Below are 56296 nucleotides of genomic sequence, written 5' to 3' on the forward strand. Positions count from 1 at the left end.
CCGCCCCCCCCCCCCCCCCCCCCGCGCCGGCGGGGGGGGGGGGGGGGGCCCCCGCCCCCCCGGGGGGGGCCCCGCCCCCCCCCCCCCCCCCGACCCCGTTCCCGTCACCCTGCGCACGCAGGCTCTGCTGCACCGGCGGGCGATCCGGAAGGCTGAAATCCGGATATTGCAATGGCCTCCTCCCGGAACGCACACTTGCCGAACATCTCGCCGGGGAACGGGAGGAAAGCACGCATGCCGGGCAGTCGCCTGACCTACCAGGACCGACAGCAGATCGCCTCGGGACTGGCCGACGGGCTCGGGTACGCCGAGATCGCCCGGCGACTCCAGCGGCCGACGTCGACGATCAGTCGCGAGGTCAGCCGCAACGGCGGCTACGACGCCTACCGAGCGGGTCACGCGGACGAGGCCACCAGGCAGCGCGCCCATCGGCTCCGAAAACCCCCGCCAGCGACCGCCCCGGCCGCCGACGAAGGGGTGCGCGACTTCGAGGAGCAGTTCACCGCGATGATGGTGCGCAGCGGTATGCCGCGGATGCCCGCCAAGGTGTTCGTCTGCCTGCTCACCAGCGAGACCAGCAGCCTCCCCGCCGCCGAACTCGTCCAACGCCTCCAGGTCAGCCCGGCATCGATCTCCAAGGCGGTCGCCTACCTCGAACAACTGCGGTTGATCAGGCGCGAGCGCGAGACCCGCAAACGGCGCGAGCGGTACGTCATCGATGCGGACGTCTGGTACCTGGCGTGCTCACAGGTGGTGGAGTTCTGCGCGACGTGGGAGAACGCCGCGCGACGCGGAGCCGAGGTCCTCGGCGGCACGCCAGCCGGTGCTCGCCTGGACGAGATGAGCCAGTACTTCGAGAACGTCGGCCGCGACCTGGCCCGGTCCGCCGAACGCTGGCAACACATCTTCCGGACCCGCTGAATTCCAACGCGGGTGTGACCAAGCCCGGTCACACCCACGGCTGGCTAGCGGAGTTCTTCGGTTGCCAGGCGCAGGGCCAGACCGCCGAAGAGGAGGGCCGCTGCTCGGTCGAACCAGCGTTGGATCGACCGGCGGCGCAGCAGGACATCTGACAGCCAGCCCGAAGTCAGACCGACCGAGGCGTCCACGCTGAGGCCCACCACGACGAACAGCCCGCCGAGGGTGAGCAGTTGGACCGGCACCGGCCAGGCCGCGTCCAAGCTGACGAACTGCGGGAAGAACGCCAGGTAGAAGAGGATCACCTTGGGATTGGCCAGGTTCGTCAACACCGCCATGGCGTAGATCCGGCGCAGCGATCTGACCGGCACCGCCTGCACTTCCGACACCGCCACCGCGGACGACCGCAGCGCCTGGACGGCCAGGTAGAGCAGGAAGCCGATACCGGCGATCCGGACGACCTCCAGCGCTGCGGGCATCGCCTGGAACATCGCCGTCAGGCCGAGGGCAGCGGCGATCGTGTGCACGGCGAGACCGCTGGACATCCCCACGGCCGCCACCACCCCGCCACGGGCACCGGAGGACATGCCGTTGGCCAGGATGAACATCATGTCCGGTCCCGGCACGATGCTCATCAGCGCAGCCGCGCCGATGAACGCCAACACAAGAGCTGGATCCATCTCAGCCCCCGATGTTCGCGACGAACGGACACGGCGGCTGGAACAACTTGTTTCGGGTCAGTTCGGGAACCTCACATCCGGTTGTGGCCGACCCCATCCGGGGCCAGCCAGCTTGCGAAATCTGCCAGCAGAGTAGTCCGCCGACGAGTGCACGGGCAGTCGAGCACTTCGGAACCCAGCAGTTTTCCGACCAGTGGAAGCTCGGCGATTGCATGCGGCTCGGTGCAATAAACAGTGAAAGTGTCCGAGCCGTGGAAGGAGCTGCATTGCGTACTCAGGTTGCGATCGTGGGCGGTGGCCCCGCTGGATTGCTGCTGTCCCACCTGCTTCACCTGCAGGGGATCGATTCCGTCGTGCTGGAGCGGCGCAGCCAGGAGTACGTCCAGCAGCGGGTGCGCGCCGGGGTGCTCGAACAGGGCACCGTGGACCTGCTCCGCGAGGTCGGCCTCGGCGAGCGGATGCTGGCCGAAGGCGACGTGCACGGCGGCGTCTACCTGCAGTTCGACGACGAACGCCAGCACATCCCGTTCCAGGAGCTCACCGGCCGGGCCATCACGGTCTACGGCCAGCAGGAGGTGGTCCGGGACCTCAACGAGCGCCGCCGCCGCGACGGCGGGCAGGTGCTGTTCGAGGTCTCCGACCTCAGCGTGCACGACGTGACCACCGAGCACCCGTTCGTCCGCTTCACCCACGACGGTGTCGACCACGAACTGCGGGCGGATTTCGTGGCCGGTTGCGACGGTTTCCACGGCGTCTGCCGGGAGGTCATCCCGGCTGGTGTGCGGACCGTCTACGAGCGCGTCTACCCGTTCGGCTGGCTGGGCATCCTGGCCACCGTCAGCCCGTCGTCGGACGAACTGATCTACGCCAACCACGCCAACGGCTTCGCCCTGCACAGCATGCGGTCGGCCACGCTGAGCCGCTTCTACCTGCAGTGCGCCCCGGACGAGCCGATCGAGGCGTGGCCGGACGAGCGGATCTGGGCCGAACTGCAAACCCGGCTCGGCACCCCCGGCTGGACGCTGCGCGAGGGCCCGATCATCGACAAGGCCGTCACCGCGATGCGCAGCTTCGTGGCCGAACCGCTGCGGCACGGACGCCTGTTCCTGGCTGGCGACTCCGCGCACATCGTGCCGCCCACCGGCGCGAAGGGCCTCAACCTCGCGGTGTTCGATGTGGACAGACTCGCCGGGGCGATCGCGGACTTCTACCGCACCGGCAGCACCACCGGCATGGACGAGTACTCCGCGCAATGCCTGCGCCGGGTCTGGCGGGTCCAGCACTTCTCCTGGTGGATGACGTCGATGACGCACCACTTCGGCGGTCCGGACCAGGACTTCGAACGGCGCCTGCAGCGCTCCCAGTTCGACTACCTCCGCACCTCCCCGGCCGCCGCGACCACCCTGGCGGAAAACTACGTCGGCCTACCAACGCGCTGAGAGGTTGTCTTCGAGCTCGTTTCGCGTGGCGGTGCGGGTGGCGTGGTCGTGAGTGCGGAACCGGGCTCCAACCCGGTTGTGCACGCACGACTCGGAAAACCAGTTTCGCCGGGCCGACGGCGGCGGAATACTCGTCGCAATGGAGTTCAATACCTTCGACACGCGCGGCTATCGCACCGTGGACGTCCGCACCGGATACGGCGAATGGGTCGCCAACTACGAGCAGACCGTCGAAGACGTGATGGACATCTCGCTGCTGGACCGGCTGGCGGAGCCGTCCTGGGCTGGCGTGACCCGCGCCGCCGACCTCGGCTGCGGCACCGGCCGAACCGGACAGTGGTTGCGGGACAAGGGAATTCCAGCGATCGACGGGGTGGACCTGACACCGGAGATGCTCGCCGTCGCGCGACGCCGGGGTGTCCACGACCGGCTGGTGGAAGCCGACGTGGCGGCCACCGGCCTGCCGGAAGCGGCCTACGACCTGGTGATCTCGTCGCTGATCGACGAACACCTCGACGACCTGCGCCCGCTTTACCGGGAGGCGTGGCGGCTGGCCGCGCCGAAGGCGGCGTTCGTCCTGGTGGCGTTCCACCCGCACTTCATCATGGCTTCGGGCATGCCCACGCACTACACCAGCAGCACCGGCGAGCCGGTCGCGATCACCACCAACGTCCACCTCGTCAGTGACCACGTCGCGGCAGCGCTGGCGGCTGGTTGGCGGCTGGCGGAACTGCGGGAGCGCTTGATCGACGACGAGTGGATCGCCGTGAAGCCGAAGTGGGAGCGGTTCCGCAACCACCCGATCTCCGCGGCCTACGTCTGGCGCAAGGACAGCTGACCCCGCCCTGGAGACCGGTTCAGCCGTGGTTCGCGTAGCGGTAGGGCAAACCGACGACCCAGGTCCCCCACGATCAAGGACCTTCGGCCTTGCACGCCGCAGCGGGATCGCGAATGTTGTGATCATGAGTCGAACTGAGCAACTGGCCAACATCGTCGGCTTGGTGACGCTGGCGATGGGTACCGGGTTGACTGCGGCCCCGAAACCGGTCGGGAAGGCGCTCGGGCTCGGCGAGCACGCCGGTTTCGCCCGCACCATCGGAATCATCGACCTGGCGCTGACGCCGGGCCTGCTGCGCGGCCATCCGCGCTGGCCGTGGATGGCTGGCCGGGCGGCGCTCAACCTGGTGATCGCCAACCACTACCGGACCCGACGGGCTCCGGCGGGCATGGCGGGGATGGCCGTTCTCGCGGTCGTCGACGGCGGCCTGGCCGTTGCGCTGAAGAGCCGCAACCGCTGAGCCTCGGCCGATCGATCCCGGTACCCCGATCGGGTCACAGGAGGGAATGCCGGTGAGATGGCCGCTGTTGCCACCGGACATGACGGTTTCGCTCGGCAAGATCGGCATCTGGCGGATAGCTGCGGACCTCGATCCCGACCTCGCGGTCGAGGTGGAGAGGCTCGGGTACGGCACGATCTGGATCGGCGGCTCGCCACCGGCGGACCTGACGCTGGCCGAACGCCTGCTGGACGCGACCAGCGAGATCACAGTCGCCACCGGAATCGTGAACATCTGGAACTCCGATCCGAAAACCGCCGCCGCGTCCTACCACCGGATCAACGCGAAGCACCCGGACCGGTTCGTGCTCGGCATCGGCGCCGGACATCGGGAGATGACCGACGTCTACCGCAAGCCGTACCAGGCGCTGGTCGACTACCTCGACGAACTGGACGCGGCCGGGGTGCCGAAGTCGGGTCGGATGCTCGCCGCGCTCGGCCCGAAAGTGCTGGAACTCGCCGGGAACCGAGCCGCCGGTGCGCACCCGTACCTGACCGTCCCGGCCCACACGAAGCGCGCCAGGGAAATCCTCGGCGAAGCGCCGCTGCTCGCGCCGGAGCAGAAGTTCGTGCTCGATGCCGACGCCGACCGCGCACGTGCCGTCGCCCGTCCAGTGGTCGAGAGGTACCTGAACCTGAGCAACTACACCAGGAACCTCCAGCGCTACGGGTTCACCGAAGAAGACGTCACCCCGCCCGGCACCGACCGCCTAGTCGATGCCCTGGCGCTGCACGGCACTGCGGAGCAAATCGCCGAAGGCGTCACGGCGCACCTCGATGCGGGCGCGAACCACGTGTGCGTCCAAACCCTCGGCGGAGACAACCCGCTACCGTCCTACCGCGCACTCGCCGAGGTGCTCCGGTAATGAGCGCGGCAGGGCTTGTCAGTGGGATGTCCTAGGAGGTGGCGCCAGCGCATCACCGCCAGTGTTCTGGTCGGCCTCGGAATCCGCTTGGCACTCACCGAACAGCGGGTTTCGCCCTGATGCGCGGGCGCACCAGGTCGCCGAGCGATCCTCCGCTCTGCCGAAACGCGGATGCGAAAGGCTTTTCGTCAATCTCGCGGCCGGGGGAGCTGTGAGCGGAGAGCGAGGGCGATCGTCGGCGATCCCCCTTTGTGTGAGCGCTCGGTAACTCGTTCGTACGAGAATCTTTGCGGCTTATACCGATCACGCGGTTCGTACTACAGCATTGACTTCCTGTTCACCTAACCAGCGCGGAGGTGGGCAGAAAGAGGAAGTGGGGTCGGGTGGCGCAGACACGAGGGGGGCCCGTCACCCACCCCACCTTCCACCCGGGAACCGACGGCGATTTCGCGCGAAATCGGTAACACCGCCGAGCGCGATGGGCCACCGCTCAGGTTCGCGGTATCGACTCGATCAACCGCGTCAGTTCGTCATCGGCAAGCGGGTGGTCGACCGCGAGCGCCCATTCCCAATGCTCGTCGCTCCAGCGGTGCACGTGACGGCGTTCGTGCCGCTGGTCCCACTGCGCGGGCATGGATGTGCCGACGGGCCAGCGGCTGAGTATCGGAGCAGGACCCGAAACTCAGGCAGCTCCATCCCGAGGCGACGAGGCCAGATCTGGTCGCCCGTACCGCCGTTAGGGCAGGTGGGGGATGCCGCGTGGACCGGTATCCGCGCGTAGCCGCGTGGCGTCGTGGCCGGGTGGCGCACCGAACAAGCGGCGGTATTCGCGGTTGAACTGCGAGGGACTGTCGTAGCCGACGAGATGCCCGACGCCCGCGACATCGCCGGGGTGGGCGACCAACAACGAGCGGGCTTCTTGGAGCCGGATGCGCTTCTGGAACTGCAAGGGGCTCATGGTCGTGACGGCGCGGAAGTGCCGGTGGAACGCGGACGGGCTCATCCCGGTCAGCTCGGCGAGGTCGGAGATCCGCAGTGGTTCGGCGTAGTTGTCGCGGACCCACCGGATTGCCCGGCTGACGTGGGAGAGGCCGCTGTCGGCCAGGCCGATCTGCCGGATCATGCCGCCGTGCGGGCCGGTCAGCAGCCGCCAGAGGATCTCCCGCTCGATCAGCGGGGCGAGCACGGGTGCGTCCGCGGGGTGGTCGAGCAGCCGCAGCATGCGGGCCACGGCGTCGAGCAGGTCGGGGCCGACCTCGCCGGTCGCGATCGCGGGCGGGCCAGCCGTGGTGCGGGACCACCGTCCGATCGGGGCCTCCAGCAGGAGGGGGGCGATGGCGGTCGGACGCAGCACCAACCCCACGCCCAGCGCTGGGGACTGCGGGCTGGCGTCCAGGAAGTGGCCGGTGACGGGCAGGGTCGCGCTGACGACGAGGCACTGCCCCGCCCGGTACTCGAACACCTCGTCACCGAGCAGGAGGCGTTTGCCGCCTTGGGCCATGACTACCAGCAGCGGCTCGGTCAGCGAATGGTCCGGCGGCGCCGTCGTCACTTTGGACAACAGCAGCCCGTCGATCGACGTCCGCAGGTCGGATCGGGCATGGGCCGCGATGAGGCTGCGGATCTCGTCCAGGAGGTCGGAGGTGGCGCGCACACTTCACGGAAGCATCCGCGATGTCGCCGGGCAAGCCCGATCAGGGCGAAGTCGAGAGGATCGTGCAAGACCGGTCGAGGATCGGTCTACCGAGTACCGCGCGGCTCGCGCTTCGATGTGATGACCAATCCGACGGACAATGGAGCTACTTCATGCCGCTCGATCACTACGTCACGCTCGGCCGCTCTGGGCTGCGGGTCAGCCCGTTCGCCCTCGGCGCGATGACCTTCGGCGAGGATCCACCCGGTGCCGGGTGCAGCGTCGAGGAGTCGGAGAAGATCCTGGCGAGCTACCTAGACCGCGGCGGGAACTTCATCGACACCGCGAACTTCTACACCAACGGCCATTCGGAGAAGATCCTCGGCGACTTCTTCGCCGCGCGTCCCGGACGGCGCGAGCACGTGGTGCTGGCGTCGAAGTTCTTCGGCAACCTCTTCCCCGGCGACCCCAACGGCGGCGGCGCGGGCCGCTCGTCGATCATCGCCCAGCTCGACGAGACCCTGCGCCGCATGCGCACCGACTACCTGGACCTGTACTGGCTGCACAACTGGGACCGGCAGACCCCGATCGAGGAAACCCTGCGCACCCTCGACGACCTGGTCCGGGCTGGGAAGATCCGCTACATCGGGTTCTCCAACACACCGGGCTGGCTCACCGCCCAGGCCCAGACCACGGCGCTGCTGAAGGGCTGGACCCCGCTGATCGCGCTGCAGGTCGAGTACTCGCTGCTGGCCCGCACCGTCGAGGGCGAACTCGCGCCGCTCGCGCTCGACCAGGGTATGGCCCTGGTTCCCTGGAGCCCGCTGAAGAACGGCTTCCTGTCCGGCAAGTACCGGCGCGACACCCAGGTCACCGACTCCGCCCGCACAGCGCACGTCGGTGGCCCCGACGAGGCCGAGTTCACGGTCATCGACACGGTCGCCGCCATCGCCAACGAACTCGGCACCACGTCCGCGGCGGTGTCGCTGGCCTGGCTGCGCGCCCGCGAAGGCACCGTCGTGCCCATCCTCGGTGGCCGGCGCGTGGAACACCTGGAGAACAACCTCGCCGCCCTGGAGGTGCCGCTCACCCCCGAACACCTCCAACGGTTGGACGACGTCTCCGCCCCGACCCTGAACTACCCGGCGCCGATGCACGGTGCGCTGCGGGCGATGCTGCAATTCGCGGGCACCACCGTCGACGGTGAAACGTCCGCCGCGTACCCGCCGCTGCTGCAAAGCGACATCCGCTACTGAGGAGGTCGCAGATTGGCTTGCGCAGGGTCGAACCACTGGATCCCCATCTGGACTTGACCCTGACGTAGCAGGAGCCTTGACGTTCCCGTCCCGGCAATGGATGCAACTGCCCCCGAGGTCTATCGGGATTTCTACGGGATGCCCATGTTCGTCATCGTCCCGACTGGCGACCTCGCGGCTTCGAAGGACTTCTGGATCAACGGGCTGGGGTTCATCGACCTCTTCTCCATCCCGGATCAAGTGACCCACTTGAGATCGCTACGCGTTGCGAGGAACTCGTGCCGGGATGCACCAGCGGTCCGAGGGAGATGCCGTGGAATTCCATCGAGTTGACGATCGTCACGCCGGAGAATGCGCGAATCGTGATGACGGCCGCTCGAGATTCGTCTACCGGGAAGCGAACGCCCTCGCGCAACGGCACCGCGCGTTGCTCTCGACGTACTTCGACTGCACGCACTCGATGCAAGCGTGCATCGGCAGAATGTTCGTCCGCGATGCCGGGTTCGCCGAGTACTTCGACGCGGTCGAGCCCGGCCTCGCACCTCGTTGCGCGACGTGATCTTCGCGAATGTCGAAGCCAACGGCGTCGACCCGGATTCAGCGACCTGGCAGTGACCGCCACCCAACAGCCGACCCCAGATCGCTGGCTGGTGAGCCGGTCCGGAAGGCCGCGCAGTGCGGGGAGCCGACGAAACGTCACCACCGCACCGTGAGGGATTGGGGGTCTCGGCATGACGGCCGACCCGGCGAGGTTGCACCAGCAACCGAGCGGGGTCGGCCGGAGGCCGTGGGGCAGGTGGGACTTGAACCCACGACCTGACGGATTATGAGTCCGCTGCTCTGACCTGCTGAGCTACTGCCCCCGGACATGGCGATCGTAGCGAGGTCGTGGTGTGTTGGGGCCGTCGGGTGCGACCGCCAACTGGCCTACGGCCCGGTTCGTCGGAGCGGCCGAATTCGCTGCGCACAGCGTTACGCCGACCGGCGCAGCCAGGTCGGCAGCGCCGAAAAATCGGGGCCGACGCACCCGTGCAGTGCGTCGGCCCCGGTCCGGGTTGGGCTCAGCTGATGAAGCCGAAGATATCGAATGCCCCGGTGAGTTGGCCGATGATCGCGATGGTGGCCAACAGCGCGCCGATCCCGGCCACCGTCAGCGCCGACAGCATGATCAAGTAGACGATCGCCTTGATCGGCTTCGGCAGCTTGGCCACCGATGCGAAGTCTGCCAGCGAAGAAATGTGCGGTTCCTTGCCGATCCCTGTTGCGGACATCCTGACTTCCCCCGTCCTCTGTGAGTCCCCGACGAACACCACTGCTCAAGAGACGAAGCGCAACGGGTTTCCGTTGCGCGCAACGCATCACGACTTCGTTTCGGTCCGCAATCGAGCGGATCAACCAGCGCGGTCTGATTCCGGCCCGCGAATGACGCGGCTTCCTCCGCATCATCCGTGTCGGCACTGACGGCCGCGAGCCGGGCAAAGATCAGATCGCGCGGCAGCCGCGAATCGTTATCCACCTCGACCTCGAACCGCCCGGACAGGTGACTCGGACCGGCTCGGCCGGTGTTCGCGCGGGTTTGGGCACGACTGGTCGTCAGGCAAGCTCCCGCACCAACCCGCCTGGCCTCTAAGATCGTGTGCCGCAGCAGGCTGGATATGCGCGGCGAGGGGTTGATCGGGATGACCATGGACGACGAGTCGACCGCCACTTCGATTCCGTTCGACAAGCCGACCTCGGCACGAGCCTACGGCTGGATGCTGGGCGGGAAGGACAACTACGCGATCGACCGCGAGTTCATCCGCCGAACGTTGGTGGAATTCCCGGAGTGCGTGGACATCGCGCGCCAGAACCGCCTGTTCCTGTTCCGCGCGGTGCGCTACCTGGTCCAGGAGGCGGGCATCCGGCAGTTCCTCGACCTGGGCTGCGGCTTGCCCACCGACAACAACGTCCACCAGGTCGCGCAGCGGTTCGATCCGGCCGCCAGCGTCGTCTACGTCGACGTCGACCCGATCGTCCTGGCTCAGGGCCGCGCGCTGCTGGCCGACAACGAGGCGACCACTGTCATCACCGCGGACATGCGAGATCCCGAGGCGATCCTCGCCAACCCGGACGCCCAGCAGCTGATCGACTTCACCGAGCCCGTCGCGGTGCTGTTCCTGTCCGTCGGACACCACCTCAAGGACAGCGACGACGTCGGGCACGGTCCTCGACACGCGCTGCGGCACATCATCGACACGGTCGCGGCGCCGGGTAGCCACCTGGCCGTCTCGCAGATCGTGCACGACGATCCGGTCAAGGCCGCTCGGATGAGCGAGCAGATCGACGCCGCTGGCATCCCGTGGCAGACCCGCACCCCGGCAGAAGTTGATGCCCTACTCGACGGGCTGGAGCCGGTCGAGCCGGGTTTGGTCAACCTCAACGATTGGCGACCCGACCCGAACCAGCCGTTGCTGGAGCCCGCCCCCGCGGTCCTGCAGCCCTACGTCGGCATCACCGAGACCCGGACCGACGTCTACGAGTACGGCGGCGTGCTGCGCAAGAGCTGACCCGATGGCCTGACCCGCGATCCGGCCAGTCCGGTACGGGCTCCGCGGTGCGGATCTTCCGGCCGCGCGGGACCCGCTCACTCCAAATGCTGTCCATTGTGGACCTCCAGCGTCGGCTCGTGGTGGCGGGGCGAACATTTCCGGGACCGCTCCCGGCGATCCGAACCAACAAGTACGATCATCTCCGGTCGCAACCGACCGGAGGTGCACGTCTGCCTCGGGAAGACCTCCGGGTCACCCGCCATCAGGGCCGCTGGATCAGCAACGAATGGACTTCGGGCGCGGATTGATCCGTGGAAGACGAGACTGAGGACGAAACCCCGGTCCGGCCGGATCGGCCGGACATCACCCGCCTGTTGCCGCGGTATCGGCTGCGCGAACAACTCTCGCAGACCCTGATGAGCGAGGTGTTCCACGCCGAGGACACCGAATGCGGGCGGGATGTCGCGCTCAAGGTGATCAGGCCAGCGCTGCTGCGGCAGACCGGCTTCGCCGTGCGGTTCAAACGGGAGTCCGACATCGCGCGCACGCTGTCGCACCCGAACATCGTCGAGACCTACGCGGCGGGCCAGGTCGGTGCTGGCGACGAGGCCCTGGGTTACCTGGCGATGCGGTTCGTCCTGGGAGCGAACCTGGGCAAGGTCATCGCCGTTCGGGGCAGGCTCGGGTTGGCCGAGACCGTCGCGGTCGCACGGCAGGTCGCCAGCGCGCTGGACTCCGCGCATGCCCAGGGCCTTATCCACCGGGACGTCAAGCCCGCCAACATCCTGGTGGAGAACGGTACGAACCAGGTCTACCTGTGCGACTTCGGCATCGCGAAGAACATCGCGCAGAGCTCGATCACGGTCACCGACGCGGCGCTGGGGACCGCGCTCTACTTGTCACCGGAACAGCAGGCCAACGGGCGCGACGTCGACCACCGCGCGGACGTCTACTCGCTGGGTTGCGTGCTCTACGACTGCCTGGCCGGCCGGACGCTGACCACTCGCGAGCGCCGGGTCCACCCGATCCCGTTGCTCGGGTCGCCGGTCGATCGGGTGCTGCGCAAGGCGATGTCCGACGACCCGGCGCGGCGGCACGCCACGTGCGGGGAACTGGCCGAAGAACTGGCGGCGGCAGCCGAGAGGACTCCCCGCCTCCGCCACCTGTCCGCCTTCCTGGCGATCACCGCGCTGTGCTTGGTCCTTGCGCTGATCGCGGCGCTGTTAGTCGCCGTGGTCGATCCCGCGCCCGACCGAGCTGCGCTGGCACGGGCCCCTGCGGCGCTGCGAGACGACTGCCGGGTGGTGGACGCAACGATGGCGGGCGCTAGCTCCGCCCTGTCCTGCCAGGACGGCGCGGGCCGCGTCGCGGTGACCGAGTTGTTCGCCAACGGCGCGGTCGCCTCCGGCGCCTATGCCCGTGTTATCAGCGAGTCCGGCGTGGCCGAAGGACAAGGTGACTGCGCGACGGCGACCGGCGCCGAGCACCGCTACCCCGCCACCGGCCCGGCACGCGGCCGGGTGCTCTGCTACCTGCACGACGACCGGGCCGTGGTCGTGTGGACCGACACCGAGGCTGGCACGGTCAGCCGGGCCGAAGCCCCGACCACCGACGACGCCGCGCTGCGCCGGTCCTGGTCGGAGTGGGTGGGCGCCGACGATGCCTTCCCCAGCGCCGACGAGCGTGCGCTGCTCGACGTGGCGGCCGGGGTCGGTTGCGCGCGGGTGCCCGTCGGCGACCTCGACGCGTTTCCCGGTGCCGTCGCCGGGGTGACCTGCGTCCCGAGGGGATCTGGGGCGCGGGCGGTGTCCTACTACCGGTTCGCGTCGCTGCCCGATCTGCGGGCGAGTTTCACCGGCCGGGTCAGCAGCACCAGGGCCCCGAGCGGGGTCTCCTGCGCCACTGCTCCGGGTTTCCTCGGCACGCAACGGCACGACTGGCTCGGTGTCGACCTTGGGCAGGTGCTGTGCCAGCCAGGTCCGGACGGCACGCTGGCGATGGACTGGAGCATGGAGCCCCTGTTGCTGGCGGGACGGGTGGTCGGCAACGAACCGACCGCTCTCACGGGCTGGTGGTCGCAGTGGCATCTCGCACCGTTGGGCCGAATCATCAGCGCGGTCAACGCCCAGTCGGCACCGCCGTTCCCGACCGAGCCCGAGCGCGCGCTGCTGGACCACATTCCACCGGTGTCCCGGGTCAACTGCGTCCGCCCATCTCCGGAGCAGGTCTGGCGGGATGTGGGGGCCGCATCGGCGGTCGGGGTGGCCTGCGGCCGGACGAGCGGCGCCGCGCTGGTCGTCTACTACCAATTCCCCGACGTCGCGGCCATGCGGTCCGCCTTCAACGACACCGGCGACTCCGGCGAGGACTGCATCACCCTGCCGCCGGACTTCAACGGCGACCGGGGGTACTCGCGCGGTGGCAGCACCGGCAGACTCCGGTGCGGTTTCGATGAGAGCACCGGTGAACGGACGCTGGCGTGGACCGATGACCGGCTGGCAATCGCGGTGCATGCGCACCAGGGCACCGAACCGTTCGCCATGATCGACTGGTGGACCCACGACGCGGGCCCGGTCTAGGCGCCTGCCCCCGAAGCTCCAGCTTCGTCCCTAGCCGTTCACGGTGCCGCCGACGCCAGCGCTTCCGCTGGTGCTGCCCGAGCCACCGCCCGCGCTGCCGCCCTGCGCGACGACCTGGCCGTCGAAGATCGCGACGAGGTCCACGCCACCGTTGCCGGTGAACTCGACTTCGAGGGTCCACGAGTGCGGCAGACCGTCGGCGGGAACGGTGACGGGCTCGCGCCAGGGCAGGGTCACAGCACCCTGCTGCACCACGCGCCCGTCGAGCGTGTACTTGATCGAGGTGACCTTCCCGCTGCCGGTTGCGTTCAGCACCAGGGTGTGCGGTTCCCGGTCTGGCACCGTCATCGTCGTGGCTGGCGCGCTAACCGGCGGTGGCGTGCTCGGTGCCGGGACCGGCGGTGGAGCTTCCGGGGTCGATCCGCAACCCGCGAGTGCGATCAGCAGCAACGCGGTCGCGGCTGCCTGGCCTCCTCGGCCGATGTTGGACATCGCCATGCGCGGCACAGTACCGGCGCGCGCACGGGACCGGTCCCGAAATGGTGTGAAATCCTGTCGCAGCGTCCATTCAGGACGGACGGGAGGAGGCGTCGTGGCAATCGCTCGCATCGACGGAGGTGACATTCCGCGGCGCGGGAAGCCGTGGACGAGTCCCGGCGCACTGATCGTCCGGGCTCTCACCGGCGCCGTGGCCGCGGGTCCCGACGAAGGCGCCAGGCTGCGCTTCGGCCGCTTTCCGGTGCCCAAGGTCGAGATCTGCCTGGGCGAAGACGACATCCGGGTGAGCAGGACGCACGGCGTGCTTGAGCACCGGGAGGGGTGGTGGTGGCTGCACAACACCGGTTCGCTGCCCATCCAGATATCCGGCGGGCACCGGATCTGCGCCGCCGACGAACCGGTTCCGCTGGGTCCCGGCTACACCACGCTGCTGATCACCGGCACGAACGACCGCAAGCACGTGCTGGAACTGCGGGTCAACGACTACGACAACGCGCGCCGCGCGCTGCTTTCCGAGTTCCGCACGATGACGCCGCGGATCTGGCCGCTGAACGACGAGCAGCGGCTGGTCCTGGTCGTGCTCGGCCAGCGCTACCTCTCGGGGGAGCCGCACCCGCGGCCGCTGACCCGCAAGGGCGCCGTCGAGCAGCTGAACGAGCTGCGCCCTGGCGGGAAGTGGGACGTCAAGCGGATCGACCGGGTCGTCGAGCGGGTCCGCAACGAGCTTCGCCGAAACGGCGTCGAGGGCTTGTTCACGGACGAAGTGGATGCTCCGGTCGGCAACTTGCTCACCCACAACCTGCTGACGGAACTGACCGTCACGACGGAAACGCTCAAACGCACCGACTTGGCCCTGCTGGACGACATCGCGGCCTGAGTTGAGCGCCGGACCTCATCCTCCGGGCACCCGAGAAGTGGTGATCACGTTCCATTTCCACCGGACGATCAAGCGTCGACAACCCGACCGCCACCTCCCATAAACACACTTTTCAAGGAGCGTCGATCAATTTCCGGGGATTTAGTCCTGGCTGCCCGCCGACTCCGGTCCCGGGAGCGGAAAAATCATGGCACAGGCGGCTAAAACCCACCTCCAGAAGGACGATTCGGGAATACCCGGCGCCCCCTGGGGTGTTGAGCCGGGTGGATATCGCGCGGACCTGAATTACCCGTCTCGGACGAGACTCAGGGCTCGTTCGCGATAGCCGATCTCCACTCGCAAGACGGGGGAACAGTTCAATGCGCACAAATACACGAGCAATCGTCGCGTTGGCACTGACCGCACCACTGGCACTGGGAATCGGGGATGTGGTTGCGTCTGCCACGAACTCGGCAGAAGCTTCGACGATGGTGCTGGCAGAAAAGGGTGGGCCAGGCGGCAACAAGGACGGGACCGATTCAGGCTCCAAGACCGACAGTTCAAGCGGCAGCAGCGGTTCCGACGGCGAAGCTGGCACCCGCTAGGGGCGAATGGACTCGCTGGATCATCGGGAACAGGAGTGATCACACGAATTGCCGGGCCGCATCCCCCGTGCCCCGCGGGGGATGGCCCGCACGAGCTGGGACCGTTGGCCAGCATCGGATGCTGGAGGTGATCAGCGCGCCGAGCCAGACATGCGTTCACGGGTCACCCTTCGCACGCGTAGTGGGCCTATGGTGCTGACCAGTCCGGAAACAGCGATATGACTGGACGTCATCGCGGCCCGGCTCGAAAGAATCGAGCGTTGCTGACTCCACGCGAAACACCCATCACAAAACCGAATCCTGCTTCATCTTGCACGGTCGCGAAGTGGTTGGTCACGGTCCGACAAAGTGACAGCCCCCACATGCGAACGCGTGATCAAGTCCTTTTTCCGGGGAGCTCGATCCATTTCCGGGGATTTAGTCCTCGATATCTTCGGACTTTGTACCCGGTTCGGCGAAAAATCATGGAGCAGCGGCGAAAAACCTCCGCCGGGAGGAAAATTCAGGAATACCCCGCACCGCCCCGGACGTTGAGCCTGGTGGATATCGTACGAGCCCAAATTCCCCGCCTCAAACGAGGATCAGAGCTCGTTCCGGTAACTCATCTCCACTCTCCAGACAGGGGAATTCTCCATGCGCACAAGTGTACGAGCCGTGATCGCGTTGGTGCTGGCCGCTCCACTGGCACTGGGAATCGGGGGCGTTGCTTCGGCCACCGCTAACTCGGTACCGGCTTCGGCGATGGTGCTGACGGACAAAGGTCACCCGGGCCACGACGATGGCGGGAACAACAACGGCTCCCACGGCAACAACCACCACCGCCACCATTCAGGCTCCGACACGGACAGCTCGGACGGCAACAGCGGCGTCGACGGCAACAGCGGCACCACGGTGCCGTGAATGGGTCTCTGAAACACCGTGACGCGGTCGTGAGTGCGCAACTCACGGCCCCGCGCCGATCCATGGGCCGCATCGGGCTCTGACATCCGCATCCCCCAGGTCTCGCGGGACCCGGGGGATGTTCCGGCTGGGAACCAGCGCCGCCCAGTGGCGGGCAGGTGCTCGCGATCGACGCCCGTCATCGGTCACCTTTCGCATCCGGCACACGTCATATGCAGAGACGAACCAACCTCTGCCGACCCGTGCGAAAGGGAGCGATCCTGTGTTCACGGCCTATGTAGTCGTCACCGTGCTGGCCGCCGCGGCCAACGCTGCCGCAGCCACTGTGGACTTCCTGCGTGCTGAGTGGGTCCTGGGCAACATGACCAAAATCGGCGTCCCGCATTCGTGGCTGTTCCCGTTGGGTGTGCTCAAAGCGACGGGTGCGCTTGGCCTGCTGGTGGGTCTCGCCGTGCCGCAGATCGGGATTGCCGCCTCAACGGGACTCGTCCTGTACTTCGTCGGCGCGATCATCACCGTCGTGCGCGCCCGTTGGTACCCGCACATCCGCTACCCGACGTCGTTCCTCCTGCTGTCCGCGGGTTCGCTCGTACTCGGACTGGCCGCAACCTGAGCTGGATGTCCTCGGACACGACCGCCCCGATCAGGCCTGGTTGGCCGTTGCGCGTGGGAATTCCGGCCAGACGACGCCGTCTCGTTCGCTGTCCAACTGGTAGTCCGTGACGACCTCGTCGAACAACCGCACACCGAGGTTGAACGCCTGGCCCATCGGGTTGGCCGGGTCGCGCGTCACCTCGCCGCGCGAGTTCGCGACACCGCGCACCACTCCCACGAACTCGTGGTGCAGGTACCGCGCCATCTCCTGCACCTGCGCCATGACTCCCAACGCGGAGCCGAGGTAGGACTCCTCGGAGGTGAGCACGACGGCCAGCCGCTTCCGCGCGATGCGCCGCTTGACCTCCGCGGAATGCGGGTAGTCGGCCTTGGTGTAGCAGAAGAGCCGGTCGATGAAGATCTTCAGCTGGCCCGCGATTCCGTACCAGTAGAGCGGAGTGGCCAACACGATCGCGTCCGCGGCGAGGACCTGCCGCAGCAGGGTTTCGTAGCCGTCCTCGATCGAGCACGTCCCGTCAGCGCGGCGGCACGTGCGGCAGTCCCGCAGTGGCGCGGAGACCACGTCGACCAGATCCGCGATCTCGACGTCGTGCCCACGACTGACCGCGCCGTCGAGAACAGCTTGCGCCAACATGCGGGAGTTCCCGTCCTTGCGAGGGCTGGAGCTGAGAGCCAGAACCTTCATGGAGTGGTGCCACCGTTCCTGGATGTCTGGGACTGGTGCGGCACGAGGCCGTGCTTCGATACTGCGGCCGACCGACCACAAAGACAATCAGGATGTTACGGCCAGTAATGAGAAGCTGTCCTTCACAATCACCACGACCATATCCACTGTGGACATTTGTGCCAGCGACGGATCCTTGGACCTGGCCGGGAAGCGTGCAACAGGGCACCGCACGAAGTGGTCGTGCTGGAGCGCTGTCACACCAGCTGCGACTGGATCTTCCTCGTCACCGCCTGCAGTACTGGCAACACCCGCTCGAACATGTCCGCCTGGGAGAGGTGCTCGACGCTCGATCCGATGTTGAGCGCGGCGACCTGGGTGTCATCCCATCGTCTGAGCGGGACCGCTATCGAGTGGAAGCCCGCCTCCACCTCGTGGGCCACGTACGCATAACCCTGCTCTCGCACGCTCGACAACTCAGCGGCGATCTCCGCCACGGCCGCGGGGTCGTGCTGGGACTCGTGTTCGCGCATGTACCGCTGGAACTGGTCATCGTCGAGGGCGCTGATCAGCACTCGGCCCAGTGCGGAACGAGTGGCGGGCACGCGGAAGCCGATGCCCTGGCCGACCGCGAGCGCCTGGCGGGGCAGCGCCCGCGCGATCATCACGGCTGCGGGGCCGTCGAGAACGGCTGCGGTGCAGGAGGTGCCGAACTCCTCGCAGAGGTCGTCGCAGGTCGGTTGCAGCACGCGGCTGACGGGGTTGGTCGTGAGGTAGGCACTGGCGAGGGCGAGCACCTTCGGCGCTAGTCGATAGGACCGGTTCTCGGGAATGACGTAGCCCATGTGCACCAACGTCAGCAGTGCCCGGCGCACCGTCGCCCGCGGAATGCCGAGCTTGCGCGAGAGATCGGACTGGGTCAGCCGCTCCTCCCCCGGCTCGAACGCGGCCAGCACCAGCAGTCCCCGTTCCAGGGCCTCCGAATAGTCACCCGGGCTGGCGGTACCGGCGTCGCGGTTCGCGCGCCGGGCCTCGTCGCGCGGATTGAGCTTCGCCATCTACATCCCTCGCGTTCGGCTACCGAACATGTGTCCATGAATCTATCAGGTGACGGCTTCAGCAGCCTTGCCAGCAATCACACGGGCACCTAATCTGTCCATTTAGCGGCCAATTGTTCGTTAAACGAACGCAGCGGCGATCCGCCTTCGAGGCCAGCAAGGAGATTCCCGTGCGAACTGACGACAACAAGAAGCTCACCGAGACCGGACCGGGCACCCCGGCCGGTGACTGGATGCGGCTGTACTGGCAGCCAGTGGCCTTGACCGAGGAACTGGCGACCGAACGACCAGTGGTCCCGTTGCGGATCCTCGGCGAGGACCTGGTGCTGTTCCGCAACGACGATGGATCACTCGGTCTGATCGACCAGCGATGTGCCCACCGGGGCGCGGACCTGTCCCTGGGTCGGCTGGAGGACGGCGGGCTGCGCTGCTACTTCCACGGCTGGCTGTTCAACGGCAACGGATCCTGCATGCAGACCCCGGCGGAGCCGGACGACAGCCCGCTGGCGAGCAAGGTGAAGATCCGCTCCTACCCGGTGCGCGAGTGCAACGGCATCGTCTGGGCCTTCCTCGGCAAGGGAAGGCCGCCGGAGCTGCCCGCGCTGGACTGCTTGGTGGCACCGGAGGAATACACCTTCGCGTTCAAGGGCTACCTCGACTGCAACTGGCTGCAAGCCCTCGAAGTCGGTATCGACCCCGTGCACGCCTCCTTCCTGCACCGCTTCGAGGAAGACGAGGACGTGGAGGACAGCTACGGCAAGCAGTTCCGCAACGCCTCGCTGGGCACGAACCTGCCGATGACCAAGATCCTGCGGGAGTACAACCGCCCGGAAATCCTCAACGCCCGCACCGAATACGGCCAGCGCATCGTCGCGCTCCGCAAGCTCGACGGCGAGGGCCTGGACGGTTCGTCCACCCACGTGCGCATCACCCACCAGGTCTTCCCGCACGGAATCACCATCCCGTTGAGCGCGACGATGGCCATCACCCAGTGGCACGTCCCGATCGACGACGTCTCGTGCTACTGGTACGCGATGTTCACCAGCCTCGACGAACCGGTGGACAAGGTGACCATGCGCGCGCAACGGCTGGCGGGCATCACGCTGCCCGACTACAAACCGGTGCGGAACCGGGCGAACAACTACCAGTTCGATCCCGAGGAACAGCGCACCCAGACCTACACCGGGCTGGGCTCCGACATCAACGTCCACGACCAGATGGCCGTCGAGGGGCAGGGCTACATCTACGACCGCAGCCGGGAGCACCTCAGCCGCTCCGACCGCGCGATCGTCACCTACCGGCGAATGGCGTTGCAGGCCATCGACACCGTTGCCGAGGGCGGCAGCCCGGCCACCCTGCTCAACGACACCGCGGAAGTCGAAAGCCGCGGACCCATCCCGCTGGACGGGATCGGCCCCACCGGCGGCTGGGAGGACTACTGGGCCCAGTCGATCGCGGATCTGCGCAAGGCCAGCCCGTGGGCAGCTGAGATGCACGCCGCGCTCGCCACCGGCCCGGCCGGGGTGCCGGGCTCGGAATTCGAACCCGACCGCTCGCAACTGCCCGACGCCTACGACCGCGGCGAGAAGTGAGGCGGCCGTCGTGGGATTCATCGAGAAATTCGACCTGTGGAGCGAAGAGCAACAAGAAGCTGGTCGTGCGGTCCTCGCCCGCCTCCAGGACGGGGACGTTCGTTGGGTCCGCGTCTCCTTCGTCGACCAACACGGAATGTTGCACGGAAAGACCATCGCCGCCACGGCGCTGCCGTCGGCTTTCCGCGATGGCATCAGCGTCGTGTCGACGCTGCTGTCGAAAGACACTTCGGGCACAACTGTGTTCGCGGCGTTCAACGCCGACGGCGGTGTCGGTATCGAGGAGATGGCGGGGGCGGCCGATGTCGTCATGGTCCCCGACCCCACGACCTTCCGCCGGATCCCGTGGGTAGCGGGAACCGGGTGGGTGTTGTGCGATCTGCGGTTCCGCAACGGCGAACAGGTGCCGTTCTGCAGCCGCGGGGTGCTCCGCACCGCGCTCGACCGCGCCAACCAGGCTGGCTTCGCCTACTTGACGGGTCTGGAGATCGAGTTCCACCTGTACCGCCGAGCTGACCACGCCCCGAACGCGGACGGAATCGCGCGGCACGTCCATCCCACCGAGGTCGAGCCGATCAACCGCGGCAACCAGTTGCTCTCCGAGGAACGCGGTGACGAGGTCGAGCCAGCCGTGCGGCGCATCCGGGAGAACCTCAGCGGAATGGGGATCGAGCTGCGCAGCATCGAGGTCGAATACGGCGCGAACCAACTCGAAGTGACCCTCGATCCCGCGGTCGGACTCACCGCTGCCGACGCGGCGGTGATACTGCGCAGCACCGTCAAGCAGATCGCGCGGCGCGGCGGCTACCACGCGACTTTCATGTGCCAGCCGCAGATCGCCGACAGCAAGTCCAGCGGATGGCACCTGCACCAGTGCCTGCTGAGCGCAGAGGCCGGGCACAACGTCTTCGTCCCGGCCGACGGCGAAGGTCCGATCTCGGTGTTGGGCACGCAGTTCATCGCGGGGCAGCTCGCCCACGCCCGCGCGGCGTGCGTGTTCGCCAACCCGACGATCAACGGCTACAAGCGGTTCCAGCCCTACTCCATGGCACCCGACCGGATCGCGTGGGCTCGGGACAACCGCGGAGCCATGATCCGCCTGGTCGGCTCTGCCGAAGATGGCACCACGCACGTGGAAAACCGGGTCGGCGAGCCCGCCGCCAACCCGTACCTCTACCTGGCCTCGCAACTGCACGCCGGGCTGGAAGGCATCGAAGCCGCTCTACAGCTCGGCCCATCCGCCGACGACCCCTACACCACCCCAGCGGAGCACCTGCCCGCCAGCCTCGCTCGGGCCGTCGACGCGCTTGAGGACGATTCCGTCCTCGCACGGGCCATGGGCATGCGGTTCACCACCTACTACACCGCGCTCAAACGTGCCGAGATCGCCCGATTCGAACGCACCGTCACCGATTGGGAGCAACGTGAGTACTTCGACCTCTACTAGCACCGCCCACCTGACGGGCGATTTCGACGGCGGGGAACCACCAGCATGACGACGGCACGACACGACCTGACGCTGCGGGTCACGGCCGCGACCTGGGAAGCCGACGGCGTCTTGGGACTGACCCTGCACACCATCGACGGTAGCGACCTACCGGTGTGGGAAGCGGGCGCGCACATCGACGTCCTGCTGCCCTCGGGACGCAACCGGCAGTACTCGCTGTGCGGGGATCCACGCGACCGCAAGCGCTACCAGATCGCGGTCCGGCTCGAAGACGCCGGGCGGGGCGGATCAGCGGAGATCCACGGCACAGCTCTGGTCGGCGAACAACTCCGAGTCGCCTCACCCCGCAACCACTTCGCCCTCCGCGAGGCAGCGGAATATCTGCTGATCGCGGGCGGAATCGGCGTCACACCGCTGCTGCCGATGGCCACCGCACTGCACCGACGCACAGCGGCCTGGTCAATGCTGTACTGCGGCCGCGGCGCCGACACGATGCCCTTCCGCGAAGAACTCGTGGCACTCGGTGGAAAGCAGGTGCGGCTGGTTGACACGACGATCGAGGATCGGCCCGATCTCAAGGACGCCACCCACCGGCTCCCACCCGATGCGGTCGTCTACTGCTGCGGCCCGGCGAGCCTGATCGACGCCGTCGTCGAGACCTGCGAAGCCAGCGGCACCCGCTACGAAACCGAGCGCTTCGCGGCGAACGAACAACGCACCGGCACAGGCGAGGACAACGACGAGCTCGAACTCGAACTGCGGCGATCCGGCGTGGTTCTCGCGGTCGGACCGGACACCACGCTGCTCGAAGCGATTCGAGGCGCCGGGGTGGAGGCCGACTCCGACTGCGAGGAAGGCTACTGCGGCACCTGCGAAACCACCGTCCTGGAAGGCGATCCCGACCACCGCGACGTCGTGCTCTCAAAAGTGGAACGTGCCGCGGGGAAAACGATGATGCCGTGCGTCAGCCGCGCCTGCGGCAAGAAACTCGTCCTCGATCTTTGAGTTCGGAAAGGTGCGACGACAATGGCCACACGAGCTCTCGTGCTCGTCCACGACCCGGCGCGGGGCCGACGCGACCGCATCCCCGGAGCGCTGATCCCGGCGATGGCCGACCGCGACATCGAGCACGACGTCGCGTCATTGCTGGCGAAACGATCCCGGATCTCGCTGGCTACGACCTGCTCATCGTGCTGGGCTCGCATGAATCGGCCTACGACCAGCGCGTGCCCTGGCTCGCCGACGAGCTGGCCTTCGTGACCGCCGCGGTCGGCCGAGGACTTCCCCTCCTCGGGATCTGCTTCGGCGCTCAACTGCTCGCCCGGTCCCTCGGCGGCACCGTTGCGCCCTCGGCCCACCCCGAGCGGGGCTTCACCACGGTCGCGTCGGACGATCCCCAGCTGATCCGCCCCGGTCGATGGATGCAGCTGCATTCCGACACCTTCACCATTCCGGCCGCGGCGGCCGAGATCGCCCGCAACGCCAGCGGATCACAGGCATTCGTCGCCGGGAACAGGCTCGGCGTCCAGTTCCACCCCCAAATCACCATCGACAGCTTCTGCTTCGCCGAAGTTGATCCCTTGCTCACCGACCTGCTCGGCCGCGAGCCTCGCAGCGTCGCCGATCAACTCGCAGACAGCATCGCCGCGTAGACGTACCCGGCCACGACGTTGGTCGCATCGCTTCGCGATAGACCGGATTCACGGACTCGGCTTGACCCTCACGTTGCGTGAGGGTGGACGGTGTAACGCATGAGTGACTTCTTCAACGCATTCGAGATGGGCCCCATATCAGAGCGAGGGCGGAAGGCGGTTGCACCGGAAGTATTCCGCGGCATCTACGCGATGCCGGTGTTCGTGACCATTCCGACGTCCGACCTGGCGGCGTCGACGGATTTCTGGGTGCGCGGGTTCGGCTTCATCGAGCTGTTCAGCATTCCGGGGCAGGTGGTCCACCTGCGCCGGTGGGCGTTTCAGGACGTCCTGCTCGTTCCGCTCGCGGCGGGCGCCGAGGCGCCCGAGGTGCCGGCGATGAGCGTGAGCTTCGCGTGCGTGCTGAACGAGATCGATCCCCTCGTCGAGGCGTGTACTGAACTCGTGGCGGGCAGCGTGACCGGACCGCGCGATACGCCGTGGCGTACTCGCGACGTCGAAGTAATCACGCCCGAGAGGATGCGGGTCGTGTTCACCGCGGCGCAGGAGTTCGATCCCGACAGCCAGGAGGCGCGTGATCTCGCCTCGGTCGGGATCGTCGCGCCGGGATCAGCGGAAGAGGGTCACAATGATGTCCATGGTTGATCGCGACGTCAACGACGGTGTCACGGTAGGCGCGGCGGCCGAACTGGTGGGTGTGACCGTCCGCACGCTGCATCACTGGGACGAGATCGGCTTGGCGTCGCCGTCCGTGCGCACCACCGCTGGCTATCGCCACTACACCGAAGCGGACCTGCAACGCCTGCACCGGATCGTCGCCTACCGGGAGGCCGGGCTTGGGCTGGATGCGGTGCGTGAGGTGCTCGATGACGCCACCGCGGAGATCGGCGCCACCCTGCGCGAGCAGCGTTCCCAGCTCGCCGAGCGGATCCACGACCTGCAGCAGCTCGACCAGCGCCTGGAACGGATGTCGGAGGCGCACGAGCGCGGCATCCTCCTCAGCGACGAAGCGCAGTCGGAGACCTTCGGGCCGGACTGGGACGCCCCTCGATCTCGGCAGGCCCGCACCGTGTGGGGGGATTCTCCGCAATGGGCGCAGTTCGCCGAGCGCTCCGCCTCCCGCACCCGTGAGCAGTGGCAGTCACTCTCCGCCGCGATGTCCACGTTGCAGCGCGATCTGGGCGACGCCCTGGACCGGGGCGTCATCCCGGGCAGCCCCGGGGCGAACGCGCTCGTCGAGCGCCACCGCGAAGTCTTCTCCAATTTCTTCCCGCTCACGCGACAGATGCAGGTGTGCCTGGGGCGGATGTTCGAGTCCGACCCGGGCTTCTCCGCCCACTACGACGGCATCCGGGCCGGACTCGCCTCCTGGTTCCGGCAGAGCATCGACGAGTCCGCTCGCACCTACGGGATCGACCCGGACACGGCCACCTGGCACTAACCCAGTAACCACATCAGTTCCCCAACGCCCGTCGCGCGTCGCTCGGGCCGACGCTAGTCGGGCATGCGCCGTTCTCGGGGCATGCCCGACTTATCGTGAGCCCACGGAGGTGCTCGTGACCCACGGCAACGCTCGTCTGACCGTCCACGGCAGGGCGTCTGATCATCCAACGCTCCCGCGCAGGCTGGAAGCAGGCGACCATGCGCTGGGTGAATACCGCGTCGTCATCGCAGGTCCTTGGCCAGCGGTAGAAGCAGTCCGCGAAGCCGACAGGCATGTTGGGAGTCCACGGGCGACTTGGCGCACGCCGAGTCCGCGGTTGACGAGCTGACCGACCGGTCGGCCACGGCAGAGCACGAGGCCGCCGCGGCCGACGAACACCAGCGCACCCTCAGCAGCACAGTCGGCGCGGCGGTCGCCGAGTTGCAGCGACAAACTCGCCGAGGTCGCGGAATCCTTGCGGGACAACGAATCCGACCAGCAACAAGCCGGGCTGGACCGGGATCGCGCGATCGAGCAGCGCGGGCGGCCAAGGGGCGCCACGAAGAGTTAAGCGGACGGCTCAAGACGGCGGCCGAGGAACGCGCGACGGCGGCTGAGTCGTTCCGCCGGTTCACCGGTACCGGACTGCTGACGATCGCCTTGCCGGAGCTTGAGATCCCCGCCCCGGCCGAAAAGTGGGCTCCAGACCTCGTGGTTCGGCTGGCCCGCCGGGTCAACGAAGAACTCGCCGACGTCACCGACGACGACAACGCCTGGGAACGGGCGCAGCACCGCGTCAACAACGAGCACAAGGCGCTGCACGACACGCTGTCTCGGCACGGCAACCGGGCTTCCGCTGATCTGCGCGAAGACGGCGAACAGGTCGTGCGCATGCCCTGGACGCCGCGGTATTGGATAGACGCCTCGGCGGTGACACCGGAGTTGGTGGCGCCGCAAGGTAGGTCCCGGTAGTCGCGTGTTGCTTGCTATGGCTGCTGCGAGCTGAGGAAGGTGCGCAGTTCTGGGGCGGAAAGGGGGTGTGAGAACAGCCAGCCTTGGAAGAGGTCGATGCCGAGGTTGTCGAGGGCGTGGAACTGGCCGGTGGTTTCGACGCCTTCGGCCACGCAGCTGCGGCCCATGGCGTGGCCCATGACGATCATGGCTTGGGCGATGGCGACGTCGGCGGGGTCGGTCTCCACGCCGGTGACGAACTGGCGGTCCAGTTTGATGATCTGGGTGGGCAGGTCTTTGAGGCGGGCCAGCGAGGAATAGCCGGTGCCGAAGTCGTCGAGGGCGAAGCGCACCCCCCGTTCGGCCAGTTCGATCATGGCCTCCCGGGGGCGTGCGGGCAGATCGACCAGGGATGTTTCGACCATTTCCAGGACCACGCGATCACTGTGGATCCCGGCCTCGGTGATGGCTGCGGTGATCTCGTCGACGAATTCCGGATCGTGCGGCAGCAGATCGGACAGGTTGACGGCGACGGATACCGGGCGCCCGTTCGGGGCGGGCCAGCTGGTGGCCTCTCTCAGGGCGGCGTGCAGGACCCACCGATCCAGCGCGCGTAGGAGGTCTCCTTGCTCGGCCACGGGCAGGATGACCGCGGGGCCGAGCAGCCCGCGCTCCGGGTGCGACCAGCGCACCAATGCCTCGGCCATGGCCACGGAACCGGCGCGGTCCAGAATCGGCTGATAATGCAGGCTCAAGGAGTCGCTTTCAATGGCATCGCGCAGCTGCTCTTCCAGACCAAGCTGCCCTTCCCGGGTGCCGATCAAAGCGGGGTCGGCCAGCGAGATGCGCCCGGGTCCTCGGCTCTTGGCCTGGAACATCGCCGTATCGGCGTAGCGCAGGAGGTTCGTTCCTGCGGTGTCCTGATCGAGCATCGAGGCTCCGATCGAAGCCGACACGGTGACCAGTTGGCCGCGTAGCGGCACGGTCGTGCGCAGCAACTCAGCCACCCACGTGGTGAAGGACTCCAGGCCACCGACGGTCTCGACGTCCGAACAAATGATCACGTATTCGTCGCCGGAGAGCCGAGCTGGGGTGCACCCGGGCGGCAGCGCGTTCGTCAGGCGCCGTGCCACGGCGGTGAGTAGTTCGTCGCCGGCCTCGTGGCCAAGCGCGTCGTTCACGCGTTTGAAGTTGTCCAGGTCGCAGAAGAGCACGGCGACCCGCTCGGCCCCGCCGTGCAGCTCGGTGTCGAGCACCTCGTTGAGGCCGGTGCGGTTGAGCAGCCCGGTCAGCTCGTCGTGGGTGGCCTGAAACCGCAGCGTCTCGGCGTGCCGTTGCCGCTCAGTGATGTCCTGGAAGACCACGAGCCAGAACCGGCTTCCGTCGTCGGCCACGGAGGACGTGGTGCGCACCTCGCAGGTCACGGAGCGGCCATCCGAGCTCAGCAGTACCCGCTGCTGCACCTGCGGCTGGTTCAGCCCCGCACGTGACGCTGCCGCGTCGCCGACGAGGTTGATGTCCCGGTCGTTCGGGTGCAGCAACCCCAGAGCAGGCATGGCGCGCACTTCATGCATCCGATAGCCCAGCAGACCGCACAGCGCCTCGTTGGCATCCAGCACATGCCCGGCTTCGTCGAACAGCGCGATCCCGGCAGGGGTGAGGTCGAACAAGTCACTGAACCGCCGACTCGACCGCTGCTGGCGGACACCGGCTTCGGTCTCATCGCGCAGGACCTGGAGAAAACCGCACACGCTGCCATCCGCCGATCGACGCGTCATGAGCACCGTATGCGCCCAGAAGTGGGTGCCGTCCCGCCGCCGATACCAGCCCTCGTCCACGAGGCGACCGGCCTCGGCGGCCCGAGCCAGCTGCCACTCCACGTGGTCGGCAGCGGCCTGCTCCGCCGGGACGAGCACCGAGACATGTGAACCGATGATCTCCTCACCCCGATAACCCAGGACATGTTCGGCCCCGTCATCCCAGCTGGCCACGCGACCTGCCGCATCGAGAACGACGATCGCGTACTCCCGCATGCCCGCAGCCAGCAGACCCAGCCGAGCCTCGGTCTCCGACTGCAACCGCGCGATCCCCTGGTGATGACCCCCGGCCCCGGCGTCAGGTTGCTTCTGCATAACGCCCCCTTGAGAAATGACCGTGTCGTGGTCGGAGACGTCCCGCAGCCACCGAACGTGCCCATCTGGGGGGTGGCGGCGTGCGCCGACCGGCCACAGGGAGTCAGCGGCATCCACCGATAGTGATTCGATTATGAGCCGCGCCGCACGGCGCGCACTCGCGCGTGGAAGGCGCGTTCGTTGGCTTTGGCCCTCATTGACCAACTCCCGCAGCGTCTGAGATCCGGACGAGCAGCGGCCAGCCACGTATTCCCATGACGCGGCCTGGAGTCGATGCAGTCGGATCTTGGCGTCGGTGAGTCGTTTCTTCAAAGCGTGATCCACAATGGATCGCAGCACAACAGCAAAGGGCCTCCGCAGCTGCGGAGGCCCTTTACCGGAACGCTAACTCGAGTTTGACGAGCGTCTTTCGCACTTCTGAACTCCGCCTCCTGCAGAACTTCCGACAGGGCTCAGGACTACGAACGTCCTTGAGTTGGACCATGCGTTCCTGCGGGGCTGTCGCGTCATCGCCCCTTCGGTTCACCGACCCTCTCAATCGATTCACCGCATCCTCAGTACACACCCGTGCAGGGCAGAAGTCAATGAAGGAAGCCGTCTGAGCTGCTGAAACCACAAGCCGCTGCGGACGAGAGCCAGCACGAGGACGCCGGTGACGAGCGCGGAGATGCCCGTGACGAGGAAGCCGTGGTCGAATCCGGTGGCGAAGGCGGCGCCCACGGTGTGCTCGGCCGTGTCCTGCAACTGTGCGGGCAGGGCGGTGCTGAGTTCCGCCGCCGGCCGCTGGCCAACGAAGTCGGCCTCGCTGGTCAGCGCCGGATGTGTGGTCAGGATTTCGAGGACTTTGGCCGAAGACCGGAAAGCCGCATTCGGGGTCGCACCGCGGACGGGCAAGGTGGGCAGTCCCGGGTTACAAACGGGGGGCAGCCCGGCACAAGGGCGCGAAAGGGCTGCACGACCGGTCGAACCGGCTCAGGTTACGACGCCGCAGTTTGCGAAACGGGGCGGTCGAGGCGTGTGCTGCGTGGTGGTGCTGACGGCAATGGATCGAACGAACGTGGCAGGGCTGGCGGGTCCGTTCCCGTTCGGTTCACGCGGGCGCCGCCGGGTGTTGGCGCGGTGATCCAGGGTCGCTTGGGGTTCGGTGTGGAGTGGGGGCGCTTGCTGGGGTGACTACGTATTCGTTCAGGTTGTACGTGGCGGGGCAGACGGAGCGGTCCGAGGCCGCGGTGGCGAACCTGCGGTTGCTGTGTGAATCCAAGGTCCCCGGCCGCTACGAACTCGAGGTCATCGACGCAGCCGAACGCCCGGACGTGGCGGCGGAGGAACGAATCCTGGCCACTCCCACGGTGGTCAGGCTCGCACCGCTGCCGCAACGGCGGGTGATCGGGGACCTGTCCGATCACGCCCGCACCGCAGCTGCCCTCGGCTTGCCGGACTCGTACGTGCTGCCATCGGAAAGGCGGTGACCCGTGACCGGCAGCAACGAGATCGAGCGGACGCCAACTGGTATCAGTGGCTTCGACCAGGTCGCGTTGGGTGGGCTTCCCGCTGGGCGGGCCACGCTCGTGAGCGGCACGACCGGCAGCGGCAAGACATTGTTCGCCGTCGAGTTCCTCGCCCGCGGTATCCGCGGCTTCGACGACGCCGGGGTCTTCGTCACGTTCGAGGAGGCGGCCGCCGACGTTCGCCGCAACGCTGCCTCGCTGGGCTTCCCCATTGAACGATGGGAAGGCGAGGGGAAGTGGGTCTTCGTCGACGCATCGGCCGATATCGAGGAAACCTCGACCGTCGGAGGCTACGACTTCAGCGCACTGGTGGCCCGCATCGAGTACGCGGTCCGCCAGATCGGTGCCAGCCGCGTCTCCCTCGACTCGCTCGGCGCGATCTTCACGCGTTTCGTCGACATCGGCATCGTTCGCCATGAGCTGTTCCGGATCGCCTCCTCCCTGGAGATGCTCGGGGTCACCTCGGTCCTCACCGCAGAGCGAGCCGCGGAGCACGACGGCGTGTCTTTGTACGGCGTCGAGGAGTTCGTGCTCAACAACGTGATCATCCTGCGCAACGTCCTCGAGCAAGAGAGACGACGCCGGACCATCGAGATCGTCAAGTTTCGAGGTGCCCCGCACCGTACCGGGGAATGGCTGTTCGCGATCGACCCGCAAGAGGGGATCGTTGTCATGCCCCTCGCATTCCTCTCGTCGCGCGAGCGCGCGTCGCAGACCCGCGTCTCCTCGGGCAACGCCGAACTCGATGAGATGTGCGGCGGCGGTTTCTACCGGGACGCGATCGTCCTGCTCAGCGGGTCCACCGGCGCGGGCAAAACGCTGACGAGCCTGAACTTCGCGGCTTCCGCGTTCGCCTCGGGGGAACGCTGCCTGTTCTACACGTTCGACGAGACCCGCGAGCAGCTCGGCCGCAACGCCGCTGGTTGGGGAATCGACCTCGATGCCATGGAAGCGACCGGATTGCTCCGGGTCGTGTCGGAGTACCCGGAGGTGGCGTCGCTGGAAGATCACTTCATCCGGCTCAGGCGCGGTGTGGCGGAGTTCGCACCGGCCCGATTGGTCATCGACACGCTGTCCGCACTCGAGCGCGTCGCCAGTCCACGGGCTTTGCTTGATTTCCTCATCGCACTGGGTGCTGTGCTGCGGCCCCGCGAGATCACTGCACTACTCACGTCGGCGGCCGGCGCCCATCTCGCATCCGCACTCGTCCCCGCAGTCGCAGTGGAGGTCGCAAGCCTCGCCGATGTCACGATCCTGCTCCGCGACTTCGAACGCGCTGGCGAGATCCAGCGGGCCATTGCCGTCGTGCAGGCCCGGGGCACCGCGCATGACCACAGCATCCGGCAGGTCACGATCGACGGTGGCGGCATGCACGTAGGCGAGCCCCTGCACGGTGGTTCCCACATCCTCGCCGCGAATCCCCTCGTCGAGGATCCGCAGTGGACGACCATGTCCGAGCGAGCACAGGGACCGAGAACCGATGGCTGACCCTCGCCCCGAAAAGCGTGCGGCGGCAGGCACCGAGTCAGAGCGGACCACCGGCGCCGGGTTCCGTGACGGGGCAAACGAGGCCATGGTGGAGGCATCGGCGGACGGGATCATCGCCGTCGACGAGCGAGGGATCATCCGTCTCGCCAATCCGGCCGCCGAGATGCTCTTCGCCCGCTCGACAGGAGATCTCGTCGGCAGCGCGTTCGGTGCCCCGACAGTCGTCAACCAAACCAGCGAGATCGACTTGATCCGGCCCGACGGATCCGCCCGGGTGGTCGAAATGCGGGTCACCGCCACGACTTGGCACGGCGAGCACATCTACGTCGCAGCGCTCCGTGATGTCACGCGGCGAAAGCAAGCGGAACAGGACCTGGAAGCCGCCCTGGAACGCCAGACCACCGTGGTCGCCGTGGCCGCCCACGAGCTCCGCACCCCTGTCGCCGCGATCAAGTTGCTCGTACATCTGCTGCGTGACCGGCGCTCTAGGCTCAGCGAGGAGCAGACCGTCGAGATCATCGATGAGATCGTCGTTCGCATCGACCGTCTTCAAGCACTCATGCACAAGCTCCTCACTGCTTCCAGGATCGACGCGGAGGACATCCGCGCCGCCCCGGAACCCGTGCGTGTGCTCGAAACGCTCCTCGAACGGCTTGCCGAGTTCGAGGAGAAAGCTCAGGACGTGAGCCTGTCGTGTGACCCCGAATTGGTGGCCGTCGTCGACCGCTACGAGCTCTCCGAGATGCTCACCAACTACCTGGAGAACGCCTTCGCCTACGGACGCCCACCTGTCGAGGTACGGGCCATCGAGCAATCGGGCCGGGTCGAGATTCGGGTGTGCGACCGCGGGCCAGGCGTCCCGGACTCGTTCGCGCCCCACTTGTTCGAACGCTTCAGCCACGCGCCGCGCGCCGACCAACAGGCCGGGGGCACCGGCCTCGGACTGTGGATCGTCCGCAGCCTCGCCCAAGCCGCCGGCGGCGACGCCTGGTACGAGCCCAACGACGACGGAGGCGCCTGCTTCTGCCTCCGCTTGCCAGGAACACCAAACCCCTGACGGCGACCTGCCAATCCACACACCAGCTCCTCGACCGGCAGTGGGGAATCCGACATCGCCGCACGCTTGCGCCCGCACGGGCTTATCTGCAGGCGCCGGTAAACCACGGCCTGGGATTTGCAGGCAGGGAGCAGTCAGTGACTGTCGGGTCGGCGGCCGTGGCGCTGGAACGGGCCGTGTCAGGTCCGCTCGCTGGGCTCCTGTCGGTCCGCGGCATAGACCGTTGCGGCGGCCAGAGCGAGTCGCGCCCACACGGCTGCCTCGGTCAGGCGTGCCTGTCGGATCTCCCCGGTGGAGTGTTCCTTCGCTTGCTGCAAGCTCTGCTCGGCTGACCTCGCGTATTCCTCGGGGTGCTTCATGGCGCACACCTCACTCGTTACGCATAGACGTGCCGTTTCCGGCACTGCCAGTACACGCTTCCGCCTCATCCCGGTCCAGAATCGAGGGCCGGGAGGACATCGGGGGCCGTCAGGAGCGTGTGATGTTGGCGATCACGCGGCCCTCGTCGCTTCGATCGACGTTGATGCGGCGGGGTTCGGGCTGCTGCTCGGCGGCGGTGCCATGTGCTGATGGATCAGTGACGCCGGGTGGCGCGCTCTCGGCAACAGCTGCACCGTAGTTGCTGTGCGGGGACCTCGCGCTGAGGGCGGGCGGCAGGGCGCCCGCCACGAGAGTGCGAGTCGCTCGGCATAGGAAATACGGGGGCCTGTGGGGGGATCATGAGTTCCGACGCAATGCGCGCTGCTGGTGGGAAACACCTGCTGCCCCGGCAGCGCATTTCGCGGGACGGCGCGGGCACTGCGGGCAAACCCCGCCCCGGCGAGGCGCGTCCGGCCCGTGACGTGAGTGCAGGGCGCGGCAGTGACTTCTCCGAGCTGGCCCTGATGATCAAGCAACGCGGTCTGCTGAAGCGTCGCCGCCCGTACTACGCGGCGAAGATGGCCGTCAACGGCGGGTTGTTCGCGGCCGGTTGCGTAGCGTTCGTCGTGCTGGGTGACTCCTGGTGGCAGGTGGTCACGGCGGCGGTTTTCGCAGGAGTGTTCACGCAGCTGGCCTTCATCGGACATGATGCCGGGCACCGCCAGATTTTCCGCTCCCGCCGGGCCAACGACCTGGTAGGTCATGTTCACGGGGTTCTCACGGGGATCAGCTACGGCTGGTGGGTCGGCAAGCACAGGCGTCATCACGCCAACCCGAACCACGAGGACGCTGACCCCGATATCGAGATCCGTGCCCTGGCGTTCACCGCCAGGCAGTCCGGCACCAAGCGCGGCGTCCTCCGGTGGATGGCGAAGTATCAGGCATTGCTCTTCTTTCCGTTGCTGACACTTGAGGGGATCGTTCTGCACGTCTGTAGCATCCAGGCCGTACTACAGCGTGAGGTGAAAACGCACCGGGTAGAAATCGCTCTGCTCTCTGCGCACATGGTCGTCTACCTCGCGGCGGTGTTCCTGGTGTTGTCGCCGCTGAAGGCGGTGGTGTTCATCGCCGTGCATCAGGGACTGTGGGGCGTGTACATGGGGTGCGCATTCGCGCCCAACCACAAGGGCATGCCAACCCTGTCCGCGGCCGACAAGCTGGACTTCCTTCGCAAGCAGGTGCTCACCTCCCGCAACATTCGCGGGAGCCGGTTCGTCGACTTCCTGCTCGGAGGTCTGAACTACCAGATCGAGCATCACCTCTTTCCCAGCATGCCACGGCCGAACCTGCGTCACGCCCAGCAGCTTGTGCACGAGTTCTGCACCAGCCGCGGACTTTCGTACAGCCAGTGCGGCCTGCTCAGTTCCTACGCGCAGGTGCTGCGGCATCTGCATGCCATCGGCGCGCCATTGCGGCACCCATCGGTCAGTCGCACCACCCCATGACCACATAGCGCTTCCAGTAGCTTGATCTCTCTCAGGAGCTGTGGACGTGCGCCGTCAGCAGTGCGCGTCTACCTGACGGTGCGCAGGTGGCCGCCGTCGGTCTCCCAGCGGGCTTCGGGCGACGCCTCCGCAGGCTGCGGGATGGGCGTGTCAGCGGTGGGACCCGGTGTTCGATCATCGGCGAGCAGATCGTCGGGGGAGGCGACGCTGTCTTGTCCGGACGCAGGGACGACCAGCAGGACCATTCGGCGCCCGTTGGGGCTGGTCATGCTTACTGTGTGCTGATCGAGGGTGTGGAAGGCTTCCAGGCGAACCTGGTGTCCATCGACGCGCAGTTCTCGAGGATCGGCGTGGGGCCACCGCACACGGGCCCATCCGTTCGGAGCAGGTGACCGCCGAAGGTCGCCCGCTCCAACCCCAGCTCCTCGTGAAGGTCGGCGGACTGAGTCATTCCGTTTTGCAGCCGGAGGTAGCCGTCCGGTGAGGTCGGCTACGCGGAGTCGGAGCACGTCCGTGGCCAGCCTCAAGAATCACCACGCAGTCCACAACGGACAGACGGTGTCGGCGCTTCGGGCGGTCCTGGGCCGAATGAATCCTCACGATCGCGGGCGCGTCGATCAGGTCCACGCACATTCCACGATTCCAGGATGATCACTCTTCGCAAGGCGATCCGGGCTCGAACCGGCGCGCTCTAGGACGACCTGTTGCAACGGAGTAGAGGGGCAGGTGCCGTGAGCATTTCGAACGTCAGCGTTCGGGCCGACATCGTTCTCGGTGAATCCCAGACCGGTCGGATTCCGACCGGGGAAGGGAGTTTCGCCACGCCGCTGGGACCTGTGCCACAACCCCACAGGCCACGATGGGCGCGGCACCGCGATTCTGCACCCTCGGGGCCAAATCTCGGCCCCGAAAGAAGAACCCCAGGCCGTTGACCTGGGGTGATGCTCCTCCGACTGGACTCGAACCAGTAACCCTTCGGTTAACAGCCGAATGCTCTGCCAATTGAGCTACGGAGGAATATTGTTTTGTGCTCGTCAGCTCTTCGCGCTGACAACGACTACTTTAGCCCATGCTCGCCGGGCTTTTCAGCGGCCCCCCTTGCCGTTGATCGGTTCGGTGAAACCGCTGGTCAGCGCCGGTTTGCCGCCACGAAGATGCGGCGGAACGGGAACCAGGTCGTGCCGTCGGCACGCTGCGGGTACGCCGCCGCCAGGCGGGGCGCCAGCGCCGCGCGGAACTCCTCCCACTCCACATCGTCCAGGGCCGCTCGGACCGGTCGCAGCGCCGTTCCCGTTACCCACTCCAGCACCGGATCAGCACCGCGCAGCGCGTGGATGTAGGTCGTCTCCCAGGCGTCGACGTCCGCACCGAGGTCGGTCAGCACGTCCGCGTAGCCGATCGGTGAGAGCACCGAGTCCGAGCGCAGCACACCATCCACTCGATCTCGCCAGCGCGGCTCCGCGAGCAGCTCCCGGATCGCCACGTAGGACGGCGATTCGAAGTTGCCCGGCACCTGGAACGCGAACCACGCTCCGGCGGGCAACGACGTCAGCCAGCGCTGCAACAGCTCGACGTGCTCCGGCACCCACTGCAGCACCGCATTGCACAGCACGACATCGGTGTCCGACGACGGTTTCCAGTCCCGGACGTCTTCCCGCCTCGCAGGCACGCCGCGGGCTCGGGCCGCCGCGACCATCTCCGGCGACACGTCAGTTGCCTCGACAGTCGCCTCGGGCCACCGGTCGGTGAGCAGCGAGGTCAGGTTTCCCGCGCCGCAGCCGAGATCCACGACCCGGCGGGCTTCAACCGCCCCGACCCTGGCCAGCAGGTCGTGGGCCGGGCGGTCGCGTTGATCGCTGAAGGTCAGGTACTTCTGCGGATCCCACACACCGAGCCTCCTTAACAGTACGCACGTACTGTATATCGGCGGGTTCGTCGGTGTCGAGCGGGAATCAGTCCCGGTCGGGACCTTTCACCTGGCGCAACTGCTCGGCGACCGTCGCGGCGAACTCGGCCACCGCCGTCTCGTCCGCGCCCCGATCGGCCCGCACCTGCAACACGATCCCGTCCTGTCCGGGCACCTTGCGCTGCACGAACCACGCGCCGCCGCCGGGCAGGTCGCGGTGGTGCCGGGAGCGGATGGACTGGTTGACGCGCTCGTGGACGACGTCCGGCAGCCGCCCCGGCTCGATCAGCGGGAGTCGACGGCTCGGCTGGTCGTGCAGCAGCACCGCGCCGCCCGCCGAGCCCGTCTCCTCGGCCTCGACCAGCGTGAGCACGTCGTTCTGCCAGGTCGCTTTGCTGAGCAAGTGCCAGCCGAGGCGGCGGCCTTCGGGCAGCCACAACCCAAGATGCGTGGCGACCAGCGCGCCGTCCGCGGTCTTCGCCACCGCCAAGACCTGCTCGTCGGCCGCCAAGGTGCCGGGGAAGTCCGCGGGCACCTCCGCCGTGCCGCTCAGCCGCGCGATCAGCTGCCGCAGCCAGGAGATCACAGCGTTCCCATAGCTTGGTCCAGCAACGCCTTGCGGTAGCCCTCCAGCGCGACCATGTCGCCGAACAGCGCGTTGTACTCCTCGGCGTCCTCCAGCGGCGACATGCGCTGCACCTTGGACTTGATGTCCGCGATCTGGCGACTGACCAGCCGTTCCTGCAGCCGCGCGATCACCGCGGCCACGTAGCGCGGATCCTCTTCGGACTGCATCTCCAACTGCTCGACCGCGAGTTGGGTGAGCAGGCTGCGGGTGACCTGGCTCTCGCACTGCTGCGACACCGCGTCCACGAAGGCCGCTCCGGCGAGCCCGGACGTCGTGCCCCCAGCGGACAGCAACGCGCGGTGCAGGTCGGCGTACAAGGGCTCGGTGAACGCTTCCTCGGGCAACGAGTCGTACAGCGGCCCCGCCAACGCGGGTGCCTGCAACGCCGCCTTCAGCGCCTCGCGCTGCAAGAACCGCGGGTCGTGGCGCGGCGGGCGCTTCGGCAGGTCGACGTCCATGCCCAGCGAGTGCTGCGCCTCGTCGCGCCGGGGACGCCGCCGCGTCCGCACCGGTGTGCCAGCGCTCTGCCGCACTCGGCGCACCACCTGGTTCTCGTCGTTCCAGCCCGCCCACCAGGCCAGCTTGGCGGCGTAGCCGTCCCGGCTGGCCGGGTCCTTGATCTGCGCGACCAGCGGCACGGTTCGCTTCAGCGCCGCGACTCGGCCGTCGACCGAGTCCAGGTCGTATTCGGTGAGCAGGCTGCGGATGGCGAACTCGAACAGCGGCCGACGGCGGGCGACCAGGTCGCGCACCGCCGCATCGCCCTTGGTCTCCCGCAGCTCGCAGGGGTCCATGCCGTCCGGGGTGATCGCCACGTAGGTCTGCCCGGCGAACTGCTGCTCACCGTCGAATGCCTTCAACGCCGCCTTCTGCCCGGCATCGTCGCCGTCGAAGGTGAAGATGACTTCGCCGCGGAACGCGTCGTCGTCCATCATCAGTCGGCGCAGCACCGAGATGTGGTCGTCGCCGAACGCCGTTCCGCAGGACGCCACCGCCGTCGGCACCCCGGCCAGGTGCATCGCCATCACGTCGGTGTAGCCCTCCACGACCACGGCCTGGCGGCGCTTGGCGATCTCCCGCTTGGCCAGGTCGATGCCGAAGAGCACCTGCGACTTGTTGAAGATCGGGGTGGCCGAGGTGTTGACGTACTTGGCCTCGATCGGGTCGTCGTCGAACAGCCGCCGCGCGCCGAAGCCGACCACGTCGCCGCTGAGGTCCTTCAACGGCCACAGCAGGCGCCGGTGGAACCGGTCGATCGGGCCGCGGCGGCCTTCCTTGGACAGCCCGCCCTTGATCAGCTCGTCCAGCTCGAAGCCCTTCACCAGCAACAACTTGGTGAGCTTGTCCCAACCGGACGGGGCGAAACCGCAGCCGAAGCGCTCGGCCGCCGCCTCGTCGAAACCGCGCTGCGACAGGTATTCCCGGGCCTTCAGCGCCTCCGGCGAGCGGAGCTGCTCGGCGTAGAACTCGGCTGCGATGCGGTGCGCCTCGACCATTCGCGCGCGCGTGCCGCGGTCCCGCTTCGGGCCCGGCGTGCCGCCTTCGTACTGCAACTGGAGGCCGACCCGGTCGGCCAGCCGCTCCACGGATTCGACGAAGCCGAGGTGCTCGATCTTCATCAGGAAGGCGATGACGTCGCCGCCCTCGCCACAGCCGAAGCAGTGGAAGGTGCCGTGGCTCGGCCGCACGTTGAACGACGGCGTCTTCTCGTCGTGGAACGGGCACAGGCCCTTCTGCGCGCCGCCACCGGCATTGCGCAGCGCGACGTACTCCCCCACCACATCGTCGATCCGGTTGCGTTCGCGCACTTCGGCGATGTCGCTATCCCGGATCCTGCCTGCCACGCAACCCAGTCTAGGGCCATTGTGATCGTCACCTTCGGGGTGGCGTGGCGGTGCGGCAGAATCTTGGGCGTGTCCGCCAGCAACGCCGCGCTCGCCGCGGAATTCGACCAGCACCGCAGTCGGCTGATCGGCATCGGCTACCGGCTCACCGGTCGGCTCGCCGACGCCGAGGACGCCGTCCAGGACGCTTGGCTGCGGCTGGCGTCGACCGACCGCGAGGACATCCGCGACCTGGGTGGCTGGCTGACCACCGTGGTGAGCCGGTTGTGCCTGGACCGGATGCGCTCGGCGGCCGTCCGACGCGAGCAGTACGTCGGGCCGTGGCTTCCGGAACCGCTGGTGAGCTCGCTCGATCAGGATCCGGGTGACATCGTCGCCGGTCAGGACGATCTGCGGATGGCGGCGCTGCGGGTGCTGCACGAGCTGCCGCCGGACCAGCGGCTGGCCTTCGTGCTGCACGACGGTTTCGATGTGCCGTTCGCCGAGATCGCCGAGGTGCTGGGGTGCAGCGTCGCGGCTGCGCGGCAGCACGCGTCGCGGGCGCGGCGGGTGATGGCCGACGCCGAGCCGCCGCCGCGAGTACCGCTGCCCGAGCAGCAGAAGGTGTTGGAGGAATTCCTCGCCGCGGTGGCGTCCAAGGACATCGGTGCGATCACCCGCGTGCTGCACCCGACGGTCACGGTTTACGGCGACAGCGGCGGCAAAGCGCGCACGGCGCGCCGTCCCGTGGCGGGCATCGACAAGGTTGCCCGCTTCATCGTCGGACTGCTGGCGAAGTACGGCGACGGGTTGGTCGGCGAGTTCCGACCCGTGCTGGTCAACGGCGATCTCGGGATGCTGTTCCCCGGCACCGACACCCTGCCCGAGCCCCACGTGTTCACGCTGGCGGTGCGGGACGGCCGACCGGCGGCGATCTTCGACATCGTCAACCCGGACAAGCTCACCCGCGTGCCCTGGTAGTGGCGGGCGTCAGCTCGGATCGGTGATGCGGGCGAGGAAGTAGACCGCTCCGGTTTCCTGGTGGCGCACCAGGAACAGGAACGGCCGGTCCACCTCGACGCGAATCGGCTCCGGTTCCCGGACGATCGCGGTCAGCCGCATCATGACCGCCGTCGCCGCGGCACCTTCCAGGCCGCTTTCGTCCACTTCCAGGACCGACTGGTGCACGATCGTGGAAACCCGCAGCGGCTGGTCGGTCAGCGGCGCGAAATCCGCGGCTCGGGTGAACAAGGTGTGCACTCCGAGCGCACCGAGCGACCTGGTCAGTTCGGCGTCGCCGGTGACGTCGAACTTCGGCAGGAACAGTTCCACCCGCTGCTGCTCCACCGCGCCGAGCAGCCTGCCCAGCCGAGCGGCGTCGAGGTCGGGTTCGGCCGTTTCCAGGTCGGTGTCCGGCAGCAGCACCACCGCCTCGACTCCCCCGGCCGCGGGCAGGCTGACGACCTGCCAACCTTCCGCCGCGGCGTGGCCGAAGCGGCGGGTGGCGTGCATGGTCGGCACCTCCCGGTCGCGCGCGGGGGCGTGGAACGGCCGCTCGGTCGTGGCCTTCTCGTCGAACGCTTCCCGCCAGGACACCTTCAGGTAAAGCGCGTTGACCAGCGCGGCTACCGTTTCCGGATCGACCGAACCGGCGGGCAGCAGTTCGGGGATGAGGTCGCGCGTGGTCTCCGCGACGTCAGCGTTGATCAATTGTCGGGACTTCTCCGGATCAGTCCGGAAGGGGGCGTTGCGCACCGCGCTGCCGGGCCAGTCCTTCAGCGCGAGCAGGTAGGACTCCTCGACGGGCAGTGCCTCGTGCGCCCAGAGGGTGTTGGCCACCGCCAGCACCGGCGGTTCGGCGGCCGAGCCGGTGGTCAGTTCCGCGGCGCAGCCGAGCAGTTCGAGCAGCCCGGCTGGTTCGGTGCGCAGCGCGTTGACCAGCTCTTCCCTGGTCTGGCCGCCGGTCGCGGTCGCGGCCAGCCCGAGCGCACTGGCCACCGAATACGGCGACCAGCAGAACGGGCGGTCCACCGGCGGGGCGAGCCGCCGGTGCAAGGACAGGCTGAAGTCGAGGTGTTCGCTCACGCCGCTGCGCTCCGTTCCGCGTCGACAGACTCGGGCTGATCCCGAGTCTGCCAGCCCAGCACGGCCCGTGGCTCGTGACGAGGTGGCGGGTTCTTGCCTGCTTCGCCGGTCACGACCCCTGCGCGACGCGGGCGGTCAGCGGATGGATTCTTCGACGTCCGACAGGCCCATCAGGCGGAGTTCCTGGGCGATGTAGTGCGCCGCGCGCTGTGCCGCCGGGTCCTGCCAGCGCAGGTCGGTGACCCAGTCGGCCAGGTTGTCGGTGTTCACGTACGGCTCGCCTCCGACGACGAGTTTCTGGATGTAGTGCCGGTTGCGCATCGGGGTCTCCTTGCGACCCGGAGGCTCGGGGCCGGGCCGCGGGTTGTCGGTGCGCCGCGCGCGGACAACCTGACGGGGATCGGGGCTGTGCCGCCGACGTTCGGGATTCGCCGGACAGCACTCTGAGTAATGATACTGACGGTAAACATCAGATCAACTCTCCCCTTTCGGATGAATGTCACATAGGGGTTACCACGTTCCGTACATGCTTTCGATGCCATCCGATCGCCTGCGCGTCCGTCAGCGACGCGACCTGGTCCAACACCACCCGGAACCGCGCCGCATCGTCGGCCGCCCGCCGCCAGGCCGACGCCATCGCCGGGTCCAGCGACTCGGGGGCTCCCTCGGCCAACGCCCACACCAGCTCGGTCAGCAACATCCGCTGCCGCTCCTGCATCCGCAGCCGCTGCGGATCGCTCATCACGTACCGCAGCGCGACCGCTTTGAGCACCGCGACCTCGGCCACCACGGGCTCGGGCACGACCAGGTCCGCGCGGTACCGGGTGAGCGGCCCCGGCCCGAACCGCTCGATCGTCCCGGTCACCGCAGCGGCCACGAAACGACCCACCAATTCGCTGGTCAGCCGCTTCAGCGCGACCTGCGCGCGGAACGTCCCGTCGTAGTCCAGCACCGCGGCCACCACCGGCCACCGCACCAGCTCCGCCGCAGCTCGTTCGAGCAGCCCGGCGGTGTTCTCGGGACCGTCGCCCCAGAAGTGCTTGTCGGCCATCCGGACGATCTCGGCGCGCTCGTCGCCGCTGGTCAACGAGCGCAGCGAGATCCGCCCCGACAGCACCCCGTCCTCGACGTCGTGCACCGAATAGGCCACGTCATCGGCCCAGTCCATGATCTGGGCCTCCAGGCACCGGCGGTCCGGCGGCGCGGCTTCGCGCAGCCACTCGAACACCGCCAGGTCGTCGGCGTAGACGCCGAACTTGGCCCGGCCCGGTCGTTTCGGCCACGGGTACTTCGTCGCCGCGTCCAAGCACGCGCGGGTCAGGTTGAGGCCGCGGCCAACATCACCGGACTCGGTCAACTTCGGCTCCAACCGGGTGAGGATCCGCAGGGTCTGCGCGTTGCCCTCGAACCCGCCGCAGCCGTTCGCCAGGTCGTTGAGCGCCCGTTCGCCGTTGTGCCCGAACGGCGGATGCCCGATGTCGTGCGCGAGGCCCGCGGTGTCCACGAGATCGGGATCGGCGCCCAGGGCGGTGGCGATACCCCGCCCGATCTGCGCCACCTCCAACGAGTGGGTCAGCCGGGTGCGCGGCACGTCGCCCTCTTCCGGGCCGACGACCTGCGTCTTCCCCGCCAACCGGCGCAGCGCCGCGGAGTGCAGCACCCGTGCGCGGTCCCGCGCGAATGGGCTGCGGTCGTCCGAACGAGCCCCCGTCGGCACGGCCAGCTTCGGCGGCTCGGGAAGCAGCCGCCGAAGATCGTGCTCGTCGTAGCCGGGCGGGGTGGCACCCGACGGGTCTGCGGTGCTCATCGCGCCCAGACTACGGCCAGCACCCGACATACCCCCGCAATTGGAAGGTCTGCGGGTTGGCTTGTGCTCCTAAGAGCCCGCGCACCCTGCAAGCGGCTGTGTGGCGGTGGTGCGGTTGGCGTCAGGCAAGCGGCGAAGCCGCTTCCAGGCACCGCCGCAACTTGCACCGCCGCGGGTTCACGGTGCCCACCCCTCCGGGGTTCTCCCCGCGAGGACAGCCCCGACGCCGCGTATTGGACGGGATCCCGGAGTCGAGACGGCCGCTGAGGTTCCGCTACCCGCACCGCTACGCAAGCCAATCCGCACTCTCTAACCCAGTCCGTCGCCGGTGAGTTCTGCTGAGGCGTGCGTCAAGCGGTAGTACAGCAGCGCACCGGTCTCCCGGATGATGTAGCGGAACTGGACCTCCCGGGTCTGCACCACCGGCCCGGAACGCGCGGGCGACGCCCACGACTGCAGCCCCAGGTCGTTGGCCATCGTCCTAGCCCGCAGCGAATGCCAGGGGTCGCTGACGATGAGCGCGCTGCTCCAGCCGCGCTGCTCCGACAACTGCGCGACGGCCGCCATGCTGCCCAACGTGTCGCTACCGACGTCGACGTCCACGATCTGGTCGGCGGGCACACCCTTGCCGGACAACCACTTCTTGCTGGCCTCCGCCTCGGTGTAGGCGTCACCGGGCAGCCGTCCGCCGACCGTGACGATGTACTTCGTCAGACCGTCCTGGTAGAGCTCCAGCGCCTGTTCGAGCCGAGCCAGCAGCACGTCCGAAGGCTTGCCGTGGTACTGCGCGGCACCGAGCACGACCACGATGTCCACCGGCCGCCGGTCGTCGGCGCGCGCGACCTGCCACACCCGGAACGCGGTGCCGCCGACCACCAGCAGTCCCACCAACAACGCGCCGACCACGACTCGCCCCAGCATCCGGCTGGGGCGGGAACGGTGGGCGGCTCGATAGGGGCTCACGCTGGCATCCTCACAGATCTTCCCGGAACCCCCGTCGCGGTGAAGCCCTCAGCAGTCGCTACGGCTGAGGTCTTCGGCAGCTCATCGGCGGCGGCCAAGCGGACAACCCGCGCCACCACCTCCGCAAAACGACCCACACACCCTCTCAGCAGCTGATGAGGCGAACCGCGAGGTACTCCTCCAGCTTGTCGATCGCCACCCGCTCCTGCGACATCGTGTCGCGCTCGCGGACCGTTACGGCGTGGTCGGACAGCGAATCGAAGTCGACGGTCACGCAGAACGGCGTGCCGATCTCGTCCTGCCGCCGGTAACGGCGGCCGATCGCCCCGGCGTCGTCGAAGTCGACATTCCAGTTCTGGCGCAGCTGAGCGGCGATGTCGCGGGCCTTCGGCGACAACTCGGCGTTGCGCGACAACGGCAGTACCGCCACCTTCACCGGCGCCAACCGGCGGTCCAGCTTCAGCACGACGCGCTTGTCCACACCGCCCTTGGCGTTGGGCGCCTCGTCCTCGTAGTAGGCGTCGATCAGGAACGCCATCATCGGCCGCCCCACACCCGCGGCGGGCTCGATCACGTACGGCCGGTACCGCGAGTTGCTGGCCTGGTCGAAGTAGGACAGGTCCACGCCCGAGTGGTTGGAGTGCGTGGTCAGGTCGAAATCGGTGCGGTTGGCGATGCCCTCCAGCTCACCCCACTCCTGGCCGCCGAAGCGGAACCGGTACTCGATGTCGACGGTGCGCTTGGAGTAGTGCGACAGCTTCTCCTTGGGGTGCTCGTACTCCCGCAGGTTGTCGCGGTTGATGCCCAGGTCGGCGTACCACTTCAGGCGCTCGTCGATCCAGTACTGGTGCCACTGCTCGTCCTCGCCGGGCTCGACGAAGAACTCCATCTCCATCTGCTCGAACTCGCGGGTGCGGAAGATGAAGTTGCCGGGCGTGATCTCGTTGCGGAACGACTTGCCGATCTGGCCGATGCCGAACGGCGGCTTCTTGCGCGCCGTGGTCATCACGTTGGCGAAGTTGACGAAGATGCCCTGCGCGGTCTCCGGCCGCAGGTAGTGCATGCCCTCTTCGCTCTCCACCGGGCCGAGGAAGGTCTTGAGCATCATGTTGAACTCGCGCGGGTCGGTGTACTGGCCGCGCACGCCGCAGTTCGGGCACGGGACCTCGGAGAGGTCGTCCTCGGCGATCTCCTTGCCGGTGCGCTCGGCGTACTCCTCGGCGAGCTGGTCGCCCCGGAACCGGTGGTGGCACGAGGTGCACTCCACCAGCGGGTCGTGGAAGGCGGTGACGTGCCCGGATGCCTCCCAGACCTGGCGGGGCAGGATCACCGAGGAGTCCAGGCCGACGACGTCCTCGCGGCCCTGCACCATGGACTTCCACCACTGGCGCTTGATGTTCTCCTTGAGCTCCACGCCCAGCGGTCCGTAGTCCCAGGCCGACCTGGTACCGCCGTAGATCTCCCCGGACGGGTAGACGAAACCACGGCGCTTGCAGAGATTGACGATCGTGTCGATCTGGTCGGCGGGCACGTTCACTCCGGAATCATCGCTGGATACGTCGAACCAACTGGTCGGGCTGGAGTTTCCCAGCGTACCGATCCCGACGCCAACGGCATTCGCCTGGGCTGGCCACCGGACACCCCCGGCGACGTCGACGGGACGTGCGGTATTGATGTGACAGCTCAGGTGAGGCGTACCCGTAGGATGGGGTCGTGGAGCGTCACTGCGTTCCAGCGACGTCACCGCAGCCAGGCGACCCCGCGTCGAGGCACGCCGGAAAGGAAACGATGTCCGCCGTCAGCCCGGATTCCGAACCGGCCCGGTCGACTGCGGGCCCCGGTCTGGACAGCCCGGACGACCAGGTGCACTCGCGGGAGCGGGATGCGCACCCGGCGCCGTTGCGGGACCAACGGGTCCTGGCCGAAGCCGGGGAGCTGTTGCGGGCGCTCGCGGCCCCAGTGCGCATCGCGATCGTCCTGCAACTGCGGGTCTCGGAACGCTGCGTGCACGAACTGGTCGACGCGCTCGGCGTGGCCCAGCCGCTGATCAGCCAACACCTCCGGGTGCTGAAGTCGGCCGGGGTGGTCTACGGCGAGCGGCACGGCCGGGAGGTCGTCTACCGGCTCGTCGACGAGCACTTGGCGCACATCGTGGTGGACGCTGCCGCGCACGCGGAGGAGATCTCCGGAACCCGGACGCGCGGACCGGCGCCACGTTCCATGGCATCCAACGGCCGATAGGAGACGGAGACAGCGTGACCACCGGCGAGGGTCCCACGGTCGGCGTACCGGGACTGCGGGCCACCAAGCAGCGAGCGGCGGTGTCGAACCTGCTGGACCAGGTAGAGGACTTCCGCTCCGCCCAGGAACTGCACGAGGAATTGCGGCGGCAGGGCGAAGGTATCGGCCTGACCACGGTCTACCGCACGCTGCAAACCCTGGCCGACGCGGGCGAGGTCGACGTGCTGCGCACCCCGTCGGGCGAGGCCGTGTACCGGCGGTGCTCCAGCCACCACCACCATCACCTGGTGTGCCGCCACTGCGGGCGGACCGTGGAGGTCGCCGATCCGCCGGTGGAGAACTGGGCCGAGCGGATCGGCCAGGAGCACGGCTTCTCCAACGTCAGCCACACGGTGGAGATCGTCGGCACCTGTCCTGAGTGCACCGCCCGCGGCTTGTGACCCGGAAATCCACGGTCAGTACTCGTAGGTGTCCTGCGGGGCGGGGATCTGCTGGATCGTGATCGCATCCAGGGTGGGCACGTAGTCGTTGGCTTCCGTAGCGGTGCCCGGTCGCAGCTTGCCGGTCACCTCGATCCAGGTGTCCGCCGGGAGCTCGGTCACCTGCGCTGGAGCCGCGAGGTCCACCTTCACCGGGGCCGCGTCGGCGGCGCAGCAGCTGATGCGCATCCGGGCCAGTTGCGTCGTGCCCGGCGTCGGATGCACCACGAAGCCCTGCAGGCGCACCGTCCGGCTGTTGAGCGCACCGCTGTCGTCCCAGATGACGCGGGTGACGAACTCCGACATGCTCAGCAGCGGCGCCTGCTCGGGCGGCAGGTTCGGGAACAGCGATTCCTTCGGGGGCGGCGCGGCCACCCGATCTCGGGTCACCGAATCCGCGCCGAGCGCGGGCGGGGCGATCAGGAAGATCGCGAACACCGGCAGCAGCAGCATCCAAGGGCTGCGCGAGCCGTGCTCGTGGTGGTCGACACCGCCGGAGCGGATGTCGCGGACGATGGCGAATGCCGCCAGCCCGATCATGATCACCCCGGCCACCACCAGCCACGGGAACAGCGACGGCTTGACGTAGCGGAGGTAGCTGCCGCCCAGGGCGATCTTGAGCAGCGCACCGCCCAACAGCAGCAACAGCAGGTTCTGGGTCTCGCGGCGCATCACGAACCTCCCAGCAGCACGGCTCCGACACCGACGGCGCAGCCGATCGCCACCGCGAAGGTGGCGGGCGCGAACCGGACGGCGAAGCGGCGTCCGAAAGCACCGGACTGCAGCGCGATCAACTTGAGGTCCACGGCCGGGCCGACGACCAGGAACACCAACTTCGGGACCAACGGCAGCCCCGGCATCGACGCCACCACGAACGCGTCGGCCTCGCTGCACAACGCGAGCACCACCGCGAGCACAGCCATGACCAGCACCCCGAGCACCAGCTGACCGCCGAGCGACTCCAGCCACTGCGTGGGCACTACGACGTTGAACACCGCGGAGGTCAGACCGCCGAGCACCAGGAAACCGCCTGCCTCGACCAGGTCGTGCCTGGCGGACTCGGTGAACACCACCCACCGGCTGCCGGATCCGTGCTGGGCCTCGACCCGGCGCAGCGCCCGTTCCGCCAGCCATTCGGCCTTGCCCAGCCGGGCCCACAGCCAGCCCATCACGCATGCGGTCAACAGCGAGCCGAGGAACCTGGCCAGCACCATCCGCGGCTCGCTGGGGAAGGCGACCGCAGTGGATACCAGGACGATCGGATTCACCGCCGGTGCCGCCAGCAGGAAGGCCAGCGCCGCAGCCGGTGCGACACCCTGCTGCATCAGGCGCCGCGCCACCGGCACCGATGCGCACTCGCAGCCGGGCAACGCCACGCCTGCGACACCCGCGACCGGCACTGCCGCCGCGGGATTCGCGGGCAGCAGCCGACGCAACGCGTCCGGTGGGACGAAAGCCGCGATCAGACCGCTGACCAGCACACCGAGCACGAGGAACGGCATGGCTTGCACGCAGACGGCGACGAACACGGTCGAGCCGGTGCGCAGCGCCGGGACGTCCAGCAGGGAACTCAACTGCTGCTGGAACACCACGGCGACGACCAGCAGTCCGCAGAGCACCTCCAACGAGGTGATGAGGGGGCGCCGCGTGCGCGGCGGGTCGGCGATCTCGGTCACCGGGCTATCGTGCCAGTTCGAACTGATAGTCGTTCGCGCTAGTGCATCCCAGCGCCAGCAGCACCCGGAGACCTCGGCTGAAACCCACCAAAAGCCCTGCTCAACAAGGCTCCAACCGGCAGCGCCGGACACACCGACGCGTCCCCCGACGGCATGACCAAGCGCGGCCCGCTAGTTCGCGGTGCCGCCGGGTTTGGTGAGGAGTTCGGTGCGCAGCTGGGACGCCGTCGCCACCACGAGCATCAGCAGCGTGCCCAGCGGCGTAGCGGCCATCCCCTCCGCCGGGAAGGCGTATCGCAGGGTGACGTCCATGCCGCGCTCGGTGCGCACCACGCCGAGCGTGCCGAACAGGCCCTGCCCAGCACGTTCCGCCACCGATTGCGCGAGCTCGTCGGTGGGCGGCAGGTCCCATGCGACCACGCAGGTCAGGCTCAACACGGTCAGGCCCTCGGCGAGTTGCATCGCCTGCACCGCGCACGGCACGTCGGAGTGCCGGAAGGTCAACGCGCCGTCGTCGTCGACGTGCACGTCGTGGTAGCTCTCCAGCGCATCCTTCGCGGCGGTCATCAACCGTGCGGTGGTCGCGGCTTCCTGGGTCATCAATTGCCCTCCTGAGCGGAAACGGCAGGCTCGCCGGTCGCCCGATCGATCGCCCCGCCGAACCGCCGGTCGCGGCGCGCGAACTCCTCGCACGCCCGCCACAGGTGCCGACGATCCACATCGGGGAACAGGGTGTCCTGGAAGACGAGTTCGGCGTAGGCGGACTGCCAGAGCATGAAATTCGAGGTCCGCTGCTCGCCGGACGGCCGGATGAACAGATCGACGTCCGGCATCTCCGGCTGGTAGAGGAAGCGGGCCACGGTGCGTTCGTCGACCCGGTCCGGGTTGATCTTTCCGGCCGCCACCTGCCGGGCGATCTCGCGCGCGGCGTCGCCGACCTCGGCTCGACCGCCGTAGTTGACGCACATGGTCAGGTTCATGACCTCGTTTTGCCGGGTGCGCACCTCGGCGGCCTGCAGTTCGTTCACCACGCTGCGCCACAGGCGCGGTTTCCGGCCAGCCCAGCGCACCCGCACGCCCATTTCGTCCAACTCGTCGACGCGGCGCCGGATCACGTCACGGTTGAAGCCCATCAGGAACCGCACCTCGTCCGGGCTGCGCTTCCAGTTCTCGGTGGAGAAGGCGTACAACGACAGCCACTTCACGCCGATCTCGATCGCACCGCGGGCCAACTCCAGCACGACCGCCTCACCGCGCTTGTGGCCCTCGATGCGCGGCAGACCGCGCTCGTTGGCCCACCGACCGTTGCCGTCCATCACGATGGCCACGTGGTTGGGCACGAATTCCGGTGGCAACGCTGGTGGCTTGGCACCCGAAGCGTGCGGTTCCGGCATCCGCACGGTCGGGTCGTCCTTGCCTCGCGCACGGCGTCGCAACATAACGTGGTTCTCCTTCGGACTGCTGGGCGTGAGGTCTCATTGTCCTCGCCCGAATCGATCATCAGTTCAGCGCCTGTCCCGCACCGTCCTCGGCCGTCGCGACCAGGGCGACATCGGCGGCGCGCTCCCGGATCAGCTCCGGGACGCTCCGCTCGACCAGCGGCAACGAGCGCAACTGCCGTTCCATGTGCCACTGCAGGTGAGCCGCGATCAGGCCGCTGGCCTCTCGGCGGGTCGAGTTGGCCGCCGTCTCCGCGGCCGACCAGTCGCCGTGCAGCAGCGACTCCATCAGCGGCAAGGTGTGCACCGAAGGCCGCACCGAACCGGCCGGGCGGCATCGAACGCACACCGCGCCACCGGCCTGCACGTTGAACGCGGCGTGCGGGCCCGGTTCGCCGCAGCGCGCGCACTCGGCGAGAGCTGGCGCCCAGCCCGCGAACGACATCGCGCGCAGCAGGAAAGCGTCCAACACCTGCGAAGAGTCGCGTTCCCGGTCGGCCAAGGCCCGCAGCGCGCCGATGGCGAGCAGGTAGAGCCGCAGCACCGGTTCGCCTTCCTCAGCGGCCAGCCGGTCGACGGTTTCCAGCACCGCGCACGCCGCGGTGTAGCGCTGGTAGTCGTCGACGATGTGCGCGCCGAAGGCGTCGACGGTCTGCACCTGGGTGATCACGTCGAGCGTGCGGCCGGTGTAGAGCTGCACGTCGATGTGGCAGAACGGCTCGACGCGCGCACCGAACCGCGACGTCGTCCGGCGCACTCCCTTGGCAACCGCGCGAACTTTGCCGTACCGCCGGGTCAGCAAGGTTATGATCCGGTCCGCCTCGCCCAGCTTCTGCACCCGCAGTACGACCGCGGTATCCCGGTAGAGGCTCACCCACCCATCATCACACCCTCGGGGACCGGTCCCCGAGGCCAGGCGGAGAATCAGGGATGTTTCCGCGCTGAAAGGACATGCATGTCGTATCCGTACGACCAGAACCCGTACCAGCCGGCTCCGCCGCCCTACGGCCCGGGTTTTCCGCAGGGACCGCGGAACAACGGCATGGCGATCGCCTCGATGTGCGTGTCACTCGCCGCGATCTTCACCTGCTACGGCGCGATCCTGATCGGGCCGGTCGGCGCGATCCTGGGCCACGTCGCGATGCGCGAGATCAACCGGAACCCGCAGGCGTACAACAACCGCAGCATGGCACTGGTCGGCATCATCGTCGGCTGGGTGGTACCAGCGCTCTGGGCACTGGTCATCATCTTCATCATCCTGGGGGCCACCGGCGTCCTTGGCCCAAGCGTCCAGGACTCCTTCGACTAGCGGGTGTTGGAACTAGACGTAAAGCGCGCTGAACGGCGGGAACGGCAGGTTCCTGCTCACCGACCAGACTGCGATCAGGACCAGCCCCACCATCGGCGACCAGCGCCACTGCTCCCAGGTCGGCACCCGGCGGCCGCGCCAGCGGCCCAACACCCAGGCGCCCCAGGTCCACAGGAAGAACGGGATGAACACCACGGCGGCCGCGTTGAAGTGCAGCGCCGAGAGCAGGTCACCGTGCAGCAGGCTGTAGAACATGCGAGTCGCGCCGCAGCCGGGGCAGTCCAGGCCGGTCAGCCACTTGATCGGGCAAGGCGGCAGCGGAAATCCGGCATCGGAGGTCGGATCGGCGGCCAGCACCACACCGGCCGCCGCACAACCGACCAGGACCGTCGCGGCTGGGAACAACATCGCGCGAAAGCGGGTGGCGGTCACCATTCCGAACTGGAACCGGCGGCGAACCCGAACACCACGATCATGATCACGAAGTAAGCGATCATGGCCAGGATGTAGAGGCCCAGGAGGCTGGCACCGACGATGACGGCGACCTTGCCCCACTTCTTCGCGTCGTCCGCGGAAGCCTGGGCCTGGGCGTACTGCCCCTGCCACCACAGCGAGTTGACCTGCAACGACTTGATCAACGAGGGAATCCCGAAGGGCCAGCAAACCAAGATGCCAGCGATGGCCCAGCCCAGGTTGTTGTTCACCGGCACGGGTGTGACGCCGAACTGCGCCGCGTAGGAGTACGGCTGCGGCTGCATCGGCGGCTGAGGTGGCGGCGCCGGTTCCTGCGGTGGTACCTCAGCGGGCTCGGACGGATCGGTCATGGCATTCCCCAGGCAGGATTCGTGGCGCCGTTGCGGTCAGTCTCGAGCTGTCCGCAACGGCATCACTCGATCAGTAGGAGGAGTAGGAGCTCGCGGTGGCGGCGATGATCACGAAGAACACCACGTAGAACAGGATGATCAGCACCCACCAGCACGCGCCAGCGATGATCCCGATCTTGCCCCACTTCTTGGCGTCATCCGCGGCGGCCTGGGCCTGCTGGAACTGGCCCTGCGCCCACAGGTTCTGCACCGAAGTGGCCTTGATCAACGACGGGATCGCGAACGGCCAGCACAGGAAGATCGACCCGATACCCCAGCCGATGTTGTTGTTCGGTGGGGCGCCACCGGGCTGGGGAGGCCCGTACGGGCCGGGCTGCCCGTAGGGATTCGGCTGCCCGTACGGCTGCTGCGGCAACGGCCCCGAAGGCGGCCCGTACGGCTGCTGCGGGTTGGGCCCCGACGGGGGACCGTATCCGCCCGGCTGCTGACCGTAAGGGTCCTGCGGGTTGGGCCCGGACGGCGGACCACCATAGGGATTAGTCACGTTTTTTTCCTTCAACTGTCAAACAAAAGCCGATGTGCCCTCGCCGGTGCACGAAGACCGGGCAGGAACGTACCTGAGACGCGGTCGCGACACGCTGAGTTCCCGGCAATCCGCCGCGAAGTTGTGATCAGAACCCCAGCTTTCGCAGCTGCTTCGGGTCGCGCTGCCAGTCCTTGGCGACCTTGACGTGCAGGTCCAGGTAGATCTTGCTGCCCAGCAGCGCCTGGATGTGCCGACGCGCCTGCGAACCGACGGCGCGCAGCCGCTCCCCGCCGCGACCGATGACGATCGCCTTCTGGCTGGAGCGCTCGACGTAGAGCAACGCGTGCACGTCGATCAGATCGTCGCGGCCCTCGCGGGGCACCATCTCCTCGATGGTGACGGCCAGCGAGTGCGGCAACTCGTCGCGCACGCCCTCCAGCGCGGCCTCCCGGATCAGCTCGGCGATCAGCGTGGTCTCCGGCTCGTCGGTCAACTCGCCGTCCGGGTACAGCTGGGGTCCCTCCGGCAGCTGCTCGACCAGCAGATCGGTGAGCACGTCTACCTGGAAGGAGTCCACTGCGGACACCGGAACCAGGTCGGCGAAGTCCATCACCTGCTGCAGGTCGAGCAGTTGCTGCGCCACCTGCTCCTTGCTCACCAGGTCGGTCTTGGTGACGATGCCCAGCACCGGGGTGCGGCGGGCGATCTTGGCCAGCTGCTCGGCGATGAACCGGTCCCCCGGACCGACCTTCTGGTCGGCGGGCACGCAGAACCCGACCACGTCCACTTCGGACCACGTCTCGTACACCAGGTCGTTGAGCCGCCGCCCGAGCAGGGTGCGCGGTCGGTGCAGGCCAGGGGTGTCCACGATGATCAGCTGCGCGTCGGGTCGGTGCACGATGCCGCGGATGGCGTGCCGGGTGGTCTGCGGCTTGCTGGAGGTGATCGCCACCTTCGAGCCGACCAAGTGGTTCGTCAGCGTCGACTTCCCGGCGTTCGGGCGGCCGACGAAACAGGCGAATCCGGAGCGGTGCGCATCTGCGGAGCTGGTCACCGCACCATTGTGCCGACCGACCGGCCACCCCAGCCCACCGGGCGCCGTTCCCGCTGTCGGGTGATGGGTGAAGGGCACCTGTGACCCACTTACTTGGTCACAGGTGCCCTTCACCTCGAAAAGATCGCGCGATCGGGGTCAGGTCGTGATGCCGAGGACGTCGCCGCGGGCGTTGGCGCGGAGGATCGGCGCGGTCGCGGTGAGGTCGTGGGCCGCCGCGATCGAGGCGGTGTCGACCGAGTCGGCGTCGGTGACCACCGCCGCGGCTTCGAGTCCTTCGGCGCCGCTGGAGACCGCTGCCGCCACCGCTGCTTGCAGCGCGGTCAGGCGCAGCGACGGGAGGGCGACCGTGGTCGCCGCGTAGGTACGGCCGTCGGTGTCGCGGACCGCGGCGCCCTCGGCCGCTCCGGTGCGGGCCCGAGCCGACCGCGCGAGCGTGACGATCTTGGCGTCCTCCGAGTCGATTTCCCGCGGGGCCACCGCTTCGACGTGCTCAGCCACGAGTGTTGCTTCCCTCCTGGTCAGCACCGCGCAGCGGTGCTTGGTCCGTGTTCACCGACCGGACGAGCAGCGCGTTGATGCGAATCCGCCCGCGGTGGTCCTTGCCGCCTTCGGCGCGCAGCCGAAGCCCGGCGATCTCGGTCTCCGCGCCGGGCAGCGGGACCCGGCCGAGCCGCTGCGCCAGCAGTCCGCCGACGGTCTCCACGTCCGAATCGTCGAGCTCCACGCCGAACAGCTCGCCCAGGTCCTGCACCGGCAGCCGGGAGCTGACCCGGACGGTTCCGTCTTCGAGCCATTCGATCGGGCGGTGCTCTTCCAGGTCGGACTCGTCGGTGATCTCGCCGACGATCTCCTCGATGATGTCCTCGATGGTCAGCAATCCGGCCGTGCCGCCGTACTCGTCGACCGCGATGGCCAGGTGGCTGCGGGAGAGCTGCATCTCGCGGAGCAGTTCGTCCAACCGCTTGGTGTCCGGCACGAAGCTGGCCGGGCGCATCAGATCCGCCACCGCCGGACCCGCCTCGTCGCGGCCGTCCAGCACGGCGCGGGTCAGGTCCTTGAGGGTCACCACGCCGACGATGTCGTCGACGCTCTCGCCGATCACCGGGATGCGGGAGTACCCGGAGCGCAGGCACAACGCCATCGCCTGCCGGGCGGACTTGGTCTGCTCGATCCAGATGATCTCGGTGCGCGGCACCATCACCTCGCGGGCGAGGGTGTCGCCGAGCTCGAAGACCGAGTGGATCATCTCGCGCTCACCCGCGGCCACCACGCCGCGCTCCCCGGCGAGGTCGACCAGCTCGCGCAGCTCCACCTCGGTGGAGAACGGTCCTTCCCGGAACCCCTTGCCGGGCGTGATCATGTTCCCGATCAGGATCAGCAGCCTGGTCAGCGGGTTGAGCACCCTGGCGAGCACCCGCACCGGCGCGGCCACCTTGAGCCCGATGCCGTAGGGGTGCTGCCGCCCGAGGGTGCGCGGGCCGACGCCGACCAGCACGTACGACGCCACCAGCATGATCAGCAAGGCGAACAGCACCGCCCATGCCTCGGAGCGGGCCATCCGCAGGGCGACCACGGTGACCAGCACGGTCGCGCCCAGCTCGCAGGCCAATCGCAGCAACAGCAGCAGGTTCACGTGCCGGGGCCGATCCGCGAGCAGGTGCGCGAGCTGCTTGGCGCCGCTGCGGCCCTCGCGGACCAGTTCGTCGGAACGAGCGCGGGACGCCACTGTGATGGCGGCCTCGGACGCGGCGAACACCCCTGCAGCCAGCACCAGCAGCACTGCCACGATCAGGAACGCGGTGGAATCGGTCAACGCCACCGCCGACTCCCCTAGTTGGCGGCGGCCGGGCCGCCCTGCGGCGACTCCGGCTCGTCCAACCCGACTGCGCCCAGCAGCCGGGCATCCGCACTGCGCTGCGCCGCCACCCGATCGGCCTCCTCCAGGGCCTCGCGGTAGTCGGCCAGGATCCGGTTCTGCAGGCCGAACATCTCCCGCTCCTCCTCCGGCTCGGCGTGGTCGTAGCCGAGCAGGTGCAGCACCCCGTGCACGGTGAGCAGGTGCAACTCGTTCAACAGGCTGTGCCCGGCCTTGCGGGCCTGATCCCTGGCGAACGCCGGGCAGAGCACGATGTCCCCGAGCAGCGCCGGTCCGGACCCGGCGGAGTCCGGTCGGCGGGCCGAGTCGTACTCGTCCATCGGGAACGACATCACGTCGGTGGGACCGGGCAGGTCCATCCACCGCTCGTGCAGGTCAGCCATCACGTCGAGCTCCACGAGCACGATCGACAGCTCGGCGAGCTGGCTGACGCTCATCTTGTCCAGCGCGAACCGGGCGACCGAGACGATGGACGCCTCGGGCACCGCGACGCCTGATTCGTTGGCGATCTCGATGCTCATGCCCGTCCCCGTCGCTGCCCGTTGCGCCGACCGGCCCGGTCGTGGTGGTCGGCGTCCTCCAGGGCGTGCCAGCGGTCGTAGGCGTTGACGATGTCGGTGACCAGGCGGTGCCGCACCACGTCATGGCTGTCCAACAGGGCGAAGTGCACGTCGTCGACGCCCGAGAGGATCTCCTGCACGACCTTCAGCCCGCTGCGCTGGCCGCCGGGCAGGTCGATCTGGGTGACGTCACCGGTGACCACGATCTTGGAGCCGAACCCGAGCCGGGTCAGGAACATCTTCATCTGCTCCGGCGTGGTGTTCTGCGCCTCGTCGAGGATGATGAACGCGTCGTTCAGGGTCCGACCGCGCATGTAGGCCAGCGGCGCGATCTCGATGGTCCCGGCCTGGGTCAGCCGCGGCACCGACTCCGGGTCGACCATGTCGTGCAGCGCGTCGTACAGCGGCCGCAGGTAGGGGTCGATCTTCTCGTAGAGCGTCCCCGGCAGGAATCCGAGCCGCTCGCCCGCTTCGACCGCGGGACGGGTGAGGATGATCCGGTTGACCTGCTTGGCCTGCAACGCCTGCACGGCCTTGGCCATCGCCAGGTACGTCTTGCCGGTACCGGCGGGGCCGATGCCGAAGACCACGGTGTGGTGGTCGATGGCGTCGACGTAGCGCTTCTGGTTGAGGGTCTTGGGGCGGATCGTCCGACCGCGCCGGGACACGATGTCCAGGCTGAGCACGTCGGCTGGCGACTCGTTGTGGTCGGCCGAGAGCATCGCGACGCTGCGGCGGACGGTGTCCGGCGTGAGCTGGCTGCCCTTGGCGATCAACGCGATCAGCTCGGCGAACACCCGTTCGGCGAACGCGACCTCCGCTGGATCCCCGGACAGCGTGACCTCGTTGCCCCGGACATGGACATCGGCGGTGAGCAGATCCTCCACCACCCGAAGGTTCTCGTCCCTGGTTCCGACCAGCGTCAACACGACGTTGTCGGGAACGGTCACCTTGGACTGCGCTGTTGCGGTCTGGGGATGCTCTCCGGACTGGGCGGCGGCTCCACCCGCTGCAATACCGGCCACGTGTTTTCGGGCCTGCTTTCTGCGCGTTCGCGCGGGTCGTACGGTCAGTTCTGCATGGCGTCGATGGTAGTCCACTCGGCACGCGATTTGCCGCCATCAGCCCTACCGGATCGGCAGCGGATCAGCCCTTCAGCGGCCCACCGGTCATACCGCCCAGCGGTTCGCCGCCCAGCAGGTGCAGGTGCACGTGGAAGATCGTCTGCCCGGCGTCGGCGTTCGTGTTGAACAGCAGCCGGTAGCCCGATTCGGCGATGCCTTCCTGCTCGGCGATGTCGCGGGCGACGGTGACCAGCTCGGCCAGCAGCTCCGGGTCGGCGGCGGCCAGCTCGCCGGCGTTGCGGTAGCGCTTCTTCGGCACGACGAGCACGTGGGTCGGCGCCTGGGGATTGATGTCGCGGATCGCGATCACCCGATCGTTCTCGTGCACCACGTCGGCCGGGATCTCGCGGGCGATGATCCGCAGGAACAGGGAGTCCAAGTCGCTCATGCCGGAAGGTTATCCGAGCCGTCCGACTGGGCTCGATCA

General features: G+C 68.0%; 59 protein-coding genes, 2 tRNA genes and 2 pseudogenes. 28 read left to right on the forward strand and 35 right to left on the reverse strand.

Annotated features, from left to right (window positions below):
• Positions 1 to 234: 234 nt before the first annotated feature.
• Positions 235 to 432: pseudogene (locus MOQ72_RS44650) on the forward strand (helix-turn-helix domain-containing protein); the annotation flags it as partial.
• 102 nt (positions 433 to 534) lie between these two features.
• Positions 535 to 921, forward strand: a pseudogene (locus MOQ72_RS25980) (MarR family transcriptional regulator); the annotation flags it as partial.
• 44 nt (positions 922 to 965) lie between these two features.
• On the opposite strand, the gene MOQ72_RS25985 reads toward MOQ72_RS25980, so the two are convergent.
• Positions 966 to 1598 carry a LysE family translocator gene (locus tag MOQ72_RS25985; RefSeq protein ID WP_242188281.1) on the reverse strand — a complete coding sequence of 211 codons (633 nt, stop codon included), beginning with the start codon at positions 1596 to 1598 and terminating at the stop codon, positions 966 to 968.
• Positions 1599 to 1864: 266 nt separating this feature from the next.
• Here MOQ72_RS25985 and pobA point away from each other — a divergent pair, with 266 nt between their 5' ends.
• The 4 genes from pobA (at position 1865) to MOQ72_RS26005 (ending at position 5239) form a co-directional block, all read left to right on the forward strand.
• Positions 1865 to 3037 (forward strand): 4-hydroxybenzoate 3-monooxygenase, encoded by a 1173-nt coding sequence (pobA, locus tag MOQ72_RS25990; protein ID WP_242188282.1) that lies wholly within the window; start codon positions 1865 to 1867, stop codon positions 3035 to 3037.
• 139 nt (positions 3038 to 3176) lie between these two features.
• Positions 3177 to 3875, forward strand: coding sequence for a class I SAM-dependent DNA methyltransferase (locus tag MOQ72_RS25995; protein WP_242188283.1), 699 nt, complete (start codon positions 3177 to 3179; stop codon positions 3873 to 3875).
• A 124-nt stretch (positions 3876 to 3999) separates the two neighbouring features.
• A complete protein-coding gene (locus MOQ72_RS26000) occupies positions 4000 to 4335 on the forward strand; it encodes a hypothetical protein (protein WP_242188284.1) in 336 nt (111 codons plus the stop codon).
• A gap of 79 nt (positions 4336 to 4414) precedes the next feature.
• Positions 4415 to 5239 (forward strand): LLM class F420-dependent oxidoreductase, encoded by an 825-nt coding sequence (locus MOQ72_RS26005; RefSeq protein WP_242188362.1) that lies wholly within the window; start codon positions 4415 to 4417, stop codon positions 5237 to 5239.
• A gap of 490 nt (positions 5240 to 5729) precedes the next feature.
• Here the strand turns inward: MOQ72_RS26005 and MOQ72_RS26010 are convergent, their stop codons facing one another.
• Together MOQ72_RS26010 and MOQ72_RS26015 are read right to left on the reverse strand one after the other, a co-directional pair.
• A complete protein-coding gene (locus tag MOQ72_RS26010; protein WP_242188285.1) occupies positions 5730 to 5873 on the reverse strand; it encodes a hypothetical protein in 144 nt (47 codons plus the stop codon).
• Positions 5874 to 5975: 102 nt separating this feature from the next.
• The gene (locus MOQ72_RS26015; RefSeq protein ID WP_242188286.1) at positions 5976 to 6893 is read right to left on the reverse strand and encodes an AraC family transcriptional regulator; all 918 of its coding nucleotides are present in this window, start codon (positions 6891 to 6893) and stop codon (positions 5976 to 5978) included.
• A gap of 152 nt (positions 6894 to 7045) precedes the next feature.
• Between MOQ72_RS26015 and MOQ72_RS26020 the strand changes: the two genes are divergently transcribed.
• On the forward strand, positions 7046 to 8128 hold the full coding sequence (locus MOQ72_RS26020) for an aldo/keto reductase (RefSeq protein WP_242188287.1): 1083 nt from the start codon (positions 7046 to 7048) through the stop codon (positions 8126 to 8128).
• 313 nt (positions 8129 to 8441) lie between these two features.
• Entirely contained in the window at positions 8442 to 8687 is a 246-nt protein-coding gene (locus MOQ72_RS26025; protein WP_242188288.1) for a TipAS antibiotic-recognition domain-containing protein, read from the forward strand.
• A gap of 229 nt (positions 8688 to 8916) precedes the next feature.
• On the opposite strand, the gene MOQ72_RS26030 is transcribed toward MOQ72_RS26025, so the two are convergent.
• Positions 8917 to 8991, reverse strand: a tRNA-Ile gene (locus tag MOQ72_RS26030).
• Positions 8992 to 9189: 198 nt separating this feature from the next.
• Positions 9190 to 9399 carry a hypothetical protein gene (locus tag MOQ72_RS26035; protein ID WP_242188289.1) on the reverse strand — a complete coding sequence of 70 codons (210 nt, stop codon included), beginning with the start codon at positions 9397 to 9399 and terminating at the stop codon, positions 9190 to 9192.
• A 408-nt stretch (positions 9400 to 9807) separates the two neighbouring features.
• Between MOQ72_RS26035 and MOQ72_RS26040 the strand changes: the two genes are divergently transcribed.
• Together MOQ72_RS26040 and MOQ72_RS26045 are read left to right on the forward strand one after the other, a co-directional pair.
• A complete protein-coding gene (locus tag MOQ72_RS26040) occupies positions 9808 to 10674 on the forward strand; it encodes an SAM-dependent methyltransferase (RefSeq protein WP_242188290.1) in 867 nt (288 codons plus the stop codon).
• A gap of 293 nt (positions 10675 to 10967) precedes the next feature.
• A complete protein-coding gene (locus MOQ72_RS26045; protein WP_242188291.1) occupies positions 10968 to 13235 on the forward strand; it encodes a serine/threonine-protein kinase in 2268 nt (755 codons plus the stop codon).
• 30 nt (positions 13236 to 13265) lie between these two features.
• Here the strand turns inward: MOQ72_RS26045 and MOQ72_RS26050 are convergent, their stop codons facing one another.
• The gene (locus tag MOQ72_RS26050; protein WP_242188292.1) at positions 13266 to 13733 is read right to left on the reverse strand and encodes a hypothetical protein; all 468 of its coding nucleotides are present in this window, start codon (positions 13731 to 13733) and stop codon (positions 13266 to 13268) included.
• A 94-nt stretch (positions 13734 to 13827) separates the two neighbouring features.
• Here MOQ72_RS26050 and MOQ72_RS26055 point away from each other — a divergent pair, with 94 nt between their 5' ends.
• The 3 genes from MOQ72_RS26055 (at position 13828) to MOQ72_RS26065 (ending at position 16707) form a co-directional block, all read left to right on the forward strand.
• Positions 13828 to 14610, forward strand: a complete 783-nt coding sequence (locus MOQ72_RS26055; RefSeq protein WP_242188293.1) for an FHA domain-containing protein — start codon at positions 13828 to 13830, stop codon at positions 14608 to 14610.
• A gap of 1217 nt (positions 14611 to 15827) precedes the next feature.
• A complete protein-coding gene (locus tag MOQ72_RS26060; protein ID WP_242188294.1) occupies positions 15828 to 16094 on the forward strand; it encodes a hypothetical protein in 267 nt (88 codons plus the stop codon).
• 262 nt (positions 16095 to 16356) lie between these two features.
• Positions 16357 to 16707, forward strand: coding sequence for a DoxX family protein (locus tag MOQ72_RS26065; protein ID WP_242188295.1), 351 nt, complete (start codon positions 16357 to 16359; stop codon positions 16705 to 16707).
• A gap of 30 nt (positions 16708 to 16737) precedes the next feature.
• Here the strand turns inward: MOQ72_RS26065 and MOQ72_RS26070 are convergent, their stop codons facing one another.
• Together MOQ72_RS26070 and MOQ72_RS26075 are read right to left on the reverse strand one after the other, a co-directional pair.
• On the reverse strand, positions 16738 to 17394 hold the full coding sequence (locus MOQ72_RS26070; protein ID WP_242188296.1) for a flavodoxin family protein: 657 nt from the start codon (positions 17392 to 17394) through the stop codon (positions 16738 to 16740).
• A 236-nt stretch (positions 17395 to 17630) separates the two neighbouring features.
• The gene (locus MOQ72_RS26075) at positions 17631 to 18431 is read right to left on the reverse strand and encodes an IclR family transcriptional regulator domain-containing protein (protein WP_242188297.1); all 801 of its coding nucleotides are present in this window, start codon (positions 18429 to 18431) and stop codon (positions 17631 to 17633) included.
• Between the two features lie 170 nt (positions 18432 to 18601).
• Here MOQ72_RS26075 and MOQ72_RS26080 point away from each other — a divergent pair, with 170 nt between their 5' ends.
• The 7 genes from MOQ72_RS26080 (at position 18602) to MOQ72_RS26110 (ending at position 25517) form a co-directional block, all read left to right on the forward strand.
• A complete protein-coding gene (locus MOQ72_RS26080; protein ID WP_242188298.1) occupies positions 18602 to 20023 on the forward strand; it encodes an aromatic ring-hydroxylating dioxygenase subunit alpha in 1422 nt (473 codons plus the stop codon).
• Between the two features lie 10 nt (positions 20024 to 20033).
• Positions 20034 to 21470: a glutamine synthetase family protein gene (locus tag MOQ72_RS26085; protein ID WP_242188299.1), complete on the forward strand. Its 1437-nt coding sequence runs from the start codon at positions 20034 to 20036 to the stop codon at positions 21468 to 21470.
• A gap of 45 nt (positions 21471 to 21515) precedes the next feature.
• On the forward strand, positions 21516 to 22475 hold the full coding sequence (locus MOQ72_RS26090; protein ID WP_242188300.1) for a PDR/VanB family oxidoreductase: 960 nt from the start codon (positions 21516 to 21518) through the stop codon (positions 22473 to 22475).
• Positions 22430 to 23122 (forward strand): type 1 glutamine amidotransferase, encoded by a 693-nt coding sequence (locus tag MOQ72_RS26095; protein ID WP_308197960.1) that lies wholly within the window; start codon positions 22430 to 22432, stop codon positions 23120 to 23122. The genes MOQ72_RS26090 and MOQ72_RS26095 overlap by 46 nt, the downstream gene beginning before the upstream one ends.
• Positions 23123 to 23221: 99 nt before the next feature.
• Positions 23222 to 23767 (forward strand): VOC family protein, encoded by a 546-nt coding sequence (locus MOQ72_RS26100; protein ID WP_242188302.1) that lies wholly within the window; start codon positions 23222 to 23224, stop codon positions 23765 to 23767.
• A complete protein-coding gene (locus tag MOQ72_RS26105) occupies positions 23760 to 24563 on the forward strand; it encodes a MerR family transcriptional regulator (RefSeq protein WP_242188303.1) in 804 nt (267 codons plus the stop codon). The genes MOQ72_RS26100 and MOQ72_RS26105 overlap by 8 nt, the downstream gene beginning before the upstream one ends.
• A gap of 297 nt (positions 24564 to 24860) precedes the next feature.
• On the forward strand, positions 24861 to 25517 hold the full coding sequence (locus tag MOQ72_RS26110; RefSeq protein WP_242188304.1) for a hypothetical protein: 657 nt from the start codon (positions 24861 to 24863) through the stop codon (positions 25515 to 25517).
• A gap of 14 nt (positions 25518 to 25531) precedes the next feature.
• Here the strand turns inward: MOQ72_RS26110 and MOQ72_RS26115 are convergent, their stop codons facing one another.
• Positions 25532 to 27628, reverse strand: coding sequence for a putative bifunctional diguanylate cyclase/phosphodiesterase (locus tag MOQ72_RS26115; RefSeq protein ID WP_242188305.1), 2097 nt, complete (start codon positions 27626 to 27628; stop codon positions 25532 to 25534).
• A gap of 543 nt (positions 27629 to 28171) precedes the next feature.
• Positions 28172 to 28522, reverse strand: coding sequence for a hypothetical protein (locus tag MOQ72_RS26120; RefSeq protein ID WP_242188306.1), 351 nt, complete (start codon positions 28520 to 28522; stop codon positions 28172 to 28174).
• A gap of 302 nt (positions 28523 to 28824) precedes the next feature.
• Between MOQ72_RS26120 and MOQ72_RS26125 the strand changes: the two genes are divergently transcribed.
• Genes MOQ72_RS26125 through MOQ72_RS26135 form a run of 3 tightly spaced genes read left to right on the forward strand, consistent with a single transcriptional unit; the run spans position 28825 to position 31681 of the window.
• Entirely contained in the window at positions 28825 to 29097 is a 273-nt protein-coding gene (locus tag MOQ72_RS26125; RefSeq protein WP_242188307.1) for a circadian clock KaiB family protein, read from the forward strand.
• Positions 29098 to 29100: 3 nt separating this feature from the next.
• Positions 29101 to 30624, forward strand: coding sequence for a circadian clock protein KaiC (kaiC, locus tag MOQ72_RS26130; RefSeq protein ID WP_242188308.1), 1524 nt, complete (start codon positions 29101 to 29103; stop codon positions 30622 to 30624).
• Positions 30617 to 31681, forward strand: a complete 1065-nt coding sequence (locus MOQ72_RS26135; protein WP_242188309.1) for a PAS domain-containing sensor histidine kinase — start codon at positions 30617 to 30619, stop codon at positions 31679 to 31681. The genes kaiC and MOQ72_RS26135 overlap by 8 nt, the downstream gene beginning before the upstream one ends.
• A gap of 179 nt (positions 31682 to 31860) precedes the next feature.
• On the opposite strand, the gene MOQ72_RS26140 is transcribed toward MOQ72_RS26135, so the two are convergent.
• Positions 31861 to 32040, reverse strand: coding sequence for a hypothetical protein (locus MOQ72_RS26140; RefSeq protein ID WP_242188310.1), 180 nt, complete (start codon positions 32038 to 32040; stop codon positions 31861 to 31863).
• A 525-nt stretch (positions 32041 to 32565) separates the two neighbouring features.
• Between MOQ72_RS26140 and MOQ72_RS26145 the strand changes: the two genes are divergently transcribed.
• Complete coding sequence (locus MOQ72_RS26145) at positions 32566 to 33546, forward strand: fatty acid desaturase family protein (RefSeq protein WP_242188363.1); 981 nt, start codon at positions 32566 to 32568, stop codon at positions 33544 to 33546.
• A 68-nt stretch (positions 33547 to 33614) separates the two neighbouring features.
• Here the strand turns inward: MOQ72_RS26145 and MOQ72_RS44655 are convergent, their stop codons facing one another.
• From MOQ72_RS44655 to dnaG, 5 genes are all read right to left on the reverse strand, one after another.
• Positions 33615 to 34055, reverse strand: coding sequence for a DUF5994 family protein (locus MOQ72_RS44655; protein ID WP_308197962.1), 441 nt, complete (start codon positions 34053 to 34055; stop codon positions 33615 to 33617).
• Positions 34056 to 34490: 435 nt separating this feature from the next.
• Positions 34491 to 34563 (reverse strand) — tRNA-Asn (locus MOQ72_RS26155).
• Between the two features lie 112 nt (positions 34564 to 34675).
• Positions 34676 to 35434: a trans-aconitate 2-methyltransferase gene (locus MOQ72_RS26160; RefSeq protein WP_242188312.1), complete on the reverse strand. Its 759-nt coding sequence runs from the start codon at positions 35432 to 35434 to the stop codon at positions 34676 to 34678.
• A 64-nt stretch (positions 35435 to 35498) separates the two neighbouring features.
• Positions 35499 to 36038 carry a hypothetical protein gene (locus MOQ72_RS26165; protein WP_242188313.1) on the reverse strand — a complete coding sequence of 180 codons (540 nt, stop codon included), beginning with the start codon at positions 36036 to 36038 and terminating at the stop codon, positions 35499 to 35501.
• Positions 36035 to 37924, reverse strand: a complete 1890-nt coding sequence (gene dnaG, locus MOQ72_RS26170) for a DNA primase (RefSeq protein ID WP_242188314.1) — start codon at positions 37922 to 37924, stop codon at positions 36035 to 36037. Before dnaG ends, MOQ72_RS26165 begins: the two co-directional genes overlap by 4 nt.
• Before the next feature lie 69 nt (positions 37925 to 37993).
• Here dnaG and MOQ72_RS26175 point away from each other — a divergent pair, with 69 nt between their 5' ends.
• A complete protein-coding gene (locus MOQ72_RS26175; protein ID WP_242188315.1) occupies positions 37994 to 38884 on the forward strand; it encodes a sigma-70 family RNA polymerase sigma factor in 891 nt (296 codons plus the stop codon).
• Positions 38885 to 38893: 9 nt separating this feature from the next.
• On the opposite strand, the gene MOQ72_RS26180 is transcribed toward MOQ72_RS26175, so the two are convergent.
• From MOQ72_RS26180 to MOQ72_RS26200, 5 genes are all read right to left on the reverse strand, one after another.
• On the reverse strand, positions 38894 to 39988 hold the full coding sequence (locus MOQ72_RS26180) for a serpin family protein (protein ID WP_242188316.1): 1095 nt from the start codon (positions 39986 to 39988) through the stop codon (positions 38894 to 38896).
• Positions 39989 to 40123: 135 nt separating this feature from the next.
• The gene (locus MOQ72_RS26185) at positions 40124 to 40309 is read right to left on the reverse strand and encodes a hypothetical protein (protein ID WP_242188317.1); all 186 of its coding nucleotides are present in this window, start codon (positions 40307 to 40309) and stop codon (positions 40124 to 40126) included.
• Positions 40310 to 40487: 178 nt separating this feature from the next.
• Complete coding sequence (locus MOQ72_RS26190; protein WP_242188318.1) at positions 40488 to 41795, reverse strand: deoxyguanosinetriphosphate triphosphohydrolase; 1308 nt, start codon at positions 41793 to 41795, stop codon at positions 40488 to 40490.
• A gap of 309 nt (positions 41796 to 42104) precedes the next feature.
• A complete protein-coding gene (locus MOQ72_RS26195; protein ID WP_242188364.1) occupies positions 42105 to 42716 on the reverse strand; it encodes a YdcF family protein in 612 nt (203 codons plus the stop codon).
• Between the two features lie 187 nt (positions 42717 to 42903).
• Complete coding sequence (locus tag MOQ72_RS26200) at positions 42904 to 44289, reverse strand: glycine--tRNA ligase (protein WP_242188319.1); 1386 nt, start codon at positions 44287 to 44289, stop codon at positions 42904 to 42906.
• A 257-nt stretch (positions 44290 to 44546) separates the two neighbouring features.
• Here MOQ72_RS26200 and MOQ72_RS26205 point away from each other — a divergent pair, with 257 nt between their 5' ends.
• Together MOQ72_RS26205 and MOQ72_RS26210 are read left to right on the forward strand one after the other, a co-directional pair.
• Positions 44547 to 44999 carry an ArsR/SmtB family transcription factor gene (locus tag MOQ72_RS26205; protein ID WP_242188320.1) on the forward strand — a complete coding sequence of 151 codons (453 nt, stop codon included), beginning with the start codon at positions 44547 to 44549 and terminating at the stop codon, positions 44997 to 44999.
• Positions 45000 to 45013: 14 nt separating this feature from the next.
• A complete protein-coding gene (locus MOQ72_RS26210) occupies positions 45014 to 45439 on the forward strand; it encodes a Fur family transcriptional regulator (protein WP_242188321.1) in 426 nt (141 codons plus the stop codon).
• A 15-nt stretch (positions 45440 to 45454) separates the two neighbouring features.
• Here MOQ72_RS26210 and MOQ72_RS26215 read toward each other — a convergent pair whose 3' ends face one another.
• The 5 genes from MOQ72_RS26215 to recO form a co-directional block, all read right to left on the reverse strand.
• Positions 45455 to 46150 (reverse strand): TIGR03943 family putative permease subunit, encoded by a 696-nt coding sequence (locus MOQ72_RS26215; RefSeq protein ID WP_242188322.1) that lies wholly within the window; start codon positions 46148 to 46150, stop codon positions 45455 to 45457.
• On the reverse strand, positions 46150 to 47154 hold the full coding sequence (locus MOQ72_RS26220) for a permease (protein ID WP_242188323.1): 1005 nt from the start codon (positions 47152 to 47154) through the stop codon (positions 46150 to 46152). Before MOQ72_RS26220 ends, MOQ72_RS26215 begins: the two co-directional genes overlap by 1 nt.
• 171 nt (positions 47155 to 47325) lie before the next feature.
• Positions 47326 to 47754, reverse strand: coding sequence for a hypothetical protein (locus tag MOQ72_RS26225; protein ID WP_242188324.1), 429 nt, complete (start codon positions 47752 to 47754; stop codon positions 47326 to 47328).
• On the reverse strand, positions 47754 to 48593 hold the full coding sequence (locus MOQ72_RS26230) for an isoprenyl transferase (RefSeq protein WP_242188325.1): 840 nt from the start codon (positions 48591 to 48593) through the stop codon (positions 47754 to 47756). The genes MOQ72_RS26225 and MOQ72_RS26230 overlap by 1 nt, the downstream gene beginning before the upstream one ends.
• Before the next feature lie 61 nt (positions 48594 to 48654).
• Complete coding sequence (recO, locus tag MOQ72_RS26235) at positions 48655 to 49467, reverse strand: DNA repair protein RecO (RefSeq protein WP_242188326.1); 813 nt, start codon at positions 49465 to 49467, stop codon at positions 48655 to 48657.
• A gap of 81 nt (positions 49468 to 49548) precedes the next feature.
• On the opposite strand from recO, the gene MOQ72_RS26240 reads away from it, so the two are divergent.
• The gene (locus MOQ72_RS26240; RefSeq protein ID WP_242188327.1) at positions 49549 to 49902 is read left to right on the forward strand and encodes a DUF4190 domain-containing protein; all 354 of its coding nucleotides are present in this window, start codon (positions 49549 to 49551) and stop codon (positions 49900 to 49902) included.
• 12 nt (positions 49903 to 49914) lie between these two features.
• Here the strand turns inward: MOQ72_RS26240 and MOQ72_RS26245 are convergent, their stop codons facing one another.
• The 9 genes from MOQ72_RS26245 to MOQ72_RS26285 all read right to left on the reverse strand — a co-directional run bounded on the left by MOQ72_RS26245 (position 49915) and on the right by MOQ72_RS26285 (position 56257).
• The gene (locus MOQ72_RS26245; RefSeq protein ID WP_242188328.1) at positions 49915 to 50334 is read right to left on the reverse strand and encodes a DUF2752 domain-containing protein; all 420 of its coding nucleotides are present in this window, start codon (positions 50332 to 50334) and stop codon (positions 49915 to 49917) included.
• Positions 50331 to 50726, reverse strand: coding sequence for a CD225/dispanin family protein (locus MOQ72_RS26250; RefSeq protein ID WP_242188329.1), 396 nt, complete (start codon positions 50724 to 50726; stop codon positions 50331 to 50333). Before MOQ72_RS26250 ends, MOQ72_RS26245 begins: the two co-directional genes overlap by 4 nt.
• A gap of 70 nt (positions 50727 to 50796) precedes the next feature.
• A complete protein-coding gene (locus MOQ72_RS26255) occupies positions 50797 to 51270 on the reverse strand; it encodes a CD225/dispanin family protein (RefSeq protein ID WP_242188330.1) in 474 nt (157 codons plus the stop codon).
• Between the two features lie 127 nt (positions 51271 to 51397).
• Entirely contained in the window at positions 51398 to 52306 is a 909-nt protein-coding gene (gene era / locus MOQ72_RS26260; RefSeq protein ID WP_242188331.1) for a GTPase Era, read from the reverse strand.
• 138 nt (positions 52307 to 52444) lie between these two features.
• On the reverse strand, positions 52445 to 52807 hold the full coding sequence (locus MOQ72_RS26265) for a cytidine deaminase-like protein (RefSeq protein ID WP_242188332.1): 363 nt from the start codon (positions 52805 to 52807) through the stop codon (positions 52445 to 52447).
• Positions 52800 to 54122: a hemolysin family protein gene (locus MOQ72_RS26270; protein ID WP_242188365.1), complete on the reverse strand. Its 1323-nt coding sequence runs from the start codon at positions 54120 to 54122 to the stop codon at positions 52800 to 52802. The genes MOQ72_RS26265 and MOQ72_RS26270 overlap by 8 nt, the downstream gene beginning before the upstream one ends.
• 17 nt (positions 54123 to 54139) lie before the next feature.
• Positions 54140 to 54706 carry an rRNA maturation RNase YbeY gene (gene ybeY, locus MOQ72_RS26275; RefSeq protein ID WP_242188333.1) on the reverse strand — a complete coding sequence of 189 codons (567 nt, stop codon included), beginning with the start codon at positions 54704 to 54706 and terminating at the stop codon, positions 54140 to 54142.
• The gene (locus tag MOQ72_RS26280; RefSeq protein ID WP_242188334.1) at positions 54703 to 55770 is read right to left on the reverse strand and encodes a PhoH family protein; all 1068 of its coding nucleotides are present in this window, start codon (positions 55768 to 55770) and stop codon (positions 54703 to 54705) included. The genes ybeY and MOQ72_RS26280 overlap by 4 nt, the downstream gene beginning before the upstream one ends.
• Before the next feature lie 121 nt (positions 55771 to 55891).
• Positions 55892 to 56257: a histidine triad nucleotide-binding protein gene (locus MOQ72_RS26285; protein WP_242188335.1), complete on the reverse strand. Its 366-nt coding sequence runs from the start codon at positions 56255 to 56257 to the stop codon at positions 55892 to 55894.
• Positions 56258 to 56296 lie beyond the last annotated feature (39 nt).

Source organism: Saccharopolyspora soli, assembly GCF_022678645.1.
GTDB classification, from domain to species: Bacteria; Actinomycetota; Actinomycetes; order Mycobacteriales; family Pseudonocardiaceae; genus Saccharopolyspora; species Saccharopolyspora soli.

Bases quoted from the DNA above. Each gene is read 5' to 3' on its own strand.
- MOQ72_RS25985 (WP_242188281.1), bottom strand. From the start codon at position 1,598: ATGGATCCAGCTCTTGTGTTGGCGTTCATCGGCGCGGCTGCGCTGATG.
- MOQ72_RS25995 (WP_242188283.1), top strand. From the start codon at position 3,177: ATGGAGTTCAATACCTTCGACACGCGCGGCTATCGCACCGTGGACGTC.
- MOQ72_RS26000 (WP_242188284.1), top strand. From the start codon at position 4,000: ATGAGTCGAACTGAGCAACTGGCCAACATCGTCGGCTTGGTGACGCTG.
- MOQ72_RS26005 (WP_242188362.1), top strand. From the start codon at position 4,415: ATGACGGTTTCGCTCGGCAAGATCGGCATCTGGCGGATAGCTGCGGAC.
- MOQ72_RS26010 (WP_242188285.1), bottom strand. From the start codon at position 5,873: ATGCCCGCGCAGTGGGACCAGCGGCACGAACGCCGTCACGTGCACCGC.
- MOQ72_RS26020 (WP_242188287.1), top strand. From the start codon at position 7,046: ATGCCGCTCGATCACTACGTCACGCTCGGCCGCTCTGGGCTGCGGGTC.
- MOQ72_RS26035 (WP_242188289.1), bottom strand. From the start codon at position 9,399: ATGTCCGCAACAGGGATCGGCAAGGAACCGCACATTTCTTCGCTGGCA.
- MOQ72_RS26040 (WP_242188290.1), top strand. From the start codon at position 9,808: ATGACCATGGACGACGAGTCGACCGCCACTTCGATTCCGTTCGACAAG.
- MOQ72_RS26050 (WP_242188292.1), bottom strand. From the start codon at position 13,733: ATGGCGATGTCCAACATCGGCCGAGGAGGCCAGGCAGCCGCGACCGCG.
- MOQ72_RS26060 (WP_242188294.1), top strand. From the start codon at position 15,828: ATGCGCACAAGTGTACGAGCCGTGATCGCGTTGGTGCTGGCCGCTCCA.
- MOQ72_RS26070 (WP_242188296.1), bottom strand. From the start codon at position 17,394: ATGAAGGTTCTGGCTCTCAGCTCCAGCCCTCGCAAGGACGGGAACTCC.
- MOQ72_RS26075 (WP_242188297.1), bottom strand. From the start codon at position 18,431: ATGGCGAAGCTCAATCCGCGCGACGAGGCCCGGCGCGCGAACCGCGAC.
- MOQ72_RS26090 (WP_242188300.1), top strand. From the start codon at position 21,516: ATGACGACGGCACGACACGACCTGACGCTGCGGGTCACGGCCGCGACC.
- MOQ72_RS26100 (WP_242188302.1), top strand. From the start codon at position 23,222: ATGAGTGACTTCTTCAACGCATTCGAGATGGGCCCCATATCAGAGCGA.
- MOQ72_RS26105 (WP_242188303.1), top strand. From the start codon at position 23,760: ATGGTTGATCGCGACGTCAACGACGGTGTCACGGTAGGCGCGGCGGCC.
- MOQ72_RS26115 (WP_242188305.1), bottom strand. From the start codon at position 27,628: ATGCAGAAGCAACCTGACGCCGGGGCCGGGGGTCATCACCAGGGGATC.
- MOQ72_RS26135 (WP_242188309.1), top strand. From the start codon at position 30,617: ATGGCTGACCCTCGCCCCGAAAAGCGTGCGGCGGCAGGCACCGAGTCA.
- MOQ72_RS26140 (WP_242188310.1), bottom strand. From the start codon at position 32,040: ATGAAGCACCCCGAGGAATACGCGAGGTCAGCCGAGCAGAGCTTGCAG.
- MOQ72_RS26145 (WP_242188363.1), top strand. From the start codon at position 32,566: ATGATCAAGCAACGCGGTCTGCTGAAGCGTCGCCGCCCGTACTACGCG.
- MOQ72_RS26185 (WP_242188317.1), bottom strand. From the start codon at position 40,309: ATGCGCAACCGGCACTACATCCAGAAACTCGTCGTCGGAGGCGAGCCG.
- MOQ72_RS26190 (WP_242188318.1), bottom strand. From the start codon at position 41,795: ATGAGCACCGCAGACCCGTCGGGTGCCACCCCGCCCGGCTACGACGAG.
- MOQ72_RS26195 (WP_242188364.1), bottom strand. From the start codon at position 42,716: ATGCTGGGGCGAGTCGTGGTCGGCGCGTTGTTGGTGGGACTGCTGGTG.
- MOQ72_RS26205 (WP_242188320.1), top strand. From the start codon at position 44,547: ATGTCCGCCGTCAGCCCGGATTCCGAACCGGCCCGGTCGACTGCGGGC.
- MOQ72_RS26215 (WP_242188322.1), bottom strand. From the start codon at position 46,150: ATGCGCCGCGAGACCCAGAACCTGCTGTTGCTGCTGTTGGGCGGTGCG.
- MOQ72_RS26225 (WP_242188324.1), bottom strand. From the start codon at position 47,754: ATGACCCAGGAAGCCGCGACCACCGCACGGTTGATGACCGCCGCGAAG.
- MOQ72_RS26230 (WP_242188325.1), bottom strand. From the start codon at position 48,593: ATGTTGCGACGCCGTGCGCGAGGCAAGGACGACCCGACCGTGCGGATG.
- MOQ72_RS26240 (WP_242188327.1), top strand. From the start codon at position 49,549: ATGTCGTATCCGTACGACCAGAACCCGTACCAGCCGGCTCCGCCGCCC.
- MOQ72_RS26250 (WP_242188329.1), bottom strand. From the start codon at position 50,726: ATGACCGATCCGTCCGAGCCCGCTGAGGTACCACCGCAGGAACCGGCG.
- ybeY (WP_242188333.1), bottom strand. From the start codon at position 54,706: ATGAGCATCGAGATCGCCAACGAATCAGGCGTCGCGGTGCCCGAGGCG.
- MOQ72_RS26285 (WP_242188335.1), bottom strand. From the start codon at position 56,257: ATGAGCGACTTGGACTCCCTGTTCCTGCGGATCATCGCCCGCGAGATC.